The sequence below is a fragment of the Mesorhizobium sp. WSM4830 genome (assembly GCF_055811495.1).
Genome location: NZ_JBVVQI010000015.1, coordinates 1 through 55411 on the forward strand (window position 1 = coordinate 1; position 55411 = coordinate 55411).

Annotated in this window: 56 protein-coding genes and 2 pseudogenes (1 of these 58 cut by a window edge); 36 read left to right on the plus strand and 22 right to left on the minus strand. The window is 61.5% G+C overall.

The window, feature by feature from the left end; translation table 11 throughout:
* Positions 1–54: 54 nt before the first annotated feature.
* Together AC0L2Y_RS19395 and AC0L2Y_RS19400 are read right to left on the minus strand one after the other, a co-directional pair.
* Positions 55–444: a hypothetical protein gene (locus AC0L2Y_RS19395; RefSeq protein ID WP_473558725.1), complete on the minus strand. Its 390-nt coding sequence runs from the start codon at positions 442–444 to the stop codon at positions 55–57.
* A 96-nt stretch (positions 445–540) separates the two neighbouring features.
* Positions 541–783 carry a recombinase zinc beta ribbon domain-containing protein gene (locus AC0L2Y_RS19400; RefSeq protein ID WP_473558934.1) on the minus strand — a complete coding sequence of 81 codons (243 nt, stop codon included), beginning with the start codon at positions 781–783 and terminating at the stop codon, positions 541–543.
* Positions 784–1308: 525 nt separating this feature from the next.
* On the opposite strand from AC0L2Y_RS19400, the gene AC0L2Y_RS19405 reads away from it, so the two are divergent.
* Positions 1309–2253, plus strand: coding sequence for a tetratricopeptide repeat protein (locus AC0L2Y_RS19405; RefSeq protein WP_473558727.1), 945 nt, complete (start codon positions 1309–1311; stop codon positions 2251–2253).
* A gap of 396 nt (positions 2254–2649) precedes the next feature.
* On the opposite strand, the gene AC0L2Y_RS19410 is transcribed toward AC0L2Y_RS19405, so the two are convergent.
* A complete protein-coding gene (locus tag AC0L2Y_RS19410) occupies positions 2650–3591 on the minus strand; it encodes a DUF4268 domain-containing protein (protein WP_473558729.1) in 942 nt (313 codons plus the stop codon).
* A 111-nt stretch (positions 3592–3702) separates the two neighbouring features.
* On the opposite strand from AC0L2Y_RS19410, the gene AC0L2Y_RS19415 reads away from it, so the two are divergent.
* A complete protein-coding gene (locus AC0L2Y_RS19415) occupies positions 3703–4371 on the plus strand; it encodes a hypothetical protein (RefSeq protein ID WP_473558731.1) in 669 nt (222 codons plus the stop codon).
* A gap of 436 nt (positions 4372–4807) precedes the next feature.
* Here the strand turns inward: AC0L2Y_RS19415 and AC0L2Y_RS19420 are convergent, their stop codons facing one another.
* A complete protein-coding gene (locus tag AC0L2Y_RS19420) occupies positions 4808–5107 on the minus strand; it encodes a hypothetical protein (protein WP_473558733.1) in 300 nt (99 codons plus the stop codon).
* 178 nt (positions 5108–5285) lie between these two features.
* Positions 5286–5681, minus strand: a complete 396-nt coding sequence (locus AC0L2Y_RS19425) for a VOC family protein (RefSeq protein ID WP_352488917.1) — start codon at positions 5679–5681, stop codon at positions 5286–5288.
* Between the two features lie 219 nt (positions 5682–5900).
* Here AC0L2Y_RS19425 and AC0L2Y_RS19430 point away from each other — a divergent pair, with 219 nt between their 5' ends.
* The 3 genes from AC0L2Y_RS19430 to AC0L2Y_RS19440 all read left to right on the plus strand — a co-directional run bounded on the left by AC0L2Y_RS19430 (position 5901) and on the right by AC0L2Y_RS19440 (position 9034).
* On the plus strand, positions 5901–6206 hold the full coding sequence (locus tag AC0L2Y_RS19430) for a ribbon-helix-helix domain-containing protein (protein ID WP_473558736.1): 306 nt from the start codon (positions 5901–5903) through the stop codon (positions 6204–6206).
* A gap of 126 nt (positions 6207–6332) precedes the next feature.
* Positions 6333–6860, plus strand: a complete 528-nt coding sequence (locus tag AC0L2Y_RS19435) for a hypothetical protein (RefSeq protein ID WP_376703437.1) — start codon at positions 6333–6335, stop codon at positions 6858–6860.
* A gap of 161 nt (positions 6861–7021) precedes the next feature.
* Positions 7022–9034, plus strand: coding sequence for a sigma-54-dependent Fis family transcriptional regulator (locus tag AC0L2Y_RS19440; protein WP_473558738.1), 2013 nt, complete (start codon positions 7022–7024; stop codon positions 9032–9034).
* Positions 9035–9136: 102 nt separating this feature from the next.
* Here the strand turns inward: AC0L2Y_RS19440 and AC0L2Y_RS19445 are convergent, their stop codons facing one another.
* The 9 genes from AC0L2Y_RS19445 to AC0L2Y_RS19485 form a co-directional block, all read right to left on the minus strand.
* On the minus strand, positions 9137–9721 hold the full coding sequence (locus AC0L2Y_RS19445) for a DUF1097 domain-containing protein (RefSeq protein WP_473558741.1): 585 nt from the start codon (positions 9719–9721) through the stop codon (positions 9137–9139).
* Between the two features lie 93 nt (positions 9722–9814).
* Positions 9815–10858: an NAD(P)-dependent alcohol dehydrogenase gene (locus AC0L2Y_RS19450; RefSeq protein ID WP_023760304.1), complete on the minus strand. Its 1044-nt coding sequence runs from the start codon at positions 10856–10858 to the stop codon at positions 9815–9817.
* A gap of 36 nt (positions 10859–10894) precedes the next feature.
* Positions 10895–12526, minus strand: coding sequence for a molecular chaperone GroEL (gene groEL, locus AC0L2Y_RS19455; RefSeq protein WP_352488911.1), 1632 nt, complete (start codon positions 12524–12526; stop codon positions 10895–10897).
* A 76-nt stretch (positions 12527–12602) separates the two neighbouring features.
* Positions 12603–13397: an iron-sulfur cluster assembly protein gene (locus tag AC0L2Y_RS19460; RefSeq protein WP_352488910.1), complete on the minus strand. Its 795-nt coding sequence runs from the start codon at positions 13395–13397 to the stop codon at positions 12603–12605.
* A gap of 5 nt (positions 13398–13402) precedes the next feature.
* Positions 13403–14425 (minus strand): amidohydrolase family protein, encoded by a 1023-nt coding sequence (locus AC0L2Y_RS19465; RefSeq protein WP_352488909.1) that lies wholly within the window; start codon positions 14423–14425, stop codon positions 13403–13405.
* A gap of 73 nt (positions 14426–14498) precedes the next feature.
* The gene (locus AC0L2Y_RS19470; RefSeq protein ID WP_236388125.1) at positions 14499–14870 is read right to left on the minus strand and encodes an MmoB/DmpM family protein; all 372 of its coding nucleotides are present in this window, start codon (positions 14868–14870) and stop codon (positions 14499–14501) included.
* A gap of 17 nt (positions 14871–14887) precedes the next feature.
* Positions 14888–15946, minus strand: coding sequence for an aromatic/alkene monooxygenase hydroxylase subunit beta (locus tag AC0L2Y_RS19475; RefSeq protein WP_473558745.1), 1059 nt, complete (start codon positions 15944–15946; stop codon positions 14888–14890).
* Between the two features lie 50 nt (positions 15947–15996).
* Positions 15997–17058 (minus strand): 2Fe-2S iron-sulfur cluster-binding protein, encoded by a 1062-nt coding sequence (locus AC0L2Y_RS19480; protein ID WP_473558748.1) that lies wholly within the window; start codon positions 17056–17058, stop codon positions 15997–15999.
* 52 nt (positions 17059–17110) lie between these two features.
* Positions 17111–18784 carry an aromatic/alkene/methane monooxygenase hydroxylase/oxygenase subunit alpha gene (locus tag AC0L2Y_RS19485; RefSeq protein WP_473558750.1) on the minus strand — a complete coding sequence of 558 codons (1674 nt, stop codon included), beginning with the start codon at positions 18782–18784 and terminating at the stop codon, positions 17111–17113.
* Between the two features lie 464 nt (positions 18785–19248).
* Between AC0L2Y_RS19485 and AC0L2Y_RS19490 the strand changes: the two genes are divergently transcribed.
* The 4 genes from AC0L2Y_RS19490 to AC0L2Y_RS19505 are packed head-to-tail and all read left to right on the plus strand — an operon-like array spanning position 19249 to position 21499.
* Positions 19249–19827, plus strand: coding sequence for a hypothetical protein (locus AC0L2Y_RS19490; protein WP_473558754.1), 579 nt, complete (start codon positions 19249–19251; stop codon positions 19825–19827).
* Between the two features lie 12 nt (positions 19828–19839).
* On the plus strand, positions 19840–20151 hold the full coding sequence (locus tag AC0L2Y_RS19495; protein ID WP_352488904.1) for a hypothetical protein: 312 nt from the start codon (positions 19840–19842) through the stop codon (positions 20149–20151).
* Positions 20152–20165: 14 nt separating this feature from the next.
* Positions 20166–21293 carry a WD40 repeat domain-containing protein gene (locus AC0L2Y_RS19500; protein WP_473558756.1) on the plus strand — a complete coding sequence of 376 codons (1128 nt, stop codon included), beginning with the start codon at positions 20166–20168 and terminating at the stop codon, positions 21291–21293.
* A 32-nt stretch (positions 21294–21325) separates the two neighbouring features.
* Entirely contained in the window at positions 21326–21499 is a 174-nt protein-coding gene (locus AC0L2Y_RS19505) for a hypothetical protein (protein WP_352488902.1), read from the plus strand.
* Between the two features lie 505 nt (positions 21500–22004).
* Here AC0L2Y_RS19505 and AC0L2Y_RS19510 read toward each other — a convergent pair.
* Complete coding sequence (locus AC0L2Y_RS19510) at positions 22005–23291, minus strand: D-tagatose-bisphosphate aldolase, class II, non-catalytic subunit (RefSeq protein WP_352488901.1); 1287 nt, start codon at positions 23289–23291, stop codon at positions 22005–22007.
* Complete coding sequence (locus AC0L2Y_RS19515) at positions 23288–24238, minus strand: sugar kinase (RefSeq protein WP_473558759.1); 951 nt, start codon at positions 24236–24238, stop codon at positions 23288–23290. The genes AC0L2Y_RS19510 and AC0L2Y_RS19515 overlap by 4 nt, the downstream gene beginning before the upstream one ends.
* Before the next feature lie 263 nt (positions 24239–24501).
* On the opposite strand from AC0L2Y_RS19515, the gene AC0L2Y_RS19520 reads away from it, so the two are divergent.
* Positions 24502–25524, plus strand: coding sequence for a LacI family DNA-binding transcriptional regulator (locus AC0L2Y_RS19520; protein WP_352488899.1), 1023 nt, complete (start codon positions 24502–24504; stop codon positions 25522–25524).
* Here AC0L2Y_RS19520 and AC0L2Y_RS19525 read toward each other — a convergent pair.
* The 3 genes from AC0L2Y_RS19525 to AC0L2Y_RS19535 form a co-directional block, all read right to left on the minus strand.
* Positions 25512–26498, minus strand: coding sequence for an alpha/beta hydrolase (locus AC0L2Y_RS19525; protein WP_473558761.1), 987 nt, complete (start codon positions 26496–26498; stop codon positions 25512–25514). The genes AC0L2Y_RS19520 and AC0L2Y_RS19525 overlap by 13 nt on opposite strands.
* Before the next feature lie 16 nt (positions 26499–26514).
* A complete protein-coding gene (locus AC0L2Y_RS19530) occupies positions 26515–27663 on the minus strand; it encodes a Gfo/Idh/MocA family protein (protein WP_473558763.1) in 1149 nt (382 codons plus the stop codon).
* 267 nt (positions 27664–27930) lie between these two features.
* Positions 27931–28692 carry a DeoR/GlpR family DNA-binding transcription regulator gene (locus tag AC0L2Y_RS19535; protein WP_473558935.1) on the minus strand — a complete coding sequence of 254 codons (762 nt, stop codon included), beginning with the start codon at positions 28690–28692 and terminating at the stop codon, positions 27931–27933.
* Positions 28693–28854: 162 nt separating this feature from the next.
* Between AC0L2Y_RS19535 and AC0L2Y_RS19540 the strand changes: the two genes are divergently transcribed.
* The 14 genes and pseudogenes from AC0L2Y_RS19540 (at position 28855) to AC0L2Y_RS19605 (ending at position 41339) form a co-directional block, all read left to right on the plus strand.
* Positions 28855–29655: an aldolase gene (locus tag AC0L2Y_RS19540; RefSeq protein ID WP_473558766.1), complete on the plus strand. Its 801-nt coding sequence runs from the start codon at positions 28855–28857 to the stop codon at positions 29653–29655.
* A gap of 3 nt (positions 29656–29658) precedes the next feature.
* A complete protein-coding gene (locus AC0L2Y_RS19545; protein ID WP_473558768.1) occupies positions 29659–30609 on the plus strand; it encodes a PfkB family carbohydrate kinase in 951 nt (316 codons plus the stop codon).
* An 89-nt stretch (positions 30610–30698) separates the two neighbouring features.
* Positions 30699–31844: an ABC transporter ATP-binding protein gene (locus AC0L2Y_RS19550; protein ID WP_473558770.1), complete on the plus strand. Its 1146-nt coding sequence runs from the start codon at positions 30699–30701 to the stop codon at positions 31842–31844.
* Between the two features lie 123 nt (positions 31845–31967).
* Positions 31968–33212, plus strand: coding sequence for an ABC transporter substrate-binding protein (locus tag AC0L2Y_RS19555; RefSeq protein ID WP_352488893.1), 1245 nt, complete (start codon positions 31968–31970; stop codon positions 33210–33212).
* Between the two features lie 108 nt (positions 33213–33320).
* Positions 33321–34217: a carbohydrate ABC transporter permease gene (locus tag AC0L2Y_RS19560; RefSeq protein ID WP_473558772.1), complete on the plus strand. Its 897-nt coding sequence runs from the start codon at positions 33321–33323 to the stop codon at positions 34215–34217.
* Positions 34218–34222: 5 nt separating this feature from the next.
* Positions 34223–35065, plus strand: coding sequence for a carbohydrate ABC transporter permease (locus tag AC0L2Y_RS19565; protein WP_023797144.1), 843 nt, complete (start codon positions 34223–34225; stop codon positions 35063–35065).
* Positions 35066–35250: 185 nt separating this feature from the next.
* Positions 35251–36072, plus strand: coding sequence for a sugar phosphate isomerase/epimerase family protein (locus tag AC0L2Y_RS19570; RefSeq protein ID WP_473558775.1), 822 nt, complete (start codon positions 35251–35253; stop codon positions 36070–36072).
* 4 nt (positions 36073–36076) lie between these two features.
* Positions 36077–37153: a Gfo/Idh/MocA family protein gene (locus tag AC0L2Y_RS19575; protein WP_473558778.1), complete on the plus strand. Its 1077-nt coding sequence runs from the start codon at positions 36077–36079 to the stop codon at positions 37151–37153.
* A complete protein-coding gene (locus tag AC0L2Y_RS19580; protein WP_473558780.1) occupies positions 37153–37971 on the plus strand; it encodes a sugar phosphate isomerase/epimerase family protein in 819 nt (272 codons plus the stop codon). Before AC0L2Y_RS19575 ends, AC0L2Y_RS19580 begins: the two co-directional genes overlap by 1 nt.
* Entirely contained in the window at positions 37971–38804 is an 834-nt protein-coding gene (locus tag AC0L2Y_RS19585; RefSeq protein ID WP_473558783.1) for an alpha/beta hydrolase, read from the plus strand. The genes AC0L2Y_RS19580 and AC0L2Y_RS19585 overlap by 1 nt, the downstream gene beginning before the upstream one ends.
* A complete protein-coding gene (locus tag AC0L2Y_RS19590; protein ID WP_473558785.1) occupies positions 38801–39526 on the plus strand; it encodes a ribulose-phosphate 3-epimerase in 726 nt (241 codons plus the stop codon). Before AC0L2Y_RS19585 ends, AC0L2Y_RS19590 begins: the two co-directional genes overlap by 4 nt.
* The gene (locus tag AC0L2Y_RS19595; RefSeq protein ID WP_473558787.1) at positions 39523–40542 is read left to right on the plus strand and encodes an ROK family protein; all 1020 of its coding nucleotides are present in this window, start codon (positions 39523–39525) and stop codon (positions 40540–40542) included. The genes AC0L2Y_RS19590 and AC0L2Y_RS19595 overlap by 4 nt, the downstream gene beginning before the upstream one ends.
* A 7-nt stretch (positions 40543–40549) precedes the next feature.
* Positions 40550–40867: pseudogene (locus AC0L2Y_RS19600) on the plus strand (ATP-binding cassette domain-containing protein); the annotation flags it as partial.
* Positions 40868–41135: 268 nt separating this feature from the next.
* A complete protein-coding gene (locus tag AC0L2Y_RS19605; protein WP_473558788.1) occupies positions 41136–41339 on the plus strand; it encodes a hypothetical protein in 204 nt (67 codons plus the stop codon).
* 203 nt (positions 41340–41542) lie between these two features.
* Here the strand turns inward: AC0L2Y_RS19605 and AC0L2Y_RS19610 are convergent, their stop codons facing one another.
* The 3 genes from AC0L2Y_RS19610 to AC0L2Y_RS19620 form a co-directional block, all read right to left on the minus strand.
* Positions 41543–41980, minus strand: a complete 438-nt coding sequence (locus AC0L2Y_RS19610; protein ID WP_473558790.1) for a hypothetical protein — start codon at positions 41978–41980, stop codon at positions 41543–41545.
* Positions 41981–42645: 665 nt separating this feature from the next.
* Entirely contained in the window at positions 42646–43320 is a 675-nt protein-coding gene (locus tag AC0L2Y_RS19615; protein WP_352488884.1) for a protein-L-isoaspartate(D-aspartate) O-methyltransferase, read from the minus strand.
* A gap of 118 nt (positions 43321–43438) precedes the next feature.
* Complete coding sequence (locus AC0L2Y_RS19620; RefSeq protein WP_473558792.1) at positions 43439–43609, minus strand: hypothetical protein; 171 nt, start codon at positions 43607–43609, stop codon at positions 43439–43441.
* 599 nt (positions 43610–44208) lie between these two features.
* Here AC0L2Y_RS19620 and AC0L2Y_RS19625 point away from each other — a divergent pair.
* The 12 genes and pseudogenes from AC0L2Y_RS19625 to AC0L2Y_RS19680 form a co-directional block, all read left to right on the plus strand.
* Entirely contained in the window at positions 44209–45411 is a 1203-nt protein-coding gene (locus tag AC0L2Y_RS19625) for an ABC transporter substrate-binding protein (RefSeq protein WP_473558795.1), read from the plus strand.
* 76 nt (positions 45412–45487) lie between these two features.
* Positions 45488–46354 (plus strand): branched-chain amino acid ABC transporter permease, encoded by an 867-nt coding sequence (locus AC0L2Y_RS19630; protein ID WP_352466754.1) that lies wholly within the window; start codon positions 45488–45490, stop codon positions 46352–46354.
* A 5-nt stretch (positions 46355–46359) separates the two neighbouring features.
* On the plus strand, positions 46360–47334 hold the full coding sequence (locus tag AC0L2Y_RS19635) for a branched-chain amino acid ABC transporter permease (protein WP_292659991.1): 975 nt from the start codon (positions 46360–46362) through the stop codon (positions 47332–47334).
* Positions 47335–47338: 4 nt separating this feature from the next.
* Positions 47339–48118, plus strand: coding sequence for an ABC transporter ATP-binding protein (locus tag AC0L2Y_RS19640; RefSeq protein ID WP_352488882.1), 780 nt, complete (start codon positions 47339–47341; stop codon positions 48116–48118).
* A 2-nt stretch (positions 48119–48120) separates the two neighbouring features.
* A complete protein-coding gene (locus AC0L2Y_RS19645; protein ID WP_352466752.1) occupies positions 48121–48843 on the plus strand; it encodes an ABC transporter ATP-binding protein in 723 nt (240 codons plus the stop codon).
* Positions 48844–48851: 8 nt separating this feature from the next.
* Positions 48852–49592 (plus strand): aspartate/glutamate racemase family protein, encoded by a 741-nt coding sequence (locus tag AC0L2Y_RS19650; RefSeq protein WP_473558799.1) that lies wholly within the window; start codon positions 48852–48854, stop codon positions 49590–49592.
* A gap of 102 nt (positions 49593–49694) precedes the next feature.
* Entirely contained in the window at positions 49695–50399 is a 705-nt protein-coding gene (locus AC0L2Y_RS19655; protein WP_473558937.1) for a GntR family transcriptional regulator, read from the plus strand.
* A gap of 427 nt (positions 50400–50826) precedes the next feature.
* Entirely contained in the window at positions 50827–51099 is a 273-nt protein-coding gene (locus tag AC0L2Y_RS19660; RefSeq protein WP_473558801.1) for a helix-turn-helix domain-containing protein, read from the plus strand.
* A 115-nt stretch (positions 51100–51214) separates the two neighbouring features.
* Positions 51215–51982, plus strand: a pseudogene (locus AC0L2Y_RS19665) (YoaK family protein); the annotation flags it as partial.
* 377 nt (positions 51983–52359) lie between these two features.
* On the plus strand, positions 52360–52674 hold the full coding sequence (locus AC0L2Y_RS19670) for a helix-turn-helix domain-containing protein (RefSeq protein WP_023675522.1): 315 nt from the start codon (positions 52360–52362) through the stop codon (positions 52672–52674).
* Positions 52671–54692, plus strand: coding sequence for a hydrogenase 4 subunit B (hyfB, locus tag AC0L2Y_RS19675; RefSeq protein ID WP_473558804.1), 2022 nt, complete (start codon positions 52671–52673; stop codon positions 54690–54692). Before AC0L2Y_RS19670 ends, hyfB begins: the two co-directional genes overlap by 4 nt.
* On the plus strand, positions 54683–55411 hold the 5' portion of the coding sequence (locus AC0L2Y_RS19680) for a respiratory chain complex I subunit 1 family protein (protein ID WP_352488879.1). 228 nt of this gene lie beyond the right edge of the window; 729 of the gene's 957 nt are visible here — the first part of the coding sequence; the start codon lies at positions 54683–54685; its stop codon lies beyond the right edge, outside the window. The genes hyfB and AC0L2Y_RS19680 overlap by 10 nt, the downstream gene beginning before the upstream one ends.

Consider the following 55411-nt stretch of genomic DNA (forward strand, 5'->3'; position numbering starts at 1 on the left):
TCAACACCTCCGGCCAAAAGCCAAAAGTGTTACCCATGTGTCCGGTACAAAACGTCACCTATGTCTCGGGTCGCTCACACTGACGAATGTACTCCTGCCTTCGTCAGCGGGCCGTGTGGTGAGAAGGCCGTTCAGATAGCCTTTGACCTCCACCTCAACACCCGTCCCGTCATCCTTGCGGAACAGCGTTGCGGTCGAAATGATCTCCCGAAGGAAGTCAGCGCTCTCCGCGATGCCGGCGAGTCCTCCGGTCCTGAATGCTTCGTGCAAATCGCGCATTGCTCGCTCAAACCGCAGTTGCGCAGCGGGAAGAGACGACACCGTTTTCTCCGGCTCCGGCTGCACTGCCAGTTCGGCCTCTATAGCTTTTCGCCTGTCTCTCAGCGGCGGTAATTCCTTGGCAAGTTCAACGTCCTCGATCATGCCTTCGCGCGCCAACTTCATAGTGCGCGTCCACTCCCGTTCGACAATCTCTAAGTCTCGCTCCAACCTGATACGCTTCGCCGCCTTATCCCCAATCAGGCGCTGGCGTTCTCCCTGCTAGGCCGAGATGTAGGCGGTCAGATTTTCCGGTGACCGGAGCTTCGCTACGAGGCTTCCGACGACAAGTTGCTCAACCGTATCGAGGTAGAATGTTTTAGGGTCCGGGCACGTCCCGCTTTCGTGGTGGCCTGAACAGCGGAGTCGCGTCCGGCCGCTCTTGTCCTTCCCGGCCGTAGACATTCCCGCACCGCAAGCACCGCACTTAAGGAGACCTGTCAGCAGGTGCTTTGCCTTCCGCATTTTTGATGCGATGGCCGGCGTCACCTTCTCGCGGCGATGGGCCTGTGCGACCTCCCAGAGATCATCCGAGACGATGCGCAACTCTGGCACTGGAGTGCGCTTCCATTCGCTTTCCGGCTTTGACCTATCCAATCGATTGTTCGGCAAAATGCTTGGTAATTACCGGATTTGCACTATTTCGCATTCTGCGAGTTCTTCCCCACCAAAAATCATACCCTGCATGGAACAAAGTTCCTGCCCGGCGCAATTCGTACGCCGGGGCAAAAAAGCAGTAGGCTATGTGGGACAATGAAAGCGACCGGCCGGAGCACAGCTTTGTCCGGCATCTCGTACGTCAGACAGGCATTAGGGAGATCGAGGCGCGCAAACTCGTTGAGGCGATCGGCACCGAGTGGCGGTTACTCGTTCGGGAGGCTCGGAAGCTAAGCCGCACAAAATGGCTGCGCAGCCGTTCCGGTGGGCAGCAGCCCTGCTACGCCGTGAACTCACAAATACGGAATGACCGGGACGGGGTGGCAAGCGGAAATGGCCGCTTTCGGGGGGCAGCGCAAAAAAGCCGTCGCTCATGAGGCTTCTGCTGAAACGAATTGCCAATTAAGTTTCATATTGTTAGTGCCATCCGTGAAAGCCGATGGTACGCATCTCTACAAAAACTGGGAGAGGAAGAATATTGCCGTGCTGAAGCGTATTCTTGCCGGGTTCATCGTCGTTATAATGCTAGTCGGTCCGACGATTGCCGGGCCATTCGAGGATGGCGTTGCTGCTGATAAGCATGGCGATTATGCCGAGGCGGCAAAGTCGTATCGTCTAGCAGCCGACCAAGGCCATGCCCATGCCCAATTCAACCTCGGTCATATGTACGCCACCGGCCGAGGCGTCCCGAAGGACTATGTTGAGGCGATGAAGTGGTTTCGTCTGGCAGCCGGCCAAGGTCATCTGAAGGCCATTGCCAGCTTAGGCATCCTGTATGCCCAAGGCCATGGCGCCCCGCAGGACTATGCCGAGGCGGCAAAGTGGTGTCGTCTGGCGGCCGAACAAGGCAATGCCGAGGCCCAATACTTGCTCGGTTACATGACCGCCACCGGCCAAGGCGTCCCGCAGGACCGTGCCGAGGCGGCAAAGTGGTATCGTCTGGCGGCCGAACAAGGCAATGCCGAGGCCCAATACTTCCTCGGTTACATGGTCGCCAACGGTCAAGCCGTCCCGCAGGACTATGCCGAGGCGGCAAAGTTATATCGACTGGCGGCCGGACAAGGCCATGTCTATGCTCAGTTCGAACTCGGATTTTTGTATGCTACCGGCCAAGGCGTCCCGCAGGACTACGTGCTTGCATACATGTGGTCCAATTTAGCGGCGGCGCAGGGGCACGAGGTTGCGGTTCTGAACAGGGATGGGGCCGCCAGAAAAATGTCTCCCGACCAGATCGCCGAAGCACAGCGCCTGGCGCGAGATTGGAAACCCACGAACTGACAAGGCCTCTCCCGCTTCCACAAAGGCGTCGCATCGCAAGTCGATATGACAAGCTGGCAGAAAACTACCTCGCTGCCCTCAAACTCGTCTCCGTCCGAATTACGCGGTAATGCTTCTACCTCCCTGAATGCAGCGCCGCCTTCCCGATCAGAAACTTTGAGCTTAAAGGTGCTCAAATGCATGACGACGACACAGACCGGCAAGAGGCTGACTACGCCCGGCATCTTGCACGGCAGATCGGAATCTCGGAAACCGATGCACGGCATCTGGTTGACATGCTTGGTCCTAATTGGCCGCCGCTCATACGTGAGGCACGGGATATCAAAGCCTGCCGTAACTCGCCGGAAAGCCGTGAACCAGTGCATTGATCTCGTGACCCGCTGTGGGGCACGATGCTCATGAACCGATGTTGAGCTTCTTGATATACGGCTGAAGTGCAGCATTGAGGCGGTTCATTGCTGCAACTAGCGCTTTCTGAATACCCTCCCAATCCGCATCGGGAGAACGGTAGCCCCCCGCGATGTTGGCTCGTATGCGGCTACCGTGCTTTCCATCCAGCCGCTCCCAGCTAAGCGGGCCACCAAAAGCCGCTTCGATCTCAGATTTGTGTGCGGCAAGCTGATCAAAGATGGCTTTGTTGGCGGCCTCCGAACTCTTGCCACGATAGATGAAGAGTTCGGCCCCGGCATTGTCCTGGGTAACTACGTAGTTCAAGCTCAGACCACGGACGCCGGATGAGGCCGCGATCCAGGTCGTTTGGTTTGGCGTGAGATGCGCATGCAACTTTGCCTCAGGAAGCGCCAGCAAGCGGCTCCACCAATCGTGTCGAATGTTATGGCGCTCCGCGATTTCTTTCTTGGTACGCCCAATGTCCTTCGTCTCTTCCGAGGGACCTACGATAACTGTGAGCAACGGCGCGGCTGGTGAGACTCCTATGCGAACAGCCTCCACCTTGACCAAATAAAAATTGGCGCTGCTTGCCTCGTTGAGCCATGTGATTGCTGCGACGTGTTCTGGTCTCGGCTCCGACACAATCCACACGGCTGTCTTAGCCCCCATGGCCGTCAGATACGTGATCACCTTGCCAAGGTGGTCGTGATTGCTCTTCTCTAATTGGTTTTCAATGATGACGGTCGCCCCGAATTCGTCTTCGCCCACAAGATCGATGCTGAATGACCCGGCTGCCCGTTCGCGCTCCAGAGAGACCAGATTGAGGTCCATGACATCGTTGAGCACGTCGATGTTTTGCTGGAGCCATTGCGTGAAGTCATAGGCTTCGTGTTTCCAGACTTCGCGGAGCGCCACGCGTTCAAGTCGGCCGATACCTAGGTGATCCATAACTGCCCCTACGATGTAACAACGGCAGCACTATGGAGGCGATCCGTAAACGAACCGATCACGTTACTGGCGTAATTATTCGCAATCGAATGAACAATGCGGAGCAGTATCATGACGCGTGTGCAGCAGCCGGCGGGCCAAAGAGGTAGCCTGAAATGGATACAGCTTGCCATAAATCAGCACGCCCAAATCCTCGATCATCAAATCACGGCATTGATGGGCGAAACAGGGCCGATCACATGGCTATCGCCTCGGAGTGATGACGCCTACGCCGAATACCGCGATAGCGCGTTTCTCGACCTCATTGATCATGGAGGTCTCCGCGATCGGCTGTCGGAATTTTGGCCCCGGCATGGACCTCAATGGGACGCGCTCGGCAGGACAGCGTCCGGCTGCATCTTACTTGTTGAAGCCAAAGCGCACGTCGATGAAATCTGTTCGCCGGGGTCCAGCGCCAGCCAGTTAACGCGCTCGCTGATCGAGAAGTCGTTGGCAGCTACGGCAGTCCACATGGGTGCGAAGCCGCGAGCGACGTGGATCGACACTTTCTATCAACTCGCCAATCGCTATGCATATCTGCACTTCTTGCGCGCGAACGGTGTCGATGCCCGGCTGGTCCTTGTCAATTTCATCGACGACACCGAAAGAAAAGGCCCGACGAGTGTGGCAGAGTGGCAAGCTGTTTATCAGATCGTGGACCACGTCATGGGCGTGCCAAAGCGGCACCCGCTGGGCAAGTTCGTGCTGCACGTTTATCCGTCTGTTGCCGGATGGATGTAGTGGGCCGCGCATCTTGCGAAGGCAAATGAGAGTATGTGTCAGTCGTCGTGGGGACGTAACAACTGATCGTCAATTTGGCGGATGCGCCTCCGAATGACACCGACCTCGGAGAGGACGACGGCCGCCAACGCTTTACGCCAAGCAAGCAACACCGCCGTTACGAAGATGAACACGCTAACGAAGACGATAGCCGTCGAATTGCCCCGCACCGCATCCCCCCATGGCTGCCCCGCTAAGACCTAGCCCCAAGCTTCCACGGATGCGAGGCGCTTCTGACTAGGATGCTGCCCGATATGTGAACGGAACGCTTTCGGAGCGTTGGCTTTGGCTGTAGCGGCCACCCGATACCATCGGTCCCCATGTGTTTCTTCCCGGTTTGTTCGCTGTGGGGAACGCTTGTAGCGGTCTCCCGCTACCACCATTCCCCCCACTCCTTTTACGCCATGGGGAAGGCACCCTCGCCCAAGAGTGCCGTTAGACGTCCGGCGATTTCGACTTCGATTCCGCCGATCCTCGAAGGATCTCGAAACACCGTGACGGTTTCGATCAACTCCCGCATCGCTTCTGCGGACTCGGGATCGCCTGCCTCAAGGCCCTTGGCAAGCCCTGCTCGAAGTTGGTTTACTTGTTCCTCGTAGCGTGCCAGCACTGCAGGATGCAGCGCGATCACGCCGGTCGCCGCGGGCGCCTGATCCAGCTCAGCCACAATGCACTTGCGCTCTTCATTGAGCGTCATTGATTGCGGTCCCAACACGGTTGGGTCGCCATGGCCCTTGGCGATGGCGCTTGTTGGGCGCAGATCTGCCTGCAGGGGTCGTCATTGTTGTTCGGCTCTACCGCAGCGGCGCGTGGAGAGATTCACCAAAGCCACGATAGTCATAGGCGAGAACACCAATTCCGCTTGCCGCAGCCCTCTATTTGTAGCGGCCGTGGCGCTGCAGCACTTCGATCTGGTAACCGTCGGGGTCGCCCACGAAAAAGAACCGCGCAAACAGCCCGCCTTCGTGGTTGAACTCGACAATTTTTCGCGGATTGAGGCCTGCCGCCGCCAAGCGCTCGTGTTCTGCCTCTAGGTTGTCAACGCAAAGGGCGATGTGGCCATAGCCGTCGCCCAGCGAGTAAGGTTCTTCCCTGCCCTTGTTGATCGTCAGTTCGAGTTCGAAATCGGCTTCCGCATTGCGCAGGTAAACCAGTGTGAACGTGTCGAAATCCAACCGGTCCGCAACATCTAGTCCGAATGCGCTTCTGTAGAAATTGACCGACAGGTTCTCTTCCAGCACCCTGATCATCGAATGAATTACTTTCGCCAAAGGAGCCTCCGGTCTGCCGAGCGGTTTCGCATACAGTAGACCGTGGCCTATTGGCCGGAAAAAGGGTGGCAGCCGGTTAGCACGTCGAAAAATTGAGGCGTAAGGGCGGTTCACTCACGAAAGTCCGATTGCAGTCACCGCAAATTGAGCGGAAAATGCGCTGGTGGTCCCACGAATGGGTGCAGAAACTGCGCTTTCGCCAAAATGGGAGGTTTTCGCGTGTGTAAAGTCTTTGCGGGGCAGGATCCGGAAGGGTACCGGCTAATCAATCGCTCAGTTCGAATAGCTGGCCATTCGACAAGCATCCAGCTCGAGGCCGCCTTTTGGACGCTGTTGGACGAGATCGCCCACGGACAGGGGATGACGGCGCCGAAATTCCTCTCGACGCTTTACGACGAAGCACTGGAGATCAATGGCCATATCCCGAACTTTGCATCCATGCTGCGCACCACGTGCACACTCTACCTGCGCGACAGGCAACCGCTCGACAATGAATCCTCGGAACGCACGAACAAGGCAGCCTGACACGCGGCCATTACGTTCGAATGCCCGAAATCCCGTGTAGCAGCCGCCTGCTACCAGCGACCCGCATTTTGGCGCTATCTAATATCAATGGCGGATCTGGCGGGGGCGGTGTAGGCTTCGCCTCACATGAAGAAGAACGAGCCGTGTCAACGGCAACGCCGAGCGAATCTGGGAGGATTCATGGTCGAGATTATCTCCAAGCGGGATGGGCCGCGGCGCGAGGACGTACAGGTCAAAAGACTGATAGAGCAGAACCGCTCGACCATCGTTCGCCTTGCCGACCAGATTAGCGGCGGCGGCTATTCGGCTTCGAGGAAACCACGCCAGCAACCGAAAGCGGAAGGTCTGATCATCCATATTGGCGGCAGCGCGGCGCCTGTGGCCGAACCCAAGCCGTCCATCCAAGTCACCATGAACGGCCGTGTGATCTCCAAAGATCAGAACACAGGCCGCCAACTTCATCACATCGGCGATATCCGCAACCGGGACGGAGACCAGGTCTTCGTACTGGCGACGAAGCAGAATGGCTTCTTCTCGCCGGTCAACGAAACCGTCGCCGCAGCGCTTGCCGAGTTAGACGGATTCCGCCTCGCCGCCACCTACACCGAAGAACAGCTTGCCGCCGACATCGGGGCGAAACTCGGCATCTACTAACGGGAAGACACTTGGACGAAGCTTCTGTACGTCCAGGCCGCGACAGCTACAGCAATGGCATGCCCCAAAGGTTCCGTGATCGCTGAATGAAACGCGTGACAGGCCCTAATCAGATGAAGATAGATGCTCTTCCAGCGCGTGCGTCGGTGGCTGCTGGGCAGATGATTCTGGGCAACATCGACTATGATGAGCGTGCTACCATGCGCGCCTGGGAAAGTTTTCTGGCCGACGAGCCCACATGTGCGCGCGATCCAGTCCACCCACGCCACGTCCGCTCCCTCATTCACGATTCCTGGTACCGCAGCGCCACCGGCGGCATCAATGCTCAAGGAATTGAAGCGCCGCTGAGCAGCGATCGCGACGAGATAGAATACCTGACGCGGGCCAATGCAGAACTTCTTTCAGCGGCGCGGCGGTCGTTCGCCTCCCTTGGCCAGCTACTGGACGGCACAGGCGCGATGCTGGTTCTGGCCGACAGCGACGGCGTGTTGATCGACACCATCGGCGACAAGAAGACCCTGCATGACGGCATGGATATCCACCTCGCCATCGGCGGTAAGTGGAACGAAGAAGCCGTCGGCACCAACGGCATCGGCACTGCGCTGTGGACCGGCGAGCCAACTTTCGTCCATGCGGCAGAGCATTTCTGCGCCGGCATCAAATCCTGGACCTGTGCCGGCGCACCGATTCGCGATCCGCTGGACGGCAAGATCATCGGTGTGGTCGACCTGTCAGGCTATTCGCCGATCTTCCGGCCGCACAACACCGCGCTCGTTGCCGCCACGGCCCGGCAGATCGAAAAGGCGTTGGCCGAACAGCAGCAGGAACAGCGCACGCGCCTGCTCGAAGCCTTCATCTCGTCGGCTCCCAGCTACCGCCGAAAGGACGGCTTGGTCATCGTCGATCATCGCGGCCGTGCCATCTTCTGCAACAACGTGCCTGACGGCGAGACCACCGAGATGATGGACGGCCCGATGGAGCCGGGCCGTGGCCGCTGGCTGATGAACCTCCCGTCGTCCGGTTCCGACGCGGACCTCGCCAGGGCGCTACCGGCGCATCTGCGATCGTGCCACATCACGCCGCTCAAGCTCGATGGCGACCTCCGCGGCGCGGCGTTGGTATTCCCCCCTGTGCCAGCAGTCTCCAGCGTGGCGGTGGTCCACCGGGAAGTGAACAAACACCTTCAGGATGCTGTCGCTATGATCGTCGGTGAAAGCGAAGCGCTGGAGGCTGCCATCGACGTCACCTGCCGCGTCGCCCGGTCGACCAGCGTTGCATCGCTGTTGATCGAAGGCGAAACAGGTGTCGGGAAAGAATTGTTTGCGCGGCTTGTCCATGCCGGCAGCCGGCGCACAGCAAACGACCCGTTCATTGCGATGAATTGCGGGGCGATCACCAGGGATCTGTTCGGCAGCGAATTGTTCGGTCACGTCGCAGGCGCCTTTACCGGCGCCTCGCGTGAAGGCAAACCGGGCGTTTTCGAGCTCGCCAATGGCGGCGTCCTCAGTCTGGACGAGATCGGCGAATTGCCACTCGAGATCCAGCCGTTTCTGCTGCGCATCCTGGAAGAGCGCGTGGTCAACCGCATTGGCGACAGCCGCGGTCGCCCGGTGGATGTGCGCCTGGTCGCCTCGACCAATCGCGATCTCAAGCAGGAAGTTGCGGCAGGCCGCTTCCGTCGTGATCTCTATTACCGAATTGGCGCGGTTTCGATCACTGTCCCGCCGCTGCGCGAGCGCGGCGACGATGTGCTGCTGCTGATCGAACACTTCAACCGGCAGATCGCCACCGCATCAGGCGAGGACCCGCTGGAATTCTCGCACCAAGCGCTGGACGCGTTGCTCGCCTATCGTTGGCCAGGCAATGTGCGCGAACTGAAGAACCTCATGGCGCGGTTGCACATCTTGGCGCGCGGTGGGGCTGTCGGCGTCCAGGATCTTCCGGGGGAAATCAGTGCCGGCAATCGCCACAATGTGACCCTGCACAGCGATCATCCCGCAGCCATGCTCGAAGCCCCGGTGTGCACATTCGAAGATGCAGAATGCCAGGCGATCAAGAACGCGCTTGCCGCAGAGAGTGGCAATCTCAGCAAGGTCGCCCTGAGGCTCGGTATTTCGCGGCCGACGCTCTATCGCAAGCTGGGGCAATACGGCATCCGGCGCGGTTTCATTTAGACCCAGGTCCGTTCACCGGCACAAAAAACCCGCGGCATTCGCGCCGCGGGGTTGGGAGATTCGTCAACCGAGTTTGCCCTCAGGCAGCGGTCGCGGGCATGATCAGGCTTTTACGACAGCACCCGTCACTTTCTCGGAGACGTAGCCGAGGATGTTGCCGAGGATCAGCGAGATAACCACGGCGGCCGCAACCTTGGTGATGCCGCCGATGCCTTCGCCATAAGCGGCGGCACCAAGTAGAAAAAGGGCGGCAGTCGTTGCATAGCCATAGACTGCTGACGGAATGGCGCTCAGCAATGGCAGCTTGGCGGCGAGTATCAGGACGACGATTGAAATGCCGACGCAAAGCCCGGCCATGATCGCCGTAGCACCAATGGACGTCAGTGCTATCAGTGCGCCGGCGGCGCAGACCGCTCCCCAGAGGTTTGCAACCGCCGAATTCTTGAAACCGGCTTCCTTGCCGCCACAGTGATAAAAACTCCCCCAGCCTACAAACACCGCCCAGATCAGCAAATAGGGGTTGCCGATGGTGATGGCCGTCCACGTTGCAATGCCGCCCATAATGCCGATGACGACAGCCAACCCTGTGATAAGATCCAAATTGTCCTCCCGTTTTTCCAAAGCTCGAAGCAAACAAACTCGTTTCAGGATCGCGCTTCGCTGACGTCCCGACACGCAAATCGCCATGGCATCAGCCACACGGCTCAGGAAGAAAAGCTTGCCGGGTCAGGCAAGCAATCAGGCCGGCTGAGCCGCCGGTTCGCTCGTGTCCCCAATGTTTCAGGGAACGATGACGCCACGTCCGGTGAACCGCCGGTTCTTGAAATCATCAAGCGCGGTGTTGATGCTGGCGAGGTTGTATTCGGTGTAGTGCATCTTCACCTTGCCGTCGGCGTTGAGCTCCATCAGTTCGACCAGCTCGGTAAAATTTCCGACCAGGCTGCCGCCAATGTTGATCTCCTCGATGACCAGATGCGCGGTCGGCACGTTGATGTTGCCGCCATAGCCGACGACGAACAGTTGCCCGCCCTTGCGCACCATCTTCCAGCAGATGTTCTCGACGCCGAGTTCGCCAACGAAATCGATCACCACATGTGCACCGCCACCGGTGATCTGGGCGACCTCCTCGACGACGTTCGGCCCGCCATCGAGGATGAAGTCGGCGCCCAGATCCTTGGCCAGCACGCGCGCCGCCGGCTCGCGATCGACGGCGATGATGCGGCAGCCCGAAATCGCGTGCAGCGATTGCAGCGCGATGTGACCTAGCCCGCCAATGCCGAGCAGCACGCAGTAACTCCCCGGGCGAAGGAGTTTTGCCGCGCGCTTGGCGGCGCGGTAAGCGGTGATGCCGGCATCGGCCAGCGGCGCCACCTCGATCGGCGTGATGTTGGCGTTGAGTTTGATCAACGAGCGTTCGCTGGTGATGAAATATTCGGCAAAGCCGCCATTCATGCCAAGGCCGGGAAACTGGCCGTTGTCGCAGTACATATCCTCGCCGTGCCGACAGTTTAAGCAGATGCCGCAAGAGCGGAACGGATGGCAGATCACGGCGTCGCCGCGCTTGACCGATCGGACGCCGCTGCCGACCTCCTCGACCCAGCCGGCATTTTCATGGCCCATGATGTAAGGCAACAGCGTGCCTTCGGGATCCATGGTCGGCTTCCACACGCCTTCGATGATGTGCAGGTCGGTGCGGCAAAGGCCGGCGGCACCGACCCGTACGATCACTTCGTCGGGGGCGGTGATCGTCGGTGCCTTGACCTCCTCGATCCTGAGCTGGACGTTCATCTTCGGATCGTATTCGTACAGTCTGGCAGCTTTCATCGTCCTATCCTTTCACGTCGAGATTGTTCGGATTGCTCAGGCGCGGCCGAGCTTCTCAGAGCCGCCGCCGCGAGCCGGTCCGGCCGTCGGGTCCTCATCCTCGGCGAGATGGCCAATCAGCGTTTCGGTGGTCAGGATCAGCGTCGCCACCGAAGCCGCGTTGGCGAGCGCTGTGTAGGTGACGCGGACCGGATCGATGATCCCCGCCTCGAACATGTTCTGGTAGCTGCCGGCAGACGCGTTGTAGCCGTAGCCGCCGTTGATGCGCGTGACTTCGGCCACGACTGCTTCGGGATCGGCGCCGGCGTTGGCGGCGATGCGCCAGAGCGGCCTCGACAGCACCGACCGCACTAGGCGCACGCCTTCGGCGACATCGCCCTCGACGCCGTTCGCCACCTTGTCGAGCAGCGGCGCAATCTGGGCAAGAGCTGAGCCGCCGCCGGCGACCACGCCCTCTTCGGATGCGGCGCGTACGGCATTTAGCGAATCCTCGATAAGCTGGATGGTTCGCTTCTGCTCCACTGGCGTGACACCGCCGGCATAAAGAATCGCGGTGCCGCCGGACAGCTTGGCCAGGCGTTCGCGCAGCTTGTCCTGATCGATGTTCGGCGGCGAGGCTTCATACTGCCGCTGCACCTGGGCGCGGCGCGATGCGATCGCCGCATGATTGCCGCCGCCGCGAATGATCGAGGTGTAGGACGAACTGGTCTTCACCCGGTCAGCCGTCCCGAGATCGTCAGCGGTGATGTCTTCCAGCCGGCCGCCGAGGTCGCGTGCGATCACCTTGCCGCCGGTGATGATCGCCAAATCCTCCATCATCGCCTTGCGCCAATGGCCATATTCCGGCGGATGGACAACGAGGTATTTTCCAGGTCCCTGCTTGCCGAGCAGCGTCACCACCACTTCCGGCGACATTTCCTCGGACACGACCAGCAACGGCCGACCACTCTGGTCGACAATGCGGCGAACCGCATCGAGCTGCTCGGGCTCCTTGATCTTGAGATCGGTCATCAGGATATAGGGCCGTTCGAGAACCGCCTCCATCTTCTCCTGATCGGTCACCATGTGATGAGAGAGATAACCGCGGTCGAAGGACATGCCCTCGACCACATCGAGCGTGGTCTCTGTGGTGACGCTGAAGTCTGTGGTGATGACACCTTCGGCTCCCACGCGCTGATGGGCTTCCGCCACCAGTGCGCCAAGCTTGGCATCGGTCGCCGCGATGTTGGCGACCGAAGCGAGAATGCCGTTGCCCTTGGCGGGCTTGGCCGAAGCCTTGAGCGCGGCCACGACCGCCGCCACGGCAAGGTCGATGCCCTTGCACAGATCGACGGATTTCACCCCGCGTTCATTCGCGTCCACGCCACCCTGGATAAGAGCGTTGGCGAGCACGATGGCAGTCGTAGTACCGTCGCCGGCCACCTCGTTGGTCTGCATCGAGACCTCGCGGACCACCTGTGCGCCCATGTTTTCGAAACGGTCGTGCAGTTCGATCTCGGAGGCGATGCTGACACCGTCACGGGTCACCATCGGCGTGCCGATCGGCCGGTCGATCATGGCGTTCATGCCCTTGGGGCCGAGTGTCGGCTCGACGGCGGCGGCCAGGCGAAAGACGCCGCGGGCGAGAGCACGGCGGGCTTCCGAGTTGTGAAGCATTATTTTGGGCATGATTCCTCCTTCCGCCTTACGGGCGGGTTGTTGGTTCGGGGCCTCGTGCAAGGGAGGCCGTTGTGTCAGCTCTGCTTCAGGCGGTCGGCGCAGTTCGTGCCGGCACGCGATCCATGATGAAGTCGACCAGCGTCGGCTCGCCGTCGACCACATCCAGTTCCTTGTATCTCGTCTGCTTGAGCCCACGGCACAGCGCGCCGTTGAACTCCATGTTGACGCGCACGCCGCGCAGTTCGGCGAGATGGGCACCGAGCGCGGTGGGCAATATGTGTTGCCCTTCCCATGTCACGAAGACAGGATCATCCACCCGGCGGTCGGGAAAGCGTTCAAGAAGAGCCGCCCTGTATCTCGGCTTCTGGTTGGCCGCTTCGCCCGGTTCGAACCGCGCGACGTCGTATGCCGGCAGGTCCATATCGAGCATTTCCCGATCTGTCAGACCGTGCTGCCGCAGCCCGCGCAAGACCGCCTCCTGGCGGCGCTTGAATGCCTTCATGCTGAAGGTTTCGCGCAAGGCGCCGAGATCCTGATCGGCGGCAAGCTCGGCGAATATATCACCGAACGTCTTGCCGGCTTCCATGCCACGATTGACCTCTTCCGCGAACATGTGATCGTGCAGCTTGACGCTATAGGCGGGCGACCACGATAGCTGGTCGAGCGCCTTGCGGACGCCATCCAGCATGAGGAACGCGAAGTTGGGCGAGCACCAGTAGGTCGGCAGGCGGAAGTCGATCTCCACGCTGCCATCGCTCCTAACCTCGGCCCGTTCGACAAAGCCCATCTCGGTCACCGGTTCGTCGAGTTCCGGGTCATTGACCTCGGTCAGCCGCCGCCAGACCTCTGCCTGGCGGCTTGGTATTCTGGCGGCGCCCATCGTGGTTACTCCGCTGCGATGCTGAAGGGGGAGCCCGCGAGTGCCTTCTTCTTGGCATCGATGTCGATGTCATAAAGACGCGCGGCGTTGAGGCCGAGGATCTTCTCCTTGATCTCGTCGGTGAGTTGAACTCCGCGTTCGGCAGCGATGTCGTCGGGGATCTGATAGGCCCAAAATTTCTCGACAAGCCAGCGCGGCGTCCAGATCGCGTAATCGGAACCGAACAGGATCTTCTCCGGCCCGAGCCAGAAGAGCAGTTCGGCGATGACCTCGCCGAAATAGCGCGGGCGGGAATGGATGAAAGGCAGCGCTACCGCGAGCCCACCGTAGACGTTGGTTTCCTGCGTCGCGATCCAGCAGAAATCGTCGAGGCGCGGCAGGCCGCAATGCTCGATGATCCAGTTGAGGCCCTGGAAGTCCGTCGCCGCGTGATCGACGTCATGTACGTCGAAGGCATCCTTGCTGAGCGGCAGGATCGTCGGGCCCTTGTGGACGTGGATATTCCTGATGCCGAGCTTGTCGCAGAGTTCGAAGCATTTGTAGGCATCGGGGTCGGTGAGCTTCCAGCCCTTGGAGGCGCCGTTCCATTCGGCCGTGTACATCTTCACGCCCTTGACGTCGTATGTCTCCTTGAGGAAGTGGATGTACTCAAGCGCCTTTTCACCATCGCGCGGATCGAAGGCCCCATTGACGATGAATCGCTCGGGATAGAGCTTGGCCACCCCGGCGTTGCGCTCGATCGTGTTGAAACCGTTCTTGTAGAAGTCCTTGAGATAGGTCGACTGGACGATCGCCACATCATCGGGACCATCGATGAACAGATCGCGATAGAGATCGTCGGCACTGTATTTCTCGAACTTGCTCTTCTCCCACAGCTGGTCTTTGGGGCTCAGCCCCGTGTGATAGGCGTAGAAGCAATCAATGAACTGCTTGCCGTGGACATTCTTCTGGTTCTCCGGGCTGCCGTCCCAGAAATGGGTGTGGCCGTCGACCACGAAAATGTCCTTGCCTTCCGGTGTCCTAAACATTCTTTCCTCCGCAAGATGCGTGTTGATCGGTTGGGCGTGCCGCAAACAGGCGGCACGCCTGATTTTTTGCCGGCTATTCGATGTATTCGAACATCTCGTCCATGTTGCCGAACAGGATCACGGTGTTGTCGTCGATGCGCACCATCCTCCCGTAGTGGGTGGAACTGTTGACCTCGAAGGTTTCCGCCGTCATCTCGCGGCCGAGATACTCGCTGATTTCGTCCATCTTGAAGATCAGCTTGCCGGTTCCATCGATCCGGATCATCGCCGGTTGGTAGGTTACGATCACGTTCGGCTTCAGGCCCATGAATTCGGCGATGGCTCTGGCCTCGACCGAGTCGTTCATGGTGACGCCGCACTGATGCGAAATCGTTTGTTCGAAGGTGATATCCTTCATCGACCTGAAGATGTTGGATTGCGATGCGTCGCGTGCTGCAGTTGACATGACGGTTTCTCCCTGTGTCAGCGCTTGAGGCCGAGTTCGCCGAGGATCTGGCCAATCCGCTCTTCGGATTTGGCGCGGACGTCCGCGAACGCGACTGGCTTGGAATGCGGCATCGACCAGATCGGCTGCAGGCCGGTGGCTGCCTTGTCGGCGAGCGCGCCGTGCTTCTTGACCCAGCCCTGGAAGAGCTTCTTGTTGGCGGCGCCATGCTTCTCGTCATTGGCGAGCAGGTGCATGAGGTCGATCGTGTTGGCGAGGTTGCGCTCATAGTCGGCCTCGGCCGCCGAAATCACCGCCGGCGTGATGAAGTCATGGTTGGCGGCTGCGATCTGCATCAGGAAGCCGGAGCGGAACACTTCGCCCACCAGCGGCTCGAAGATGATGTTGATGGCAAAATACTGCTCGAGATAGTCGGTCGCGCCCATAATGGTCTCGACCGCTTCGCGCGTGCCTTGCCAGTTCTTGTCCTCGAGCCAGGCCTTCTTGCCGAGCTCGTCGTCCCAGTCGGGAAGATCCATGCCGATCTCGGCAAGGTAGAGCGTGATGTCCTGGGCAAGCCGCAGCTTGTAGGACGAGTTGGTCAGCGTCGCGTTGTTGATCATCTGGGTGTAGCCGTAACGCTGCGCCTGCATCAGCGAGGTGCCGAGCCCGAATTCGGCATGTTTCCAGGCGCCGAGCTGTCTCTGCAGGATCTTGACCCAGGCCTTGTCGAAGGTCTTCGGGGTGCCCGACTTGCGCGCGTTGTTGATGACGCTCTGCACCATCGTCTCGATCTTTGACTGGCGCTGGTAGTGCGTGCGCTCCCACTCCTGGTCGGGGGCGCGGAAGGCATGCCAGTTGGAGCTCTGCGCGGCGGTGTTCTGCTTGACATAGGCGCCCTTGCCGTCAGCGAAGGAGATGATCCAGTCCTGGATCAGGTAGCGTTCCGGGTCGGGCTGCACGTCGACCGTCATGTCCTCGTAGTGAGTGGCGCGCTGGCCTTTCGGGTCGAAATACCGGTACTTCCGGCTGTCGGAGTCGGCGAAGACCGCCGCGCCGGCGGCTCCGGATCCGACTGAACTCGAGGTTGCAGGCATAGTCTCTCTCCCTTGTTGCAGTTGTCGTTGGCCGTGCGTCGGCCGCCCCCTCAATGGGCCGGCGTTGCACCTGCCGATGTGGTGAACTTGTCGAAGAAGATCCGCTCGGTTTCGAAGCCGTTCATAAACAGGACCGGCTGCAGCGCATCGATCATCGGCGGCGGACCACAGGCATGGACATCGCCCTGCCCGTCGACCGCCAGTTGCTTGAGCTTGGCGTCGACACTCTGGTGCACGAAGCCACGTTCGCCTTGCCATTCGGCGTCGTCATTCGCGTGCGACAGCACAGGGATGAACGTGACCTCCGAATGCTGGCCGACCAGCTCGGCGATCCTGTCGAGATAGAACAGGTCGTTGCGGGTGCGGGCGCCGTAGAAGAAATAGACCGGACGCTTCTCGCCGCTCTTCAGATGGTCGTTGAGGATCGACCAGATCGGCGACATGCCCGAGCCGGCGCCGACCAGGATCAGGGGTCCTTGCCGTTCGTCGCGGCGGAAACAGGTTCCGTAAGGTCCGACGACGGTGACTTCGGCTCCGGCTTCGATGCCCCCGGAATCGAGTTGTCCGGAAAACTTTCCCTCAGGGTATTTTTTGATGATGAAGGAGAGTTTTTCGGTTTGGTCCGGCGTATTTGCCATGGAGAACGAGCGCGTAATCGTCTCCCCTTTTTGCGTGGTAACCGTGATGTCGACATATTGCCCCGCCCAGAACTTCATCGGCGAGCCGAGTGCGATCTCGATGCCGCGAATGTCGTGGGTCAGGTGCTCGATCCGAGCAATCCGGCCCTTGTACGTCTTCACGGCGATCGCTTTCGCCAGAATCTCCTCGTCGTAGTTGAGAAGCTCGACTTCCAGGTCGGAGAAGGCGATGCAGCGGCACAACAGCACGTGCCCGCTCTCCTTCTCCATGTCGTTCAGCGCGAAGGTCGAGTATTTCAGCATGTCGACTTCGCCGTCGAGCAACACGCTTTTGCAGGCCGAGCATTGCCCTTCCTTGCAGCCGTGCGGCAGGGCAATGCCCTGGCGGAACGCGGCGTTGAGCACCGTTTCCCCATGCTCGACATCGAACTCGACGCCGACCGGGCTGAGCCTGACCGTGTGGGTTTCCGACATGCGGGACCTCCAGTGAAAGCAAGGGGCGGGACGAACCCGCCCCTTGGCCTGATCAGTTGCAGGGGGCGATGGTGAAGCCCTTGGCGTATTCCGCCAAGTGCTTCTCGCGGTCCGCGGGCGACATGGCACGCAGCGCGTTGAGCGGCGATCCGAGCGTGTTTCCGCGCACATCGTCGAGCGTCCACATCTCCTTGTCGTCGAAGCGCAGATGCGGCTGCGGAACCAGCGTCTTGCCGTCGGAACGAACGAAGTTCAGATCCTTGATCGCATCGGCCAGATCCCAGCCGTCATAGAGCGTCTCCCACTCGCGCTTGCCGCTGAAGCGGCCCATCGCGGGCGTCGGACGGCCCTGATACTCGTCAGCGAAGGCGACCGTTGCGGTCCACTTGTCGAGTTCGTGGGCGAAGGTGTGCAACTGGCCATCGATCTCGCCGACAACCATGTCCTCGCGGATCAGGCAGGGTACGAGGCAGGACCAGCAGCGGTGCGGGTAGACGTAGCCGACGTCGCTGTTGAACAGCAGCACCTTCTCGCCCTTGTGGCTAAGCTTGGCGTACCATTTCCAGAAGTCGCCGAACTCAGCGTACCAGCCTGGATACTTGTGCTCGAACCACTCGAAGTCCTTGTCGGTCTGGGCCTCGATGCGCCAGAAATTGACTGGCCAGCCGACTGCGAAGAACTGTCCGACCTTGTGGACATAGTTCTTCTTGGTGATGCGCTCCCAGGCCGCCTGGACGTCGTCGTGATGGACCTTGATGCCGTATTTCTCGAGCGGCAGCATGTAGGTGCGGTAGTAGTCCTCATAAATCCAGCGGTGCCACATTTCCGCGTACGATTCCTTGTTCTTGTCGCGGTTGGTGGTGCCGTATTCAATGAAGGTGCCGATGGCGGCGTCGACGATCGCATGGTTCTGCCAGAAGGCGTATCGCAGGTCGCGCTCAAGCAAGAGGTGGTTCTCCGGCTCCTTGAGCGCCGCCATCAGCAGCGAATGGCCATTGCCGATATGCCGGCTCTCGTCCGACTGCACCGACAGGAAGACGGTCGGCAGCGCATAGTCGCCGTTGCGGGCGGCTTCCGAAGGCATGGCGACGAACAGCGTGTTGGTGAAGGCGGTCTCGGCGACCACGGTCAGGTACATGCAGGCGGCGGTCATCGTGTCGCCGGTGATGAAGCCTTCCGCGAACTGCCGGCCGATGGTCGTGGCATAGCATTTTCCGAAGGCTTCCTCGGTGATGTCGAAGCCGGCCGGATCGATGTAGTTCTCCATGTACCATTTCTTCAAATTCATCTGGATCGTCGAGTGGCGGAACTCGTCGATCATCTGCATGGTGAACCCGGTCCTGAGTTCCTCGCCCGGCGCGATACGGGCGACCATCGCCATCGAGCGCGCGGCCGAGATTTCCGGGAAGGGGATGATAGCCAGGAAGAGCTTCATCCACTCGACCCAGCGCGGCTCGACGTTGCGGAACATGTCACCGCGCAGCGCCGCATCAAGCGCGCCGTAGACCCGGTTGTCCTTCTCTTCCTGCATTGGAAAATAGGACCGCAGAACCTGCTTCATCGGGTCGCGCGGCGTCTTGTTGATCTTGTAGTCCGTCGGAAACGTCATCGCCTCCTGCACGTAGGAAGGATTCCAGCCGAGATCGGCAATCTTCTTGGTCGCCTCGCCGACGGAGATTCCGCGTTGCGAGGTAATCTTGTTGAGCGTCAGAGACGTCATGGTCATAAGCCTCCACCAGGTTGAGCCGCAGGTCCTTGACCCCGGCATGAAGCGGCGCACAGCACCGCAAGTGAGAGTGCGAATGGCACGGCAAAGGGTTGCGCAGTCAGGCGCGACTCATGGTCCGGCCATTCAAGTGGATCGCGGCAAAGGTTTTAGAGGCGTCTGGCAGGGATCCCCGGAGCCGACCGAATGTGCGATAGGCGTCTCGAAGCGGACGTGACTGGTTCCCTGCTTCCTCCGTTCCCTCGTTCTTTTGGCACCGCGTTGAAAGCGCGATGGGCTTCTTATGGGATTTACAAAGCAAGTGCCGTGCCAATTCAAAAATGACGTCCATGTCCGGCATTAAAACAAAAACTGCGCGCTTTCGTTGAGGGATATAATTTCCAACTGTAACGTTCTTTTACAATTGTAACGTACGGATGTAATAGTTGATATCTATTCGCAATTGCGATATATCTAGTTAGCAGATGCAGCAAATACGAAAAGCGCACGTCATCTATTTAATTTATCTCCTTTCTCTATTATTTAAGGGCGATGGCTCACGGGCGGGGCCTGCACTGGAGAAAGACGTGGCAAACGACAGTGACAGCAGGCGGCCGCCTGGGCCGATGTCCAACCGGGCCGACGGCGTCACAGGTGATCTTGTCAGGCTGATGCCCCGCGACCTGGTCTTTGTCATGCGCTTCCTGGGAGAGAGCCAATATCGCCTGCAGAGCCATTTCCAGGACTTCATCCGGGCTGAGCTTGCCGCCGGCGGCGTCACCACGGACACACATCCGATGATCCATCTGTTCATCGAGAACCATGCGACCCTGTTACGAGACTTCGTGTTTTCTGGCGTTTCGCTGTCCCGCCAGTTCCGCGTCGACGAGATCGAGCGCCTCACCGGCGATACGACATCGATGATCCGCGTCGACATCTGGGATCAGCTCAAGAGCCACATCGAAACGGCCGAACAGCAGTTCCATTCGCAGGCCGGCACATTGCCCAAATTGCTGTCGGCTTTTGAAAAACCTCCCGGACCGATGACTGGGAGCGAAAAATGACAGGAGGACAAGATGGGCCATCCTGCCAGGCGTGACGTGCTGCTCGCTCGCCGGCTCGACCTTGTCGCCAATGTCTCCGCGCTCACCGCCGAGGCGCTGCGGCTCAATCAGAAGCGCGCCGGCATTGAGATGGATGTGTTGCGCCTGGAGCTCGAAATCGGCAGAAGCGCCGCCAGCGCGCAACTGGTGCAGGACTTGCATGAAGCCGAGGAGAGAGCCGCTGCCATCATGCAAGCATGCGCGGCGTGCGAGGAACGCATCGTCGCTGCGGAAGGCGAGGTCGAGGACGTCGATCGCAGCCTCGCGGCGACGGATGGGAATTGAAGGAGGAACCAGCCATGAACCAGCACGCGATACAGAACCTGACCTTGTTCGACCTGCTGGCGCGAAGCTGGCGTCGCCTGTCGGCGATCGCTGATCTGCGCTTCAGCACCGACGGCATGGCTGTTGCGTTCACGTGCGTGGACGGAACGGTCGCAATCGCCGCAATCGCTGACAATGAACCGCCGGAGACGCGGATCAGAGTGAGCGGCGATCTCGGTCAGACGACGATCCGCCCCCGGGAAAGGTTGCCGGCGCCGTTGATCGCCACCGCCACATTCGGAGATGGCGATCTCCCGCTCGCCAGCTACCTTCGGTCCAGCTTCCTCGTGGGAACGGCGGCAGGCGAAGCAGTGCATCTGACCGCGGACGGCAACACGATGGAAACGCTGGTCACGGTTGCCGGACCGATCGTCGCCATCGACCACAGCCCCCGGACGGCCATGACTGCCGTCAGCAACGGACAGGATATCTTCCTGTCACGCGGCCACAGCGATGCGGGGAGGCTGCGACACGGCACGACATCGTCCACGGAAGCGATTGCCTTCTCGCCAGACGGACGGCACCTCGCCTGCGGCTTCGATGATCGACTGTCGATCTGGGCGCTGGAAGACCGCGCTACCCCGATGCGCGACATTTCCCTTCCGACGCGTCCGGTGTCCATACGCTGGAGTGACGACGGCACGCGGCTGGCCTGCGGACTCGAAACCGGAGGCTTTGCCCTGGTCAGGATGATGGAGGGCCGAGCCGATGTCGTCGCGGGATTTCCATCTCCGGTCCGGACAGTGTGCTGGAGCCTGCCGGGAAACGCGCTGTTTGCCTCTGGCGCCTTCCGGATCGCCGGCTGGTCGATGGTCGCCCCGCCGCTTGACGGCGAAACCTCGGGCGCGCTTGAGACAGGTCGCGCTGGGCTGGTCCTAGTTGAGGCGGTAGCGGCGCATCCGGAGAAAAAACTGATTGCGGCCGGCTATGCCAACGGCCGGATCACCATCGCCGGGATCGGCGCGCGAGACGAACTCCTTGTCAGACCTTTGGGGAGTGCGGTCACCGCGCTCGCATGGTCCGGCGACGGACGGCATCTGGCGGTAGGCGCTGTCGACGGCACCGCCGCGATCGTTACCTTTCCCGCGCAGATGTTCAAATAGCGAACGCAATCCGTATGAAACAGGAGGATGAAATGCAGACCGAACTCACCGTGGAGGACGAGAGCAAGGACGAATTTTTCGAACGGCTCGCCAAGCTGTCGGAAGAGATGGTGGCCAAGCATGGCAAGGACTTTAGCATGGGCGCGCTGGTACTTGCCGCCCGCTGGATCGCTGAAAATCGCGTTGGCAAGCTGAAGACCAACTAGACTCGCAGCCAACCAATTGAGCTCGCAGGCCACAGTTCCGAAGGAGATCCAGGCGACGGTGTAGCCAGCGTCGCCTTGATCTGAAAATCGATCCAGGACAATCAGAATACCAGGTCAATGATGACGATGCGGTGGCCGCCCTGCAGGCAGCGCTCGATGCTGGCGTCTTCAGCCATGGCCGCACGTGAGCTACGTGTGAAAGGTGCCTTGAGAAGGAGAAAATCGAGACGAGGCCCAAATCATTTCCTTCAAAACTTGCTGACTTGTCCGTCGACGCTCAATTCAGTGTTGAACAAGTGGACGTAGCGAAGGGACCGTTCCGTATGGTTCCGCGATGCTCTCACCATCGAATTGGCTATGCCCTGCTTCTATTAGTCCAACAGCAGCCCACCTTCGAAGGTCCGGCATAGCCTCCGCGTGTGTCGGCTGAGCGCACATCTTAGATCACGCGCGCGTCCTCCGGGCGCGGCTCGACCCTGCAACGGTGAATGTAGGACGATCCGCGCTACTGTAACGTCGCACGCCCATAGGAATCGAGGACACGGGTGATGCTGCCAATCAGCAGGTCATGCGCAACGGGCTCGATCCGACCTGCCGCAACGTCGGCATCGAGTTGCCCCAGATACTGGCTGACCAAAGGGCGGGGAATGTCCCTGTCGCCCAGAAAATCCAGCAGCGTCTGTGTCGCGTGTTGTGCGTCGGGCGTCGGCCAGTAGTAACGGATGCGGTCGCTGAAGGAGAAGTGCCGCTGCACGCGCTGCTCGTCCGGCGGACCCGGATAGTATTTCTGCCAATTGTCCGGCGAGGCCAGCATGACGCGCTCCATCGCCGCCGGCAGGCTTTCACGGGACGGGTCTGGCGCAAGCACGTCGGCGACGTGGCTCAGCCCGTACAACGCCTCGCGCAGCGCGAAGGTGAGCCAGGGGCCAACCTTGAGGATGGCGAAGCCGTCGCGCACCAGAGCCCCAAGCGCCTCGTTTGGCTGGTAGTCGGTCGAATGCGCCTCGAAGACGAATTGCGGCATGCGCCCGAGCACGGCGACCAGCTGCGTCGCCTTCCGCGGCGCGTACGCGATGATCTCGGCATTGCCGAATTCGACGCCCGGCTGGACGACGACGCCGACCGCACGGGCAAAGGCAGCGTCGAGGCCGGCGCGCGAAAATGCCTGTCGGTGGATCTCGACGGTGCGCAGGGCGTCATCGGGTTCGGTGACATGCATATGGTCGAGCGCTTCGAGCGCGCCGCCCGGCACCGGAACTTCGGTGCCGATGATGTAGACCGGTTTCTCGCCGCCAATGCGTTCGACCGCCGCCTCGGCGACGGCCGCAAGCGCGGCGGCGCGGGCAGCGATGGTCTCGTCGGCAAGCTGGGCGGGATCGTCGGCGCAAGCCATGCTGGTGTCGAGATGCAGCTTGGTGAAGCCAGCGCCGGCATAGGCGTCGATCATCGCCTTCGCCTTCGTCATCGCCTCGGCGGAAGGAAGATGCTTCCACGGATTGGGACCGAGATGGTCGCCGCCGAGGATCAGGCGATCGAGCGGAAAGCCGGCCCTTTTCGCATGGCCCTCGACGAAGCTGCGGAAGCCGGCGGGCGTCATGCCGGTGTAGCCGCCTTCGTGATTGACCTGGTTGCAGGTCGCCTCGATCAGCACATCGGAACCGCGCGACGCGCCGTGGCGGAGCGCGGCCTCGATCACCAGCGGATGCGCCGAACAGATCGAGGCGATGCCGCCTTTCTCACCCGCGGCGCGCTTCACCGCGATGTTGGCAAATCTCTGCGTCGCGGCGCTCATGGCTGGCCCTTTCCGGCGGTGGTTGCGAAAGCCTCAACCTCGGCCAGCGGAAAGATACCTTCCATTGGCCCCTTGCGAGTAACGGCTAGCGCGCCACAGGCATTGGCGATCCTGAGCGCCTGGGCGGGTGCAGCACCACGAAGCCAGAACGAGACGAAGGCAGCGCCGAAACAATCGCCGGCACCGGTCGGATCGACCTCGTTGACGTCAAAGCCCGGCAAGGCCACCGTGCCGTGGCGGTCGTGGTAGGCGGCGCCGTCGGCGCCCTTCTTGAGGACGACGCAGGAAACGCCGCGCTGCAGGAGTTCGTTGACCGCGCCCTTTTCGTCGCCGGCCGACGAAAACAGGAACAGTTCGTTGCCGCTCGGCAGGAAGACATCGGTTTGCTTGAGCACTTGGTCGAGCGCTTCGCGCATGCCGGAGGCCTGCATGATCTCGCGGCGAATGTTGGGGTCGAAGGACACCGTCCCGCCCTTGGCCTTCACCGTTTGGATCGCCGACAACGCGACATCGGTGGCGCGGTCGGAGAATAGTGACGAGCCCATGAGATGGACATGGTCGGTGCCGGCCAGCATGCTTGTCGCAGCAGCATCGATCCCGACCAGGCCGGCGGCGCTGTTGCGGATGTTGAAGACAAAGTGCCGGCTGCCGTCCGCCCGGTAGGTGACGAAGGCGGTGCCCGTCGCATGGCCCTTGTGAACCGCGATCGCCGACACGTCAGCTCCCAGGTTCCGCAGCCGCTCGATGTTCAACCGGCCGAAATCGTCCTCGCCGACCGCGCCGATCAGGCCGGCGGGTTGGCCGAGCGCTGCGGCCTGGCCGATGAAGATGGCGGGCGCGCCGGACGGATAAGGCCCCAGCAGCGGGCCCGGCTCGAGAAAGCTCTGGCCGATACGCTCGGCCATGATCTCGACGAGGATCTCGCCGGCTGAGACCAGCTTCTTCATCGCGGAATTCCTCCCGGCGTGTCGCTCCAGTCCGACTGCGGACTTCAGTCGCGCACAATTGTGCCTGGCGGCAACCGACATCCAGAGTCAATACGGCTTGCACTTTTTGCGCCAATTAACAAATTTACGCGTGGAATAATTTTATTATACGCGTTGAAACAGCTGGAGTTTTCTGTAAAATTTTGTCTTGCGGTTGCACGCCGGCGCACCGTAAGTAGGTGCCGGGCAGCACAAGGAACGAGGTTTCCGGAAGGCGGGAATCGGTGGCGATGAAGCACAAGACGATGGAGGATTTCGCCCGCTCCTGTGGCGTCTCCAGGCCGACCTTGTCGAAATATTTCGACGATCCGACCAGCGTCAAGCCGGCGACGCGAAAGCGCATCGAGGAAGCGCTGCGCTCGTCCGACTACCAGCCCAATTTGTTCGCGCGCAACCTCAACCGCAAGCGTACCCGCAGCATCGGCATCATGGTGCCGACGGTGGCCGATCCCTTCTATTCGGAGATGGTCAGCCGCATAGAACTCCGGCTGCGCGACGAGGGCTACTGGCCGATCGTGATCTCCTCGCACGGCTCGCGCGAACTCGAAGTTGAGGCAACGCGAACGATCCTGTCGCTGAAAGTCTCCGGCGCGCTGATCGCGCCGCTCGGCGTGCGCTCGGACCACCGCACGCTGGAGAAGCTGACGCAGGCGATCCCGGTCGTCTATTTCGACACCTATCTCGAAGGCGGGACGCCGTTCGTCGGCAACAACAACGCACAGAGCGTCTCGACCATCGTCGATTATCTTTGCCGGTCCGGCGGCGCCCCGGTCTATTTCGACATCCCGCATGTCAACCACAACTCGCCGGAACGGCTGGAGAGCTATGTCGCCTCGATGAAGCGGCTCGGGCATGAGCCGGTCGTCATCGGCAACACGGAGGACTACACTTGGGATTTCGAACGGATCGGCTACGAGCAGACGGAAACGATGCTCGACAATGGCGGCCTGGCGGGAAAGACCATCCTGTGCAACAACGACCGCTTGGCCTTTGGCGTGATGGCCGCCGCCTATGCGCGCGGACTCAAGATCGGCCGCAAGGGCGATTGCGACCTGCGGGTAGCCGCCCATGACGATCATCCACTGAGCCGCTACACCTGCCCCGGCCTCACCACCATGGCGCAGGACTTCGCCTCGATGGCCGGGCGCAGCGTCGAGACGCTGCTGGCGCTGCTTGAGGAGGACGACACGGCGGTCGCACCCAAAGTCAGTCTCGATGCGACGCTGGTGATGCGTCAGTCGGCCTGATCTTTCCCAAAAGCCGGATCGAAGCCGCGCCATGCGGCGACCGCAGCGCCAACGGCCTGTCGCGCTGCCGCGCCATGGCGGCCCATGGAAACAAAACCATGGATCTGGCCTGGCCAACGCCGCAGCACGACCGGCACACCGTCATCTTGCAGACGCCCGGCGTAGGCCTCGCCTTCATCTGCGAGGATGTCATGACCGGCGATGGCGACGAAGGCTGGCGCCGCGCCGGCGAGGCTCTCCGCCCTGAGTGGCGAGGCGCGCCAGTCGTCGATGTCGGCGGCATAGCGGACATAGTGATCGCGAAACCAGGCCATGGTCGAGGCGGTCAGGCCAAAACCTTCGGCGAAGCGGCGATAGCTGTCCGCCGTCTGCGCGGCATCAGTGTTGGGATAGAACAGCAGCTGCGCGGTCAACGGAATAGGATCGCCCCGCGCGAGAAGACTGAGCACCGTGGCGAGATTGCCGCCGGCGCTGTCGCCGGCAACGGCAATGCGCCGAGCGGCGATGCCGAGATCGCCAGGCGCCTCTTGCATGAAGGAGAGCACGGCGCGGCAATCCTCGACCGCGGCCGGGAATTTGTGCTCCGGCGCCAGCCGGTAGGCGGGCGAAACGACGACGCAAGCCGCCATATTGGCGAACCAGCGGCAGATCTCGTCATGGGAATCGAGATTGCCGATCACCCAGCCGCCGCCATGCAGGTAAAGCAGCGCCGGGGCAGTTGCATCAGGCGCGTCCTGCCCGCGATAGATCCTGAGCGTCAGCGAACCGCCGGGTCCAATGATGGCGCGCTCAGTGACCGAAGCCACCGGCTCGCGCTCACCCTGCTGGTCCGGAAGGCCTTCTTCGTAGGCACGGCGTGCCTGTTGCGGTGTACCGGTCTCGAATGGCAAGGCGTCGGCCTGCCGGCCGAGCTCGAGCACATGCCGGGCTTCCGGGTCGAGTGGGGACAGGGACGGCGCTGAAGGCGATGTCATCATGGATCTCTCTCCGTCAGGCAAGCAGACCTGCCGCCTCGTCCTCTCCGAGCAGCGGCGGCTGGTCGACGGTCCCATTGACGGCAATTGAGCCGCGGCTTTCGCCCGAAGCGAGGATCGCCTCCATGATCTCCAGAACATGCAGCGCCAGATCGCCGGAGGCGCGGGGCTTGCGCCCATCGGCCAGCGCCCGCGCAAGATCGGCGACGCCTAGCATGCGGTAGTTGGCGCGGTCGGGTGCGGCATAGGGCCAGTTGCGCACACCGTAGAGTTCGGCCTCGCTGGGGAAATCGGCCCAGTCGTCGCCGCGCGCCGAGAGCGAGACTGTGCCGCCGAATGTGTCGGGATCGGGCAATCGCAGCGAGCCTTCGGTGCCGTGCAGTTCGATCGGATGGTTGGAGTGCTTGAACACGTCCCAGGAGGCGCCGAAGGTGACGGTGGCGCCGGAGCGGAACTCCAGCAGCGACAGAATGTTGGTCGCCGTGCCGACCTTGAAGCTGGTGTTCTTGTAAGGACCTTCGGCTGATATCAGCCGTTCCTCCTGGCCGCGCGTCGCCATCGCCATGACGCGCTCGACCGGGCCGAGCAGGTTGACCAGCATCGTCAGGTAGTAAGGGCCCATGTCGAAGACCGGGCCGCCGCCGGGCTGATAGTAGAATTGCGGATTGGGATGCCAGTGCTCCATGCCGCGCCCCATCATGAAGGCGGTGCCGGTCACAGCCCGGCCGATCGCACCCTCGTCCATCAGCCGGCGCGCCCGCCGTCCGGCAGCGCCGAGGAAGGTGTCGGGAGCCGAGCCGAGCTGCAACCCGCGCGCCCTCGCCTCTTCGACCAGCCGGCGGCCGTCGGCGGCCGACGTCGCCAGAGGCTTTTCGGTAAAGACGTGCTTTCCCGCCGAAAGCGCCGAAAGCGAAATGTCGAAATGCGCCGCCGGTATCGTCAAATTGAGAACAAGGTCGATATCCTGGTCGGCCAGCAGCGCGTCGACGCCGAGTGCGCGGATGCGATACTCCCTGGCGCGCAGCGCAGCCATATCGGCCGAAATGTCGGCGCAGGCGCTGAGCTCTACCCCGCCGAACAGAGCCGCATTGCGCAAATAGGTCATCGAGATGTTGCCGCATCCGATGACGCCGATGCCGAGCTTTGTCTTTGATTTTCCGTGCATTTCAGATCGTACCTCCCAACGCGGTCATGGCCTGGCCGCACCCTTGCGTCAGCAACGGTTCATAGTCGAAAGCCGCTATACAACATTTTAAATCTTGACGCGCGTAAAATTTTTATAGAGCATGTGAAAACGCTGGCGCAGCATTGGAGGCCGCCAGCCTTGAGGAGGAGAACATGACTGACATGAAAACCGGCCAACGGCCGATGCGAATCCCGTGGCTCATGCGCGCACTGGATCTTTCCGTCGCGGCCAGGGACCGAGACGGGTTCAGGCATAGATCACCTTGGCCCTGGTCCTATCAAGCTGGCTGCGTATTGGACCGGGCAGGCCATCGTCGGTGATCACCACATCGACGGCCGACAGCGAAAATGCCTTGGAGGTCCCGCTGACGCCCCATTTGCTCGAATCGGCAAGGAGGACAACGCGCCGGGCCATGCGAACGAGGTTTCGCTTCGTTCGCGCCATGTCTTCGTTCACGTCGACCACATCCAGTGACGAGTCTATCGCATGCGCTCCAACAAAGACCTGATGCGCTACCAAGCCGCCGAGAGCCGTATCGGCATCGGTGATCAGTGTGCTCACCGTGTCGGGATAGACCCGGCCGCCGATCATATGAACGTCGAGCCCGGGACGATGCATAAGATGCTGCACGATATTCATGGCCGTGGCCGCGACCACGACATTGCTGAGCGGCGGTAACTGCATGGCAAGCTGCATCAATGTCGAGCCGCCGTCGAAGATGACCGATTGGTTGTCCTCGAACAGGTCTACCGCCGCCCGGGCGATGCGCTTCTTTGCGTCGAGGTTCGTTTGCATCCGCCGGGCGAACGCGGCCGTAGTCGAATCGGTGGTACGGGTCACCGCCCCTCCACGGGTTTTGGTCAGTAGTCCCTTTCGGTCCAGTATCTCGAGGTCGGAGCGCACCGTGACTTCCGACACGCCGAACCCGTCTGACAGGTCCTTCGTGCGAACCTGTCCGCTGCGTTGCACCTCGCCCAGGATCGATTGGCGTCTCTGCTCCGACAACATTGCCCTGCCCTTGCCTCCCTGCGTCAAGCAACCGCTCTGGCCGCGGCTCACCTTACCAAAAATACGCAAATTCGAAAGCTTTCGAAAGATTGTTTTTCTTGTTTCTTTCGGAAACACTGGATCCAGGATTTTGAAATCAAACGATTGGGGAATTTTGCACTCATGAGCCTAGGAACCAAGGTGCGTCTTGCGCGCCTCTTCTCGCATCCATCGGGGAAGCTTTTTGGCGGCGCGGTCGACCACTTCGTCGGCTATGGCGACGTGCGTAAAGGCGGCCTTGCCGACCTGCCGGGTGCGCTTGCACGCGTCATGGCGGGCAGACCCGACTACGTCAGCATCCAGCCTGGCACCGCGCGCCATCTGTGGCCGCAATATGCGGGCAAGGCTTCCCTGGTGATTCAGGCGGGCTGCTTCACTCCGGACGATCGCATCAGCGAGTTGATCGCAACGCCCGAAGATGCGGTGCGCGCGGGGGCCGATGCGTTGGCAGTGGCCATTCCGGTGCGCGGCGCGACCGAGGGCAAATACATACGCTGGCTGACTGATTCGGTAAATGCGGCGGCGCGCTACGGCATGCCTGTGGTGGCGCATATCTACCCTCGCGATTTCAGCGACGGAACAAAAATCGTCTTCACCCCCGACGAGATCGCCTATGCGGCGCGCATCGGCTACGAGTCCGGCGTCGACGTGATCAAGATCGGCTACACGGGCGATTTCGAGTCGTTCCGAGAGACCGTCCGGACTTGCCCGGTGCCGGTTGTGATCGCGGGTGGTCCGAAGACCGATACGCTGCTCGGCGCGCTTCAGCAGACGGCGGACGCCATCCGTGCCGGCGCACGCGGTGCCGTGGTAGGCCGCAATCTCTGGGGGCATGGCGATCCGGAGAAGGCAGCGCTTGCCTTTCGGGGCGTCATCCATGACGGCCTTTCGGCGCAAGACGCCCTGGCGAAGGCGGGTGCCTGAACGATGCCCGCCGTCCCCTCGATCCTCGGCTTCGGCGCTATTGCGATCGACGACATCGTCTATGTCGATCAGCCGTTGTCGGCGGGCAAGGGGAAGGTCCTGCAAAGTTCCCGCGCTTTCGGGGGAAATATCGCGACGGCGCTGGCCGCAGTCGTGCGGCTCGGCGGAACCGCCGGGTTCGTCGGATGGCTGGGCAGTGCCGCGGACGACGCCGTGCTGCGCGATCTCGTTGCGAGCGGTGTTGAAACCGCATTCGCGCCGCGCCATCCCGACGCGCGCCCGGTGCGCTCACGGATCACCGTCGGCTCGGACGGGGAACGGTTCATCGCGTATGACGACGATGCGATGCTGGGCACCGCTCCCGACTTTCCGGACGATATCCTCAGCCGCGCGACCGTCCTGATCGTCGATAGCTACGCGTTCCGGTCGCTGGATGTCGTGGCTCGGGCCCGCGATCTCGGCCTTGGGATTCTCGGCGATATCGAATGGAGCAGCGGCCCAGCCACGGAGCGGCTGATCGCGCTCTGCGACCATCTCATTCTTCCACTCGGCTTTGCGCGGACTGCCACGGGGTGCCGATCGCCCGCCGAGATGCTCGAGGCATTATGGTTGCCGTCGCGGTCCGCCGTGGTTCTGACCGATGGTGGGAGGGGCGTGTACTATCGCGGGCGTGAAGAGACAGGTCTCTGGCACTTGCCCCCGCACCGGGTTGTGGTCGTCGACTCGACCGGCGCGGGTGACTGCTTTCATGGCGCCTATGCCCTTGCGTTGACGCGCGGAGCCGACACCGCAGGCCGGGTGGCATTCGCGGCCGCGGCGGCGGCCCTTTCGATAACGGGGCGTGGCGGGCGCGAGGCGCTTCCGACCGACGACCAGGTCACGGAACTCCTGGCATCGACGAACGCGCCGTCAGCAGTCGAACTGAAAAATGCGCATGTCGATACTGGAACATAGCCTGAAGCTATCGGAGGAAATATTTCGGAGGTGAACATAAGCCGAGAACAATTATAAAATCAGCGGCTTATACTTGTGGAGGGAGGAAGATGGCAGAAGTCATTCTTGAGAGTATCTGCAAAACCTACGGGAACAATTTTCGCGCAATCGACCAATTGAACCTATCGGTCGAGAACGGCGAGTTCTTGATTCTCGTCGGGCCGTCCGGCTGCGGCAAATCCACCGCATTGCGAATGATCGCGGGATTGGAGGACATCACCAGCGGCAGTCTTCGGATCGGCGGAGTCGACGTCGTCGACATGCCGCCCAAGGACCGCGACATAGCGATGGTCTTCCAGAGCTACGCGCTCTACCCACATATGACGGTGTTCGAAAACATCGCCTTTTCGATGCGGCTGGCAGGCAAGCCGAAGGCCGAGCGCAAGAAGCGCGTGGACGAGATCGCCAAAACCCTTCAGCTGACGTCTTTGCTGGACAGCAAACCCGCGAACCTTTCAGGCGGACAGCGTCAACGGGTTGCCATGGGCCGCGCTATGGTGCGCGAGCCGGCCGCCTTTCTCATGGATGAACCCCTTTCCAATCTGGACGCGAAACTGCGCGTGCAAATGCGCGCCGAAATCACCCGTCTGCAAAAGCAACTCGGCGTCACGACCATATACGTGACCCACGACCAGACCGAAGCGATGACGATGGGGGACAGGGTCGCGGTGTTGAAAGGCGGCGTGCTGCAGCAGGTCGACACACCCAAGAGGCTCTATGAATCGCCGGTGAACGCCTTCGTTGCCGGCTTCATCGGCTCTCCTTCGATGAACCTTTTCGAGGCGACCCTGACCGGCGACGAACTGATGTCCGGCACCTTCGCCATCCGGCTGCAGGATGCAGCCTTCGTGCGCAGGCCGGGCTTGAGGTCGTATGCGGGGCGCAAGGTCGTGTTCGGCATACGACCGGAGGATCTTTATGACAGCAGCCTCGAATCCGGTCGCAAGTATCAGACGATACCCGCAAAGGTGACTTCGATCGAAGAACTCGGCTCTGAACATATCGTCCACCTGAACATCGACGCGACCCGGGTGGATTCCGGCGATCCGGACGCGGTGGACGATTTTGGCCTGGCATCGAACGCGGTGGCGAGATTCGAGCCGATCAGCGCCGTCCACTCCGGCTCGGAAATCCGGTTGGCCGTGGATGATGCCAAGTTCCATTTCTTCGATCCCGAGACGCATCTGGCGATCTGAATATCTGCAGCAGACCGCAGGCGAGAGCGAGGCGCCTGCGAAAGATACTCGCAAGAAGACTTCTGAATAAACCAGACGATCGGCCGCATTGTGCGGTCGATCTTGAAGAAGGAGGAGAAAGTGATGTTTCGGATACAACCCGCGATGCTGAAAATAGCCGCGGCCGCATGGTTGCTTGGCGCAACCGGCGCCATGGCGGATACGACGCTGGAATTCACCCAATGGTGGGAGCCCGAATTGCCGGCCGGCTCGCTCAGGGCGATCATGAATGACTTCGAGGCTGCAAACCCCGGAATCAAGGTGACGCTGGTCAGCGGCCCCTATGCGACCACGCGAGACCAGATCTCGGTTGGTGCTGCAACCGGAACGCTTAGCGACGTCGTTGGTCTCGACGGCGCCTGGGTGAACAATTTGAACGCGCAGAATGCGCTGGCCGACATGAACCCGATGATGGATGCGAGCGGCTTCGACAAGAGCCAGGTCGCGGATATCATCAAGGTGGACGGCAAGGCGGTGATGTTTCCCGTGGCTTCGTTCGTCTATCCGGTCTTCGTGAATTTGGACCTCGCCGCCCAGGCAGGCGTGACCAAGCTGCCGTCGACCCGCGCGGAGTTTCTCGAAGCCGCCAAGAAGATGACGCATGCCGACAAGAACCAGTATGGCTGGGTGCTACCCCTGTCGCTGCAAACGCCGTCCGGTGTCCAGAACGACATGATGTCGTGGGTCTGGGCATCGGGTCAATCGATGATGGCTGACGGCAAGCCGGCTCTCGAGGGCAAGCCGGTGGTGGATATGCTCACCTTCGTCAAATCGCTGAACGACGCCGGCGTCATCTCGCCCGGCATTGCCACCAAGACCGAGCAGGAAAAGGTCGAGGAATTCGTCAACGATCGGGTCGGAATGATGATCGACTCGCTTGCGCATGTGAACCTCATCCGCAAACGCAATCCCAAACTGAACTTCGATCTCATCCCGGTCCCGGTCGTGGAGAACTACAACGGCAAGCGCGGCCTTCCCTACGCCTCCTGGGGCATCGGCATCTCTGCGGCCTCGAAACATCAGGAGGAAGCCTGGAAGCTCGTCCAATATCTGATGAGTGAAAAGGTGAACGCCAAACTGGTGTCGCTGGCCAACGCCTTCCCGGGCAACGTCAACGCCAAGCCCGATTTCGTGACCTCGGACAAGGCTTTCGGCAAGGCTTTCGAAATCTTCAAGACCGGTTATCTCGCCAACGAGTTCACGGGCCTGCCGGTGGCTGAAGACCTGATGACCCAGTTCGACGTGGAAGCCCAGAAGATGCTCGCCGGCGAGCAGTCTCCGGAACAAGCCGCAGCCAACGCTCAAAAGGGCTGGACGGCGAAATTCTGATCGGCGTCTTGCTCTCTTTTGATCCTTTTGCGGTTGGCCTGCCTTCGGGTGGGCCAACCGGCACCAACAGACCTGAACGTGAGACGACCGGTTCGCGAAGGCTTCCACATGACCCAAAAGAAGCGCTCCCACCATAGACTGAAACGAGCGGTCGCACCCTATCTCTACCTGTCGCCCTCGCTCCTCATAGTCGGCCTGCTGATGCTGCTGCCGATGGTGACGGTGATTGGCTATTCGTTCCAGAACAGCGCAGTGCTGCGTCGCGACCCGTCCTTTGCCGGACTGAAACACTACCAGGCGATCTTTAACGATCCAGTGTTCTGGGCTTCGCTGTGGCACACGCTCTACTTCACATGTATGAGTGTCGTCTTTCACATGACCATCGGCATGATCTTCGCGCTCATGCTGAACAGCGACCGCATCAATCCGACGCTGCGCAATATCCTGCGCGTGCTCTACATACTGCCTTGGCTGTTCACCGCGGTGATTATCGCCGTGATCTGGCGCCTCCTGCTCGAGCCGAACGGTGTCGTGAACAGCGTTCTCATGCAGATGGGCATCATCGGTTCCAAGGTCGAGTGGTTTTCCTCGCCCGAGACCGCGCTGCACGCCGTCACCTTCGCCAATATCTGGGCGGGCTACCCGCTTTTCATGGTCAGCCTGCTCGCAGGCTTGCAGGGCATTCCCAAGGATTTCTACGAGGCCGCCGATATCGACGGGGCGAAGGCCTACCAGAAGCTGATCTTCATCACGATCCCGCAGCTGATGCCGATCATCATCAGCATCTCGCTGCTCGACTTCATCTGGACCATGCAGGTCTTTCCATTGATCTGGATAACGACGGGCGGCGGTCCGATCTATTCGACCGAGGTCCTCAGCACCTACACGTACAAGCTGGCGTTTTCGAGCTACAACCTGTCGCAGGCGTCGGCAAGCGCCGTGGTCATCCTGCTGATCTCACTCGGCCTGACGCTGTTCTACATCCGCTATCAAAAGGCTCGGTAGTCACCATGAGGAAAAGGCACACGCCGAAAGACAGACTGATCACCGTCGCGCTCCATGTCGCGCTTGCCGCAGGGCTCTTTTTCGCGGCCTTCCCGATCTACTGGATGCTGAGCAGCTCGTTCAAGTCGAATACCGAAATCTTTGCCCTGCCACCAACCGTCCTGCCGAAGGCCTTCACGCTGGAAGCGTATGCGGCCATCCTTGGCGACCCGGTAAAGCTGCGCTTCTTCTTCAACAGCTACTTCGTGGCCGGAGCGGTGACCGTGCTGACGGTGCTGATCGCCTTGCTGGCGGCCTATGGGTTCAGTCGTTTCAATTTCCGCGGCAAGGGCAGCCTCAACACACTCATCATCAGCACGCAGACGATCCCGCCGATCACGCTTTTGATCCCCTTCTTCGGGCTTGTCGTCTCGTATGGCATCTTCGACACCTACGTCGCACTGATCCTGACTTACCTGGTGTTTACGCTGCCCTACGCGATCCTGCTGATGACGGGATATCTGAACACCTTGCCCCGCGATCTCGATGAAGCGGTGGCTGTCGACGGCGGCACCAGCTGGACCGCACTCTGGCGGGTGATCGTCCCGATTTCACTGCCTGGTATCGTGGCGACGTCGGTCTACACCTTTCTGTTGTGCTGGAACGAATTTCTCTTTGCGCTGACGCTGACGAAGTCAACGTCCATGCGCACCGTCCCGATCGGTATCCAGCTGTTGATGGGGCAGCACGCCTTCGAGTGGAACCAGATGATGGCGATGAGCGTGCTCGGCTCGCTACCGCTCTTGCTCATCTACCTCGTTGCCCAGAGGTTCTTTCTCGCCGGTATGACCGCGGGCTCGGTCAAGTAGGATGTCCCTCCCACGGAGAACTGATGGAGTAGGCCGCGCACCGCAATCGATGGATTGGACCTTCTCTGCTGGCAGGTGATATCGCCGCGGCCTCAGGCGTCGTAGCGTCGCTGATCGTGCTGGTTCCGTTCTTCCAGCGCCACATCATCGAAGGGCCTGCGCAGGTGGAATCAAGGAATGAAAGGATGAACGTGAAAGACCTCAAAGTCGGCTGCCAGACCTTCACCTGGGAAATGCTCGGAGACCGTTTTGGCGGCGGCCCCGACGACCTGCTCAAAGCGATCGCCGATGGCGGCTATGCCGGCATCGAGATCACCGACACGATGATCGGCCGCTATGCCGGCAAACCGGCGCAATTCGCGACGGCGCTGAAGACATCCGGCCTGACGCTCGTCTCCTTCGCCTTCGGTTCGAATAGCGGCTTCACACTCAAGGAGAAGATCGGCGCCGATGTCGAGACCGCCAGGCGCTGGATCGATTTTGCCGCCGCCTTTCCGGGCGCGCTGGTCTCCATGGGCTCGGCCACCGTCGTGTCGGACGGTCCGCGCTACGACAAGTTCTGCATTGCGGCCGAGGTCTACAACAAGGCTGGTGAACTCGGCAGCAAGGCCGGCGTCCAGGTCACGGTGCATCCGAGCTCGCACCACAATACGCTGCTCTACGATCGCACCGATTACGACCGCATCTTCGGGCTGCTCGATGCCTCGCTGGTCGGCTGGGTGCCGGACACCGGCCACATTTTGCGCGGCCACAAGGACATGGCCGACACGCTCACCACCTATCGCGATCGCATCCGCTACGTGCACCTGAAGGATGTCGATGCGAGCGGCACCTGGGCGATGCTCGGCAAGGGTGTCTGCGACACGGCGAAAGTGATCGAGATCGCTAGCGTGGCGCCCAACTTCAACGGCTGGCTGGTGCTGGAGGAGGAATCCGAAACCGCCGCCGCCGATCCGGCCGGAGCGGTCAAGACCAATCGCCAGACCATGCGCGGCTACGGAGCCTGAGACAATGATCCGCAAGAAAGACCGTCGTCTTCGTGTCGGTGTGCTTGGCTGCGGGCCGATCGCGCAATTCGCGCATCTGGAATCCTGCGTGAAGGCCAGCAATGCCGACCTCTATGCGATCTGCGATGCCGCGCCCGATCTGCTGGCACGCATGGGCGCCACCTATGAGCCGCAGAAGATGTATGGCGACTTTGATGAAATGCTGGCCGACCCTGAACTCGAGGCGGTGATTGTCGCCACCTCCGATGCCTATCACGTGCCGATGTCGATCAAGGCGCTCGAGGCCGGCAAGCACGTTCTGTGCGAAAAGCCGATCGGCGTCTCGGTCGAGGAAGGCCAGAAGCTTGCCGATGCGGTCAAGCGCTCGGACAAGGTGCTGCAGGTCGGGCACATGAAGCGCTTCGACCCGGCGCTGGAAGCGGCGCGCGATTTCGTCCGCGACGAGATGGGCGACATCCTGGCGCTGAAGGCCTGGTATTGCGATTCCACCCATCGCTACACCAACACCGACGCGATCCAACCTCTGCCCGTCACCAGCAAGCTGGCGAGGAAGCCGGCCGGAAATCCGAAGGCCGATCTCAGGCAATATTTCATGCTGGCGCATGGCTCGCATCTCGTCGACACGGCGCGCTTCCTGTGCGGCGAGATCACCGCTGTGCGTGCCCGCCTCAACGAAAAATTCGGCGCATATTGCTGGTTCGTCGAGACCGAGTTCGCCAATGGCGCGCTCGGCCATCTCGACCTCACGGTTGCCGTGCGCATGGACTGGCACGAGGGTTTCCAGCTCTACGGCGAAAACGGCTCGGTGATCGCGAAGACCTTCAATCCCTGGTATTTCCGCGCCAGCGAGGTCGACATCTTCCACGAGAAGGATGCGACGTCGCGCAAGCCGCTTGGCGCCGACGGCCATTTCTTCCGGCGCCAGCTCGAGGGCCTCGCCGAGACGGTGCTCGACGGCGAACCGATGCGCGGCGCCAACGTCGATGACGGCCTTGCCTCGATCCGCGCCATGGTGGCGATCGCCCGCTCGGTCGAAAGCGGCGAACGCGTCGAGATCGCCACTGTGGCGGGAGCGGTCTGATGCAGATCGGGGTGTTCGCCAAGACTTTTCCTGGCAGCGAGCCAGCCGGCGTGCTGGCCGCGGTGCGCGACGCGGGATTTGCCGTCACCCAGTTCAACCTCGCCTGCGCCGGGCTGCCGTCGACGCCGGATGCGGTCCCGGACGATGTCATCCGTGCCATTGCAGCCGCGTCTGATGCCTCCGGTGTCGCGCTGGTGGCACTGTCAGGCACCTACAACATGGCGCATCCGCACAACGCCGTGCGCGACGATGGCTTGCGCCGGCTGAAGGTGGTGATCGAGGCCGCCGCCAAGCTTTCCACGCCGCTCGTCACGCTGTGCACGGGAACGCGCAACCGCGATGACCAGTGGGCGCATCATCCCGACAATGCCGATCCCTCGGCCTGGGCCGACATGGCGCGCGAAATGGAAAAGGCATTGCAACTCGCCGATCGCCACGGCGTCGATCTCGGCATCGAGCCGGAACAGGCCAACATCGTGACGTCGGCGCAGGACGCGATGCAGTTGATCGCCGAAATGGGTTCGAAGCGGCTGCGCATCGTCCTCGATCCGGCGAACCTGTTCGAGCAGGCGGATGCCTCGCAGGCCCGCGCCATCGTCGCCGCCGCCATCGAAACCACGGCCGGCCATGTCGCCATGGCGCACGCCAAGGACCGTTTTGCCCACGGCTGCTTCGCCACCGCCGGGCAAGGCGTGGTCGACTTCGCCGATTTCATCGCACGGCTCAAGGCGACAGGCTTCGACGGTCCGTTGGTGACGCATGGGCTTTCGGCCGAAGAGGCGCCCGGCGTCGCCCGCTTTCTGAAAGGGCTCCTGTGATGAAGCGCCCGACGACCTTGCTCCGCGATGGTGGCACGCTACGGGTTTCCGACGCGGGCGACGGGCTGACGGTCGTCTTCCAGCATGGTCTTGGCGGCGGCGAGGCGCAGGTCGCCCAGTCCTTCCCGGCCGGCACCGGCTTGCGGCGCGTCACGCTCGAATGCCGCGGGCATGGCGGCTCGGCACTCGGCAAGCATCGGCCATTCTCCTTCCAGATGTTCGCCGACGATGTGCTCGCCGCCGCCGACCAGGCCGGCCTCGAGCGCTTCGTTGCCGGCGGCGTGTCGATGGGCGCGGGAATCGCGCTGCGCCTCGCCTGCCGCCATCGCGATCGCGTCGCCGGCCTCGTGCTGGTGCGCCCGGCCTGGACGTTTGGCAAGGCACCGGCGAACATGCGGCCGATCGCGGAAGTCGCCGGCCTCATGCTGGATCACGGCCCGGACAAAGCGCGGGCGCTTTTCGCGCAGTCCGAGACCGCCGTACGCCTCTATCGCGAGGCGCCCGACAATCTCGCTTCGCTGCTGGGCTATTTCGACCGGCCGGACGCCATGACGTTCGCGCAAGTGCTCGCTGACATCGCCGCCGACGGACCGGGCGTCTCGGCAAGGGATGCCGAGTCTCTCGATATTCCGACTTTGGTCATCGGCAACGCCATGGATGCCGTGCATCCGCTGTCCTCCGCCTATACGCTGGCGGCCGCCATTCCCAGCGCCGCCTTTGCCGATATCGCGCCCAAAGCGCTCGACAGCTCCAGGCATTTCGCCGAGCTGCACGCGCAGGTCACGGCCTTCCTTCACGCCCATGCCAACTTCCGGAGCCTCATTCCGTCATGACCACCAAACCCCTGTCCGGCCCCTCGGCAATAGCCGCCTTGCCGCGCAACCGGCTGATCGGCGAGTTCTCGCTGTGGTCGGCCGACCTCGCCAATATGGAGCGCGACCTGAAGCGCATCGACGCTCATGTCGACCTCCACCATATCGACGTTGCCGATGCCCGCTTCACGCCGGGCTTCCTGTTCTTCCCCGACCTGGTGGCTCGCATCGCCAAGCTGACGACGAAGCCTATCCATGTGCATCTGATGGTCGAGGCAGAGATCGTCGAGGAGCAGACGCGGCAGTTCATCGCGGCCGGCGCTGACCTGATCAGCGTGCATGCCGAGAATGGTGAAGCGGGGCTTCGCGCCGTGCGGCTGGCGCATGAGCTTGGCGCCGAAGCCGGCGTGGTGCTCAGGCTGGAAACGCCTCTCAGCGTCGTCACGCCTTTCCTGCCTGAAGTGGCGTTCGTGACGTTGCTCGGCACCTCCATCGGCGTCAAAGGGCAGCGCCTGTCCGACCAGGCCTGTCCGCGCCTGATCGAGGCCCGCGCGCTGATGCGGAAGGCCGGCCGTGAGGCCGACATCGTGCTTGCCGCCGATGGCGGCATCCGCCACGAGACAGTGCCGCTGCTGCGCGCCGCCGGCGCCGAGACGGTTGTGCTGGGCTCGCTTGCCTTCGGCGATCCCGACCTCGCGCAGCGCATGGCCTGGCTGCACGGACTGAAGGTCGCCGCCCGATGAGCACGCTTGCGCTTGCCTTCGATCTCGGCGGCACGGAGCTGCGCGGCGCGCTCGTCGAATGCAGCGGTGATGTCATCGCCCGGGTTTCGGCACCGACGATGGCAGGCGCTGGATCGGAGGCGGTGATCGGCCAGATCATTGCGCTGGCAGGCACCCTGCTGGCGGAGTATCCGCGGGCAAAGGTGGTCGGCATCGGCATGTGCGCGCCGGGGCCGCTCGATCCCAAGGCGGGCATCGTCATCGGGCCGCCGACCCTGGCCGGCTGGCACAATGTGCCGCTGATCGACATCCTCAGCCGGCAGTTCGGCCTGCCGGTGCGACTGGAGAACGACGCCAATGCGGCAGCCCTCGGCGAATGGCGCTTCGGAGCCGGCCGCGGCACCGGATCGCTGGTGTTCGTCACCGTGTCGACCGGCATTGGCGGCGGCGTCGTCGCTGACGGTCACATCTATCACGGCAGGCGCGGGCTGGCGGCCGAGATCGGCCACATGACCATCACCGGCGAAGGGGACCGCTGCTTCTGCGGTGCCGTCGGCTGCTTCGAGGCGGTCGCCTCCGGCACCGCGCTTGGACGGCGGGCGACACAACTGACCGCGCCGAGCGACGGCTCGCTGCTCAGGCGCCTTTCGAACAATGGCGATGTCTCGGCGCGGCATGTCGTGGATGCCGCGCGGACGGGTGATGTGGCGGCTCGCCAACTGGTCGAGGCGGAAGCCAAGTGGCTCGGCATCGGCTTCACCAACCTCCTGCATCTCTATTCGCCCGACCTGATCGTGATGGGCGGCGGCCTTTCCAACGGCTTCGATCTCCTGGCGCCGACGATCCGGGCGACCGTCGAGGAGCGCGCAATGCAAGCCTATCGCGACGTGCCAATCGTGCCGGCCGAGCTCGGCGATCGGGCGGGCCTGGTCGGCGCGGCGAGCCTGATCTTGTGGGAGGGCGAACCTGGCACGGCGCTGGCGATGGTGCAGGACGACGAGCCAAAAAACGGGGCCAGGGAGGTAAGCCAAGGCTGAGCTCAAGCTGCGCGGTGCGCGCAAATTCTATGGAGCCGCCGAGATCATCAAGGGCATCGACCTCGACGTCGAGGACCGCGAATTCATCGTCTTCGTCGGTCCGTCCGGCAGTGGCAAGTCCACGCTGCCGCGCATGATCGCCGGGCTGGAGAGGATCAGCGCAGGCGACCTCATGATCGACGGCGTGCGCGCCAACGGCATCGACCCGTCCGCGCGCGGGTTGGCCATGGTGTTCCGGTCCTATGCGCCCTATCCGCGTATGAGCGTGGCCGAAAATATGGGCTTCGCACCGAAGATCGCTGGGGTGCCGGCACTGGACAAACAGGCTATCTGCGGCGGGTCTCGCAGCCGGACACACAAGCTATCGGGCCGAGGCTCGACCGCAGTTAAGTCAACTACGGCAACGTTCGTCGGCGACCAACTGTTGGGCGAATGAATCGCCGCGAACACTGCCTCTGCCGCAACATTCGCGTCACGGTCGCTACGCATTGCAACGTCATTCCGGATGTCGCCCGTGCGCGAAAACCGGCGAATGGAGGGCGCTCGCCTCGTCCGCTCCCTGCCGAGAGCGCGTCGGAATGGAAACCGCACCATTGATCAGCGATGCACGCAGCTTCCCGGAAACCTTGGATCAGCGGATCGTGCTGCTGGAGCGCGCCCGCCATTCACCATGCGTGGGAGGTTCCGCGCAAATAGCCGACGCCGAATGGGTGAGCCAAGCATGCAGACATCATTGTCATGGTGCTGCGGACGACAGTGCATATCCGGCGCGCATGTCGCTCTGTTCGAGCCTTTGAACCACCGCGCTGACCACGGATGTACTGGCAGCATTGGGATCTTTCCGGTTCGGATGGAAAAGATGCAGGTCGGCGTGCTCCTGCGGAAAGCCGCACCCCCTCATGCAACGCAGCCTCCCCGCGTGGGGAGCGCTTGCCTGCACTACGGCGGCGGCTTTCCATGCGAGCCGCTTCAAAAATGATGCTGCGAAACGGCTCCGGCTTTATCCGACGAACGCCTCACGCATCCGAGCGAACATGCCGGGCTGTCTCCCGGCAATCGCCGCACGGATGTGACGGGCGGCCGTTACGGCGCTCACCGTCGCGCCGAAATGACAATAACAGATGATCTCATGCAATTGCCTGTCGGTCAGTTCGAAGAACCGCTTCGCTTCGCCGTAGTTGTCGTTTTCCAACCCGGCGGCGCGGAGGACAGGATCCTCGAAAGCGACTGAGATCGGCGAGCCGTCGCCGCGCATGGCCCCGCGTGATCTAACCGGCTGATACTCGGTCTGGTGTAGCGTCGAGAGTCGCCGGTCAGGGTTCCGTTCAAGGAGCTCCGCCCAGCGTTCAAGACGTTTGCTGCGCGACATGGCCTGGCGCAGGTAGTCCTGATCGATCTCGGCGACGATCTGCAGTTGCTCAAGCGTCTGGTGCTTCATTTTAGCCTCCTATTCGGACGATAGTTGGCCCACCCATATCCTTCTTATACCTGCGGCCAGCGTGACTCCGACCGATCGTGAAGTCCAATCACGATGATGCTGGGAGGGCTTCCCCCCACGAAAATGCGGAGGCTTCGCAAAGATCCGGCCATTAATTTGGCGAACGCGGTCAAATGCGCGGCTGTTCGACGATGTCGGTCTGGAGTCCGTGCCGATCGAGGTGATCGACGGGCAGAGTCTGTGCTGGAGATGACGATCGCTCTCACTGCTGCGGCGCTGGTATCGGTGTGCCGCCAAACCAACTAGCCGCATACGCAATTACGACCACGCCGTACCAGAGGCGCCTGTCCTTGGGATCCATCGTTACCTCCTGCCCGCTACATGTTGGCCACTGGGCGAATTCCTTGAGCCTTTGGCCGCATGAGCGACCCATTTGCCGTCTGGCAGGCACACAGTAGGCTGGATAAGGGGTCTTTGAGAAGCGCGCGATACGACCGCGCCGGCATGATCGCCAGCGGCTTCGACCGGCGGCTGCAGGCGTGCTCGACGAGTAGCGTTGCGGCATGGATGTCAAGAGATCGGCGATGCCACCCAGCGCCTGTGTGATCGATGCGGCGCGCGTTATCCTGATCTTCCAGCACGGCTCCGCGCAGCCGCACCCCTCATTAGACCGTTTCGAGACGGCTGAACCGAACCGGGATGAGTTTGCGAGTCTTCAGTTGCGCTGCCGCATCCTTGTCGATGACCGTCAGCAACTGCGCTTCTCCAGGTCCCACGGGCAGGACCAGGCGTCCCCCGGGTTTGAGCTGCTCAAGCAAAGCCGGCGGTGTCCGCTCAGCGGCCGCGGTGACCAGGATCTTGTCGAATGGGGCGTGCTCAGGCCAGCCGCGAGACCCGTCTCCGACACGAATGCCGACATTGGAGAAGCCGAGACCCCGCAGGAGAGCCTCGGCATGGCTTGCGAATTCCTCGATGATTTCGACGCTCCAAACTTGCCCGGCAAGGTCCGCGAGGATTGCGGTTTGGTAGCCTAGGCCGGTGCCGATCTCGAGCACTACCTCGTGCGGTTGCGGCGCAAGGAGATCGGTCATGAGAGCAACGATGAAGGGCTGCGAGACGGTTTTATCAAAGCCGATCGGCAGCGGCATGTCTTGGTAGGCATAAGGCGCAACTGATGCTGGCACGAAGAGGTGCCGCGGTATCCGCCTCATCGCCGCCAATACCCGCTCGTCCAGCGCCACCTTGCCAAGTTCTTCGCTTGCAAGATCGGTGTGAATCGCAATCATCTCGACCATGTGCCTGCGTAGAACCGCGAGGTGCTCTTCGTTCATCGGCTTCATGACGGTGGGGCGCTCCTCAACCAGTCTGCTGCCTGATAGCCTTATACCCTGTTCGTCTTGTCACAGTAACCATGTCGTCGAGAACGCGGCTTCGGTTGGGGCGGGTTGTACCGCCCTGCTATTTCGTCGCCGTCTTTGGTGCTCTCCCGTTCCTCGCACCGGGGTGGAACGGCGTGCGCATCAGAAGCTCGCCAGCCCAGGCGACAACATCGATATAGCGGATCGCCAGCCAGTTCAGCACCAATAGGCCGAAGGCCAAAACGACGCCGAACTCTGCGCTGTCGCTCACCGGCTCCATCCCGTGCTGATCGTGCGTGATCTGGCGATTGACGATGACCGAACCTGGGCGAGCCAGCAGCGCTATTCGCGCTGCAGGCCGGCCATACGATAATCAGCGTTAGCCCGCGTGGCGCTGCTGAGAAGAACCGGAATTTCGTGATGGCTTGCCGCCGCCATTGGCGCGGCACTGGGGACTGGCTGTCCTTCTGGATCGGCAAACGGCTTGGAAAGCGGGTTTCGCACTATTGGCCCCTCTCCTGTTCTTCGAGCGGTGGGGGGTCGCCGGCGCTTCTTCGATCCCTTGCGTGCATCCGTACCCTTGGTGGCGGGCATCTGCGCGATGCCGCTCTGACGTTTCAGTTTGCCAATATCGCTTCACGTCGCTCGGACCACCATGCGAGCTTCAGGAATTCCGACACCACGAACCTCTCGAGCAAAGCACCGAACCGCGATCGGTCCTGCGTTCTTCGTCTACGGCCGCTCACAAGATTGTCAACAATCTGAGAAAGTTTTGTTGACAGGTGATTGATTTGAGCCTTCACTCACAAAAGTCCGCGTATCGATCGAGTTCTGTCGCAACAATGCGCGGCCTCCAAAGGGGAAGGAACAATGATCAACAGACGTTCAATAATCACATCCGCGGCGCGCGGCGCCGTCTCCGCGCTGGCAATCATGGCCGGCGGCACAATCGCGGTGCACGCCGCCAACAAGGAACTCAAGATCGGCTTTGTCGGCGTGACGAGTGGCGCGGCCGCTGCGTGGGGTACATCCAACGTCCGCTCGATGCAGACGCGCGCCGCCTGGATCAACGAAACCGGCGGTGTGAAGATTGGTGACGAGACCTATGACATCAAAATCGTCACCTTCGACGACCAGAAGGACCCGAAGCGGGCGATCGCCGGCATGGAGAAGATGGCCCAGGAGGGCATCCACTATGTCGTCGGTCCGAATGTCGACGACGGCGCGGCGGCGGTGCGTCCCGTGGCAGAATCCAAGGGCATCATCTATTTTCCCTACGCATTCCCGAAGGAACTCTACACCCCGCCGGCGTCCAACGCCGTGCTCGGCATGATCGCCAACTACCAGTCGGCTCCGGCGATCTACAAATATCTCAAGGAAAACAGGGGCGTGAAAAAAGTTGCCTTTGTCGCCGCCAACGAATCCGATCCGCTGAGCCAGCGGGATGGCGGTGTTGCCGCGGCAAAGGCGCTCGGGCTCGAGGTTGTGGCTGCCACGGATGTCTACCAAAACGATACCCGCGATTTCACGCCGGTACTGACGCCGATCGTTTTGCAAAAACCGGACCTGCTGGTGCTTTCGGGCGTCGCGCCGGGCAATGCGCCGCTGCTGATCCGCGCCGCGCGCGAGCTCGGCTACGAAGGCCTGATCTCCACCGAAACGGCGCAGGATGCCAAGGTGCTGGAAGAGGGCGCGGGCGAGTTGGCTAACGGCTTCATCTCGGTCGGCGGCGCATCGACGCCCGAAATCGCGTCCGACACGATGAAGGAGTTCGTCGAACGCTATACGAAAATGTTCGGCGAATACAATGACGAGTCCAACACCAAGGTCTACGCGCTCGAATACATCATCGAGACGCTGAAGGCGAACCCGGCCGCGATCGACAATGTCGAGGAGTTCAAGAAGACGATCGACACTTTCTCGGCGCCCAATCCCTATCTGAAGGGCGATGCCAAGCTGACCTATGTCGGAATGACGTCGTTTGGCCAGAAGCGCCAGCTTTCGGTCCCGATGGTGGTCACGGAATACCGCGACGGCAAGTTCGAGACGCTCTTCGTCGCTCAAGTCGATTGACGCAACTGCACCGAAGCGGATTGCCGCAGAGGCTCGAGCATTCGTCTTCAGCCTCTGAACGGCCGGAACCATCCTGATGGAACAAGTCATCGCCAACGGGCTTTATCTTGGCGCGCAATACGCCCTGATCGCGCTCGGTCTGACCCTGATCTTCGCGCTGATGAACGTGCTTAACTTTGCCCATGGGCAGATGTACGTTCTCGGCGGCTTCGTCACCTACACCGTCTATGGCCAGCTCGGCATGCCTTTCGTCGTCGCGCTCGTCGCGTCCGGGATCACGCTGCTGGTCATTGGAGCGCTTGTCGAGAAATTCCTTTTCAGGACGGTGATTAAGCGAAGCGTGCGGGAGGAAAGTACGATGCTTCTCGCGGCGGCGGTCGCATTCTTCCTCGACGCCGTGATCCTCCTCCTGTTCGGCGAAAAGCAGCGCGGCGTGCCGAAGATCGTCAAAGGCGTCTTCGTCTCCGACAGCCTCATAATGCCTTACGACCGGCTGCTGGTCGGCGCACTCGCCATACTGTTCATCGCCTCCTTCGTGCTTTTCATGCAGTACAGCAAGCCGGGACGCGCCATGCGGGCGCTGGCGCAGGACCGGGTCGCGGCGCAGCTGATGGGCGTCGAGGTCGACCGATATTCGATGATCGGCTTTGCGCTCGGCGCCATGCTTGCCGGCATAGTCGGGGGGCTGCTGGTCGCCATCACCGGCGTCAATTCGGGCATCGGTGGGCCGATCTCGATCAAGGCGTTCTTGATGGTGATGATCGGCGGGGCCGGCGTGGTCAGCGGAGCGATCGCCGGCGGCTTCATCCTCGGCATGATGGAATCGGTCGGCCTGACGGTCCTACGCCAATATGGCGACGTCACTTATCTCGTCATCTTCGCCGCGCTGATGGTGTTCCTGAGCATCCGCCCGAACGGGCTCATGGGCAAGCCGTGGGGATGATGGACATGAAGCGTACACGCAACATCCTCGCCGTCGCTGTCTTCCTGCTGGTCGTACTCGTCGGCGTGCCCTGGCTGATCGAGGCGACCGGTCGGCTCGACCTCTACTACACGCTGACCTCGGTCGCGCTGCTCAGCATCGCCAGCGCCGGGGTGTGGGTGACTTTCTACATCGGCCGCATCAATATCGGCCAGGGGGCCTTCGCGCTTATGGGCGGCTATGTTTCGGCCATTCTTGTCGTCCAGTATGGTGTGTCGTTCTGGCTGACACTGCCGCTGGCTGGGCTATTCTGCGCCGCTGCAAGCGTGCTGATCGGACTGCCCATCCTCAGGCTTCGCGGCGTCTATTTCGCCATGGTCACGCTGGTTTTAACCGAAGTGGCGCGGCTGCTCGCGCTGGCGCTGCCGATCACCAACGGCGCCAAGGGCATGGTCAGCATTCCGCTCCCCGGCGGCATCTCGATCTTCGGGCTGACCATCCTTCCAGATTTCGCGACGCTCGCCAATCCGCGTCCCGCCTTCTATCTGGTGTCGGTTGTGCTGATGGTGCTGTGCTTTGCGGCGCTCTACCGCCTAGTCCATTCGCGCATTGGCAAACTCTGCCAGTCGTTGCAGCAGAACGAGGAACTGGCCTCCTCGATCGGCGTCAACATCGCCTATCTGCGCGTTATCGCCTACGCCTTCTCCTCATTCCTCGGCGGTCTCGGCGGTGCGATGTTCGTCGCCATCTCGCAGTCGATCTATCCGTCGAGCTTCACCGTCACCGACTCGGTGAACTTCATGCTGAACTGCTTCCTCGGCGGGCTCGGCCACGTCTTCGGGCCGATGATCGGCACCTTCGTGCTCTATTTCGGCTGGGATTTCCTGTTCGAGACCGGCGAGTTCCAGTTGCTGATCTTCTCTTCGGTGCTGATCGCGCTGATGCTGTTCCTTCCCAACGGCCTGCTCAGCCTCAGGCTGTTCGGCAAGAAGCAGGGCTAGGACCATGACTGAGCTTCTCCAGATCAAGGCCGTGACCAAACGCTTCGGCGGGCTGGTCGCGGTCAACAATGTTTCCTTCGCGGTCCGCGAACGCGAAATCCTCTCCGTCATCGGCCCCAACGGCGCCGGCAAGTCGACACTGTTCAAGTTGATTTCCTCTTTCCTCAATCCGACCTCGGGCGAAGTGCTATTCCGGGGAGAGCGGATTTCAGGCCTGGCGCCGCATATCGTCGCCCGGAAGGGCGTGGTGCGCACGTTCCAGGAGACGACGATCTTCAAGGGCATGACGGTGCGCGACAATGTCATCATCGCGCATCACCTGCGTTCCAACGCCAGCCTTGCCGGCTTCTATCTCGGCACGAACACCGCACGGCGCGACGAGGATGAATTCGGCCGCTCGGCCGACGAGATCATCGACTTCCTCGATCTCGGCGCGCAACGGCATGAGATCGCCAGCACGCTGCCGCACGGCCATCTGCGCGCGCTCGGGATTGCCATCGGGCTCGCTACCAACCCGACCGTGCTTCTGCTCGACGAGCCCTTCGCCGGCATGAACCATGACGAAACCGTGCGCGCGGTGGAGATGGTGCGCGACGTGCGGAAGCGCGGCGTGACTGTCCTGCTGGTCGAGCACGATATGCCCGCCGTCATGAACATTTCCGACCGCATCGTCGTCCTGAACTTCGGTGTGAAAATCGCCGAGGGAACGCCGAAGGAAATCCAGGAGAACGAAAAGGTCATCGAGGCGTATCTCGGCGCCGAAGATGAGGCGATCGGATTTTAGCCATGAGCGAACTGCTGAAAGTCTCCGACGTCGAACTCTACTACGACCATGTCTATGCACTGAAGGGCGTGTCGCTCAACGTCAACGAGGGCGAGACCGTCGCGCTGATCGGCGCGAACGGCGCGGGCAAATCCTCGATCCTGCGCGCCATCACCGGCCTGAAGAAAGTGCGCAGCGGCGAGATTCATTTCCGGGGCCACCGCATCGACGGAACGCGCCCGGACGAGCTGGTCAGGATGGGCATCGCCATGGTGCCGGAGGGTCGGCGCGTCTTTTCCTACATGACGGTGCGCGACAATCTGATGATGGGCGCCTTCACCCGCACCGACAAGGCCGAAATCGCCAGGACGCTGGACATGGTGCTCACGCGCTTTCCGCGCCTGAAGGAACGCTATTCCCAGACGGCGGGCACGATGAGCGGCGGCGAACAGCAGATGCTGGTGATCGGGCGGGCGCTGATGGCCAAACCGAAGCTTCTGCTGCTCGATGAACCCTCGCTCGGCGTCGCGCCGAAGCTCGTCCAGGACATCGCCCGCTCCATCGTGGCGATCAATCGCGACGAAAAGGTCAGCGTTCTCTTGGTCGAGCAGAATTCGCGCATGGCGCTGCGCATCTCGCAGCGCGCCTACGCACTGACGACCGGAAAGATCGCGCTGGCCGGACATTCGGCCGAGCTGCTTGGCGACGACCGGGTCAAGAAACTCTATCTCGGCGGGGAAATATGAAAGCGCAAATGGACATACTCGTCGTCAATCCCAACACCACTGCGTCCATGACCGAAAAGATCGGCGAGGCGGCGCGCGGCGCGGCTTCGGCCGGCACCAGGATCATCGCCGTCAATCCGAAGGACGGGCCGCCCAGCGTCGAAGGCTATTTCGACGAGGTCTTCGCCATCCCGGGAATGATCGGCGAGATCCAGAGACATCCGGCGGCGAGCGCCTGCGTTATCGCCTGCTTCGACGACACCGGCCTCGACGCAGTACGCTGCGTCGGCGAGATGCCGGTGGTCGGCATCGGCGAAGCGGCGTTTCACATGGCGAGCCTAATTGCCGGCAAGTTCAGCGTGGTGACGACGCTGTCGCGTTCGGTGCCGGCGATCGAGCACAATCTGGTGCGCTACGGCCTCGCCAGCCGCTGCGCCAGGGTGCGGGCAAGCGACGTTCCCGTTCTGGAGCTCGAAGTGCCCGGCTCCAACGCCCGCCATCGAATTTCGGAGGAGATCGAGCGCGCCATCCGCGACGACCGGGCCGAAGCGATTGTGCTGGGATGCGCCGGCATGGCCGACCTCGCCGCCGCGCTCAGCGGCGAACATGGCCTTCCTGTGCTCGACGGCGTCGCCTGCGCCGTACAACTCTGCGAGAGCCTCGTCAGCCTTGGCCTGTCGACCTCGAAGCGCGGCGGCTACCAGGTTCCACTCGAAAAATCCTTCGCCGGAATCTTTGCGCCCTTTTCGCCCTCCGGCCGTGTATCCTGATGCGTGCAAAATTGTTGACACTCCCACACAGGATGTTCGATGTCCGGCCGGAAACGCGGTGTTCGCGCCGCTATGCGATCCGGCCGCCGGGACAATGAGACGATGGACCTGCTTGGACCAAAGACACGGGATGGCGACAAGCCGACGATGCGCTGGTTTCCGGTCTATGCCGGCCTGCGCGACGCCATCGTCAGCCACCGCCTCGCACCGGGCACAAAGCTGCCCGAGGACGAGCTCGCCTCGATCTATTCGGTGAGCCGCGCGGTGATACGCGCGGCGCTGCAGGCGCTGTCGCATGACCGCTTGGCTCGGCTCGAGCCGAACCGCGGCGCGTTCGTCGCTCAGCCGACCAAGCAGGAAGCGCGCGAGGTGTTCGAAGCGCGGGCGCTGATCGAGCCCAAGGTCGCGGCGCTTGCCGCCGAAGTGGCAAAGCCGGCCGAGATCGCGCAACTGCGGCTTCATCTCGAAAAAGAGCACGAGGCCCTGCATGCCGGCCGCGACAGCGACGCCATAATGCTGTCGGCAAAATTCCATGTCGGCATCGCTGAAATCGCCGGCCATTCGATCCTGACCGGCTTCGTCAAGGACCTGTTGTCGCGGTCGTCGCTGATCATCGCGCTCTACTGGCGCCGCCGCGAAACCACCTGCGAAAGCCACGCCCATCACGCCCTCGTTGATTCCATCGAAAAGCACGACGCAAAAAACGCGTCCGACCTGATGCAAAGTCATCTCGTCGACCTTCTGTCGGGCCTTGATCTGTCGCTTGGCGAGAAGAAGCCCGAGAGCCTGTCGGACATCTTGCGCTGATCTCCGCTGTCAAACTCTTCGCCGGAGTTCGCCCATGTCCGCACGTGCTGGGCGTGATCGAAGCAATGCATGGCATGCATCGGTCCATGAGGACTGCTTCTTCGTTCCTGCCGTCATAACAGTAGCGCTCGTTGAGAGTCCGCGGCGCTGCCCTCTCCGGCGTCGCGACCCCCGACATGCCGCAGCAACCTGTCGGCTGCGGCGAGGCCTCGATGCCAAGCTATGACGTTTCGGTGCTCTAGATTGCACTCCCGGACAAGCCTCGGATCCTGAAAAGGTCCGTAGCGTTGAGTCATGCGGACACGATAGTCGCCAAGGTTCTCTCTCTGCAAAGGGCAGAACATTATTTTTCGCTTTGTATTGATGTCTGATACGTCAATGATACTATTGTGAGTATCATTTCTCATATTCAGACACCGACACCTCGATGATCACTGCTTCCCAGCTTCGTACCGCCCGCGCCCTTCTCAACATCGACCAGAAAACCCCGGCGGAAATGGCAGACCTCTCGCTGCCGACGATCCGACGAATGGAAGCCAGCCAAGGCAATGTGCGAGGCGTTGTCGATAGTTTGGTGAAAGTGATCAACGCGCTGAACCGCGCCGGTGTCGACCTTCTCAGCGAACATATGCGTAGCGACGATGGCGGCCGTGGCGTCAGGTTCCGGCATCCAGGTACGCTGTTGGGCATGCCAGACTAGATCATACAAAGCACGCCCTCGGCGCCACGCATTCACCGTCCTTCGTCTTCCCTTTCTTCCCGAAACACCCAATGAGCCCCTCCCGGCATGTCAGCTTGCGGTCCCGCTTTTCCGCATGGAAAGGCAAGGTTCGCTCATGATCCTGTACCTGCGCCGGCTGACCGGCAAAGAGCGTAGCGAAAGAGCCGACCGGCACCTCGCTCGCTTTCTGACGTTCATCGCAGGAGCCGCCAATGCTGGCGGCTTTCTGGCGGTCCAACAGTACACTTCCCACATGTCAGGCATCGTTTCGTCGATGGCTGATCACCTGGCACTCGGCAATGTCGAACTGGCGCTTTCCGGATCGGGCGCCTTGTTGTCGTTTGTCGCAGGCGCCGCCTGCTCAGCGGTGCTGGTCAACTGGGGAAGGCGGCAGGGTCTGCAGGGCGAGTACGCGTTCCCGCTTGTCCTGGAAGCGGTTCTGCTGATCTGCTTCGGTCTGCTCGGCAGCCATCTTGCGCGTCATGAAGCCCTGTTTGTGCCGATGACGGTGATGCTGCTTTGCTTCATCATGGGCTTGCAGAACGCCATCATCACCAAGCTGTCGGAAGCCAGAATCCGGACAACGCATGTCACTGGCCTGGTGACTGACATGGGCATCGAGCTCGGCAAGCTGCTTTATTGGAACATCTCGGGGAGTGACTCGGACGAACTGTTCGTGAAGGCAGATCGAAGAAAGCTGAGGCTGCTGGCGTCGCTTGTGGCATTGTTCTTTCTCGGCGGCGTCATCGGCGCTGTGGGTTTCAAGCATGTCGGTTTCGCGGCGACATTGTTTCTCGCGGCCATTCTCCTCGTGCTGGCCTCCATGCCAGTCCTGGAGGACGTCTCCGTTCGCATGAGGCGGCTTTGGCAGTAGCGCTACAGAGCTTTGCCGCATGCCAGATTTGGCAGCACATTCGCGAAGGCGCGGTTCCTAGATTTCGGCAGCTATTCCGTTGGGCTGATCCTGAAGCACGATGAGACCGGCCCCAACGGCAAGAGCCGGCCGAGATAAGGCCCATTTCCAGCCCCATCACGCGCAATCCGAGATGGCTGGCGACAACACTGGCCGTGACGGGAATGGTCGCATGCTTTGGTTCGAGGCGCGGGACGTATCGCCCGGTTTTCTACAACTTCAAGACAGATGCGTCACGCATCATTAATTGAATACGCCGCATTTTAATATATGCTGCAAGGCGTAGAGATAATATCTCAAAGCTGATCAAAAAGGGGGATGCGACCGTGATAACTGCTCCACAGTTGCGTGCCGCGAGGGCACTCCTTGGCATCGACCAGCGCAGGCTTGCCGAATTGTCCGGTCTTTCCGTGCCGACAATTCAACGCATGGAAGCCAGCGAGTCGATTATTCGGGGTAACGTCGATTCTCTCATGAAGCTGATCGGCGCACTTGACCTCGCCGGCGTGGAATTGATCGCTGAAGGCGCCTCCAGCCAAATCGGCGGGCGCGGCGTGCGACTGAAAGCGGATTTTGACCCCGCCAAGATTCTGGGCGGGGTCGATACGGATGCCAAACTCCCCGTGAGGAGCGTGGCGTGATTTCGGGGGCCGCGGTCCTCCTGTGGGGCGTTGCTGCGCTCCTGGGGACTGCGGTGCTTGCGATTGCGGAAAGCCGCAGATCGGACTCGGGAACACGCCTGATCTACGGCTTGACGCTAGGTATATCGGCGGCTGTGCTCATGGTTCTGGCGAGCCGCATCGCCGACAATCCCGTCACCCCGTCGACTGTGGTGTTGCCTCTTGGATTGCCATGGATTGGCGCTCATTTCCGTTTGGATGCGCTCTCGACTTTCTTCCTCATCGTCGTCAACTTCGGCGGCTCCATGGCCAGTCTTTATGGCCTCGGCTACGGCAGGCATGAGTCTGCGCCGCATCGGGTGCTGCCGTTCTTCCCGGCTTTCCTAGCCGGAATGAACCTTGTCGTGGTGGCCGACGACGCCTTCACTTTCCTGCTTTCCTGGGAATTCATGTCGCTCGCCTCCTGGGCGCTCGTCATGGCGCACCATCGCGAGCAGGACAATGCGCGGGCGGGCTACATCTATCTGGTGATGGCGAGCTTCGGCACACTCGCGCTGCTGCTTGCGTTCGGCCTGCTCGCCGGATCCGATGGAACCTATACATTCGACGCGATGCGAGCTGCCGGCCCCACGCCGTTCGCCGCTGCTTTCGTCTTGGTTCTCATGCTGCTGGGTGCCGGCTCCAAGGCTGGACTCGTCCCGCTGCACGTTTGGCTACCACTCGCTCATCCGGCTGCGCCAAGCCACGTCTCGGCTCTCATGAGCGGCGTGATGACCAAGGTCGCAGTCTATGGCTTCATACGCGTTATTTTCGATCTGCTCGGTGAGCGGGCATGGTGGTCGGGCGTTGCCGTGCTTTTTCTTGGCGGCCTGACGGCGGTTCTCGGCATCCTCTACGCGCTGATGGAAAAGGACCTGAAGCGACTGCTCGCCTATAGCACCATTGAAAACATCGGCGTCATCTTCGTAAGCCTTGGTCTCGCGCTCGCATTCAAGGCGAACGCCATGCCATCGGCTGCAGCGCTGGCGCTCACCGCCGCGCTGTTCCACGTCCTCAATCATTCCTTTTTCAAGAGCCTGCTGTTTTTCGGCGCGGGCGCCGTGCTGACGGCAACCGGAGAGCGGGATATGGAGAAGCTGGGCGGTCTCATCCATCGCATGCCCTTTACAAGTTTTGCCTTTCTCGTCGGTTGCGTCGCGATCTCGGCACTTCCACCCTTCAACGGCTTCGTCTCCGAATGGCTGGCTTTTCAGGCCATATTGCAGAGCCCCGATCTGCCACAATGGGGACTGAAGGTCATGGTGCCCGCCGTTGGCGGTCTGCTGGCGCTGTCAGCGGCACTGGCCGCGGCCTGCTTTGTAAAGGCGTTCGGGATTACATTCCTCGGCCGGCCACGCTCGGCCGCGGTGGAACTGGCGCATGAGGTCGACCGCCACTCGCTGGCGGCAATGTTCGTTCTCGCTGCCCTTTGTCTCCTGGCCGGCATTCTGCCCGGTCTTGTGATAGACGGCCTATCATCGGTGACACTGCCACTGATCGGCAGCCGAATGCCTGTGCAGATGGCGCAGCCCTGGCTGTCTATCGTGCCGATTGCAGCGAGCCGCAGTTCCTACAACGGCCTGTTGGTGTTCCTGTTCATCGCCTTTTCCGCATCCGCTGCGGCATATGTGATCCATCGCTTTGCATCACATGCACTCCGTCGGGGTCCCGCCTGGGGTTGTGGCTTCCCGGATGTGGTCCCAAGCTCGCAGTACACGGCCGTCAGCTTCGCGCAGCCTATCCGCCGCGTCTTCGGCACGTTTGTATTCCGTGCAAGGGAAACCGTCGAAATGCCGGCACCTGGCGAGACCGGTCCGGCTCGTCTGAATGTCGACATGCATGATGTGATCTGGGAGACGCTGTACCTGCCTATCGGCCGCGCCCTCGACTTTGCGACCGACCACCTCAACCATCTGCAGTTCCTGACGATCAGGCGCTACCTGACCCTCGTCTTTCTCTTTCTCATTGTCCTGCTCCTGGTGCTCGCACTATGGCCGTGACTCTCGAGTTGGCCGTTCAAGGCGCGCAGATGGCGCTGGTGCTTTTGCTGGCGCCGCTCCTGACCGGATTCGTGCGCAAGGTGAAGGCACGGCTCTTGCGCCGCCAGGGTCCTTCCCTGATCCAACCTTACCGCGATCTCTTGCGGCTGATGCGCAAGGAAGTCGTTCTGGCGGACAACGCATCCTGGCTGTTTCGCGTGACGCCCTATCTGATCTTTGCCACCACCTGGGTCGGCGCGGCGCTCATCCCGACATTCGCCGCCGGCCTCACATTCAGTTGGACCGCCGATCTCATAGCCATTGTCGCACTGCTGGGAAGCGCCCGGTTCTTCCTGGCGCTGGCAGGCATGGACGTCGGCACGAGCTTTGGCGGCATCGGCTCGAGCCGCGAGGTGATGATCGCTTCGCTGGCCGAACCCGCCATGCTGCTCATCGTGTTCAGCCTGGCGCTCGTCGCGGGTGCTACGCAACTCTCAACGGTCGCCGCCTTCATGGGGTCACCGGAGGTTGGCTTGCGGGTGTCGCTCGGGATGTCGCTTATCGCCCTCGTGATGGTGGCGATCGCCGAAAACGCCCGCATACCCGTGGACAACCCATCGACCCATCTGGAACTCACCATGGTTCATGAGGCGATGGTGCTGGAATATTCCGGTCGCCATCTGGCGATGATCGAGTTTGCCGCCTTCCTCAAGCTTCTGCTCTATGTGTCACTGATTTCC

Excerpts from the sequence above, each read along its gene's own strand:
- AC0L2Y_RS19395 (WP_473558725.1), bottom strand. The coding sequence starts at position 444 with ATGAAGTTGGCGCGCGAAGGCATGATCGAGGACGTTGAACTTGCCAAG.
- AC0L2Y_RS19400 (WP_473558934.1), bottom strand. The coding sequence starts at position 783 with ATGCGGAAGGCAAAGCACCTGCTGACAGGTCTCCTTAAGTGCGGTGCT.
- AC0L2Y_RS19405 (WP_473558727.1), top strand. The coding sequence starts at position 1,309 with ATGGCCGCTTTCGGGGGGCAGCGCAAAAAAGCCGTCGCTCATGAGGCT.
- AC0L2Y_RS19410 (WP_473558729.1), bottom strand. The coding sequence starts at position 3,591 with ATGGATCACCTAGGTATCGGCCGACTTGAACGCGTGGCGCTCCGCGAA.
- AC0L2Y_RS19415 (WP_473558731.1), top strand. The coding sequence starts at position 3,703 with ATGACGCGTGTGCAGCAGCCGGCGGGCCAAAGAGGTAGCCTGAAATGG.
- AC0L2Y_RS19420 (WP_473558733.1), bottom strand. The coding sequence starts at position 5,107 with ATGACGCTCAATGAAGAGCGCAAGTGCATTGTGGCTGAGCTGGATCAG.
- AC0L2Y_RS19435 (WP_376703437.1), top strand. The coding sequence starts at position 6,333 with ATGAAGAAGAACGAGCCGTGTCAACGGCAACGCCGAGCGAATCTGGGA.
- AC0L2Y_RS19440 (WP_473558738.1), top strand. The coding sequence starts at position 7,022 with ATGATTCTGGGCAACATCGACTATGATGAGCGTGCTACCATGCGCGCC.
- AC0L2Y_RS19445 (WP_473558741.1), bottom strand. The coding sequence starts at position 9,721 with ATGGCGATTTGCGTGTCGGGACGTCAGCGAAGCGCGATCCTGAAACGA.
- AC0L2Y_RS19450 (WP_023760304.1), bottom strand. The coding sequence starts at position 10,858 with ATGAAAGCTGCCAGACTGTACGAATACGATCCGAAGATGAACGTCCAG.
- groEL (WP_352488911.1), bottom strand. The coding sequence starts at position 12,526 with ATGCCCAAAATAATGCTTCACAACTCGGAAGCCCGCCGTGCTCTCGCC.
- AC0L2Y_RS19460 (WP_352488910.1), bottom strand. The coding sequence starts at position 13,397 with ATGGGCGCCGCCAGAATACCAAGCCGCCAGGCAGAGGTCTGGCGGCGG.
- AC0L2Y_RS19465 (WP_352488909.1), bottom strand. The coding sequence starts at position 14,425 with ATGTTTAGGACACCGGAAGGCAAGGACATTTTCGTGGTCGACGGCCAC.
- AC0L2Y_RS19470 (WP_236388125.1), bottom strand. The coding sequence starts at position 14,870 with ATGTCAACTGCAGCACGCGACGCATCGCAATCCAACATCTTCAGGTCG.
- AC0L2Y_RS19475 (WP_473558745.1), bottom strand. The coding sequence starts at position 15,946 with ATGCCTGCAACCTCGAGTTCAGTCGGATCCGGAGCCGCCGGCGCGGCG.
- AC0L2Y_RS19480 (WP_473558748.1), bottom strand. The coding sequence starts at position 17,058 with ATGTCGGAAACCCACACGGTCAGGCTCAGCCCGGTCGGCGTCGAGTTC.
- AC0L2Y_RS19485 (WP_473558750.1), bottom strand. The coding sequence starts at position 18,784 with ATGACCATGACGTCTCTGACGCTCAACAAGATTACCTCGCAACGCGGA.
- AC0L2Y_RS19490 (WP_473558754.1), top strand. The coding sequence starts at position 19,249 with ATGCAGCAAATACGAAAAGCGCACGTCATCTATTTAATTTATCTCCTT.
- AC0L2Y_RS19495 (WP_352488904.1), top strand. The coding sequence starts at position 19,840 with ATGGGCCATCCTGCCAGGCGTGACGTGCTGCTCGCTCGCCGGCTCGAC.
- AC0L2Y_RS19500 (WP_473558756.1), top strand. The coding sequence starts at position 20,166 with ATGAACCAGCACGCGATACAGAACCTGACCTTGTTCGACCTGCTGGCG.
- AC0L2Y_RS19505 (WP_352488902.1), top strand. The coding sequence starts at position 21,326 with ATGCAGACCGAACTCACCGTGGAGGACGAGAGCAAGGACGAATTTTTC.
- AC0L2Y_RS19510 (WP_352488901.1), bottom strand. The coding sequence starts at position 23,291 with ATGAGCGCCGCGACGCAGAGATTTGCCAACATCGCGGTGAAGCGCGCC.
- AC0L2Y_RS19515 (WP_473558759.1), bottom strand. The coding sequence starts at position 24,238 with ATGAAGAAGCTGGTCTCAGCCGGCGAGATCCTCGTCGAGATCATGGCC.
- AC0L2Y_RS19525 (WP_473558761.1), bottom strand. The coding sequence starts at position 26,498 with ATGACATCGCCTTCAGCGCCGTCCCTGTCCCCACTCGACCCGGAAGCC.
- AC0L2Y_RS19530 (WP_473558763.1), bottom strand. The coding sequence starts at position 27,663 with ATGCACGGAAAATCAAAGACAAAGCTCGGCATCGGCGTCATCGGATGC.
- AC0L2Y_RS19535 (WP_473558935.1), bottom strand. The coding sequence starts at position 28,692 with ATGTTGTCGGAGCAGAGACGCCAATCGATCCTGGGCGAGGTGCAACGC.
- AC0L2Y_RS19540 (WP_473558766.1), top strand. The coding sequence starts at position 28,855 with ATGAGCCTAGGAACCAAGGTGCGTCTTGCGCGCCTCTTCTCGCATCCA.
- AC0L2Y_RS19545 (WP_473558768.1), top strand. The coding sequence starts at position 29,659 with ATGCCCGCCGTCCCCTCGATCCTCGGCTTCGGCGCTATTGCGATCGAC.
- AC0L2Y_RS19550 (WP_473558770.1), top strand. The coding sequence starts at position 30,699 with ATGGCAGAAGTCATTCTTGAGAGTATCTGCAAAACCTACGGGAACAAT.
- AC0L2Y_RS19555 (WP_352488893.1), top strand. The coding sequence starts at position 31,968 with ATGTTTCGGATACAACCCGCGATGCTGAAAATAGCCGCGGCCGCATGG.
- AC0L2Y_RS19560 (WP_473558772.1), top strand. The coding sequence starts at position 33,321 with ATGACCCAAAAGAAGCGCTCCCACCATAGACTGAAACGAGCGGTCGCA.
- AC0L2Y_RS19565 (WP_023797144.1), top strand. The coding sequence starts at position 34,223 with ATGAGGAAAAGGCACACGCCGAAAGACAGACTGATCACCGTCGCGCTC.
- AC0L2Y_RS19570 (WP_473558775.1), top strand. The coding sequence starts at position 35,251 with ATGAACGTGAAAGACCTCAAAGTCGGCTGCCAGACCTTCACCTGGGAA.
- AC0L2Y_RS19575 (WP_473558778.1), top strand. The coding sequence starts at position 36,077 with ATGATCCGCAAGAAAGACCGTCGTCTTCGTGTCGGTGTGCTTGGCTGC.
- AC0L2Y_RS19580 (WP_473558780.1), top strand. The coding sequence starts at position 37,153 with ATGCAGATCGGGGTGTTCGCCAAGACTTTTCCTGGCAGCGAGCCAGCC.
- AC0L2Y_RS19585 (WP_473558783.1), top strand. The coding sequence starts at position 37,971 with ATGAAGCGCCCGACGACCTTGCTCCGCGATGGTGGCACGCTACGGGTT.
- AC0L2Y_RS19590 (WP_473558785.1), top strand. The coding sequence starts at position 38,801 with ATGACCACCAAACCCCTGTCCGGCCCCTCGGCAATAGCCGCCTTGCCG.
- AC0L2Y_RS19595 (WP_473558787.1), top strand. The coding sequence starts at position 39,523 with ATGAGCACGCTTGCGCTTGCCTTCGATCTCGGCGGCACGGAGCTGCGC.
- AC0L2Y_RS19610 (WP_473558790.1), bottom strand. The coding sequence starts at position 41,980 with ATGAAGCACCAGACGCTTGAGCAACTGCAGATCGTCGCCGAGATCGAT.
- AC0L2Y_RS19615 (WP_352488884.1), bottom strand. The coding sequence starts at position 43,320 with ATGAAGCCGATGAACGAAGAGCACCTCGCGGTTCTACGCAGGCACATG.
- AC0L2Y_RS19625 (WP_473558795.1), top strand. The coding sequence starts at position 44,209 with ATGATCAACAGACGTTCAATAATCACATCCGCGGCGCGCGGCGCCGTC.
- AC0L2Y_RS19630 (WP_352466754.1), top strand. The coding sequence starts at position 45,488 with ATGGAACAAGTCATCGCCAACGGGCTTTATCTTGGCGCGCAATACGCC.
- AC0L2Y_RS19635 (WP_292659991.1), top strand. The coding sequence starts at position 46,360 with ATGAAGCGTACACGCAACATCCTCGCCGTCGCTGTCTTCCTGCTGGTC.
- AC0L2Y_RS19640 (WP_352488882.1), top strand. The coding sequence starts at position 47,339 with ATGACTGAGCTTCTCCAGATCAAGGCCGTGACCAAACGCTTCGGCGGG.
- AC0L2Y_RS19645 (WP_352466752.1), top strand. The coding sequence starts at position 48,121 with ATGAGCGAACTGCTGAAAGTCTCCGACGTCGAACTCTACTACGACCAT.
- AC0L2Y_RS19650 (WP_473558799.1), top strand. The coding sequence starts at position 48,852 with ATGGACATACTCGTCGTCAATCCCAACACCACTGCGTCCATGACCGAA.
- AC0L2Y_RS19655 (WP_473558937.1), top strand. The coding sequence starts at position 49,695 with ATGGACCTGCTTGGACCAAAGACACGGGATGGCGACAAGCCGACGATG.
- AC0L2Y_RS19660 (WP_473558801.1), top strand. The coding sequence starts at position 50,827 with ATGATCACTGCTTCCCAGCTTCGTACCGCCCGCGCCCTTCTCAACATC.